This window comes from Microbacterium sp., assembly GCF_003248605.1.
Lineage (GTDB): Bacteria > Actinomycetota > Actinomycetes > Actinomycetales > Microbacteriaceae > Microbacterium.
On the sequence record NZ_QFPF01000006.1, the window covers coordinates 1 to 46,639 of the forward strand.

47 protein-coding genes, 1 tRNA gene and 1 pseudogene are annotated in these 46,639 nt (G+C 71.1%); 29 read left to right on the plus strand and 20 right to left on the minus strand.

Translation table 11 applies throughout. The features are described from left to right. The first annotated feature begins 217 nt into the window (after positions 1-217). Positions 218-1,423, plus strand: a complete 1,206-nt coding sequence (locus tag DI573_RS01735) for an MFS transporter (protein ID WP_292809990.1) — start codon at positions 218-220, stop codon at positions 1,421-1,423. A 60-nt stretch (positions 1,424-1,483) separates the two neighbouring features. On the opposite strand, the gene DI573_RS01740 is transcribed toward DI573_RS01735, so the two are convergent. Next, positions 1,484-1,888, minus strand: a complete 405-nt coding sequence (locus DI573_RS01740) for a pilus assembly protein CpaE (RefSeq protein WP_292809992.1) — start codon at positions 1,886-1,888, stop codon at positions 1,484-1,486. A gap of 63 nt (positions 1,889-1,951) precedes the next feature. Between DI573_RS01740 and DI573_RS01745 the strand changes: the two genes are divergently transcribed. The 5 genes from DI573_RS01745 to DI573_RS01765 all read left to right on the plus strand — a co-directional run bounded on the left by DI573_RS01745 (position 1,952) and on the right by DI573_RS01765 (position 6,625). Further along, positions 1,952-2,710 (plus strand): alpha/beta hydrolase, encoded by a 759-nt coding sequence (locus DI573_RS01745; protein WP_292809994.1) that lies wholly within the window; start codon positions 1,952-1,954, stop codon positions 2,708-2,710. Continuing rightward, on the plus strand, positions 2,707-3,888 hold the full coding sequence (locus tag DI573_RS01750; RefSeq protein WP_292809996.1) for an acyl-CoA dehydrogenase family protein: 1,182 nt from the start codon (positions 2,707-2,709) through the stop codon (positions 3,886-3,888). The genes DI573_RS01745 and DI573_RS01750 overlap by 4 nt, the downstream gene beginning before the upstream one ends. A 72-nt stretch (positions 3,889-3,960) precedes the next feature. Continuing rightward, positions 3,961-5,250, plus strand: a complete 1,290-nt coding sequence (locus DI573_RS01755; RefSeq protein ID WP_292809998.1) for a DUF445 domain-containing protein — start codon at positions 3,961-3,963, stop codon at positions 5,248-5,250. Positions 5,251-5,306: 56 nt separating this feature from the next. After that, complete coding sequence (locus tag DI573_RS01760; RefSeq protein WP_292810000.1) at positions 5,307-5,660, plus strand: gamma-glutamylcyclotransferase family protein; 354 nt, start codon at positions 5,307-5,309, stop codon at positions 5,658-5,660. 476 nt (positions 5,661-6,136) lie between these two features. Further along, positions 6,137-6,625, plus strand: coding sequence for a histidine phosphatase family protein (locus tag DI573_RS01765; RefSeq protein WP_292810002.1), 489 nt, complete (start codon positions 6,137-6,139; stop codon positions 6,623-6,625). Between the two features lie 27 nt (positions 6,626-6,652). Here DI573_RS01765 and DI573_RS01770 read toward each other — a convergent pair whose 3' ends face one another. After that, positions 6,653-7,129, minus strand: a complete 477-nt coding sequence (locus tag DI573_RS01770; protein WP_292810004.1) for a YbaK/EbsC family protein — start codon at positions 7,127-7,129, stop codon at positions 6,653-6,655. Between the two features lie 126 nt (positions 7,130-7,255). On the opposite strand from DI573_RS01770, the gene DI573_RS01775 reads away from it, so the two are divergent. Continuing rightward, positions 7,256-8,329: a Glu/Leu/Phe/Val dehydrogenase family protein gene (locus DI573_RS01775; RefSeq protein ID WP_292810006.1), complete on the plus strand. Its 1,074-nt coding sequence runs from the start codon at positions 7,256-7,258 to the stop codon at positions 8,327-8,329. A 79-nt stretch (positions 8,330-8,408) separates the two neighbouring features. On the opposite strand, the gene DI573_RS01780 is transcribed toward DI573_RS01775, so the two are convergent. Then, a tRNA-Ala gene (locus DI573_RS01780) sits at positions 8,409-8,484 on the minus strand. A 212-nt stretch (positions 8,485-8,696) separates the two neighbouring features. On the opposite strand from DI573_RS01780, the gene DI573_RS01785 reads away from it, so the two are divergent. After that, positions 8,697-8,867 (plus strand): CsbD family protein, encoded by a 171-nt coding sequence (locus DI573_RS01785; protein WP_292810007.1) that lies wholly within the window; start codon positions 8,697-8,699, stop codon positions 8,865-8,867. Positions 8,868-9,019: 152 nt separating this feature from the next. On the opposite strand, the gene DI573_RS01790 is transcribed toward DI573_RS01785, so the two are convergent. The 3 genes from DI573_RS01790 to galU form a co-directional block, all read right to left on the minus strand. Next, a complete protein-coding gene (locus tag DI573_RS01790) occupies positions 9,020-9,883 on the minus strand; it encodes a hypothetical protein (RefSeq protein ID WP_292810009.1) in 864 nt (287 codons plus the stop codon). 98 nt (positions 9,884-9,981) lie between these two features. Continuing rightward, entirely contained in the window at positions 9,982-10,641 is a 660-nt protein-coding gene (locus DI573_RS01795) for a GNAT family protein (protein WP_292810011.1), read from the minus strand. 21 nt (positions 10,642-10,662) lie between these two features. Continuing rightward, positions 10,663-11,550, minus strand: a complete 888-nt coding sequence (gene galU / locus DI573_RS01800; RefSeq protein WP_292810012.1) for a UTP--glucose-1-phosphate uridylyltransferase GalU — start codon at positions 11,548-11,550, stop codon at positions 10,663-10,665. A gap of 128 nt (positions 11,551-11,678) precedes the next feature. On the opposite strand from galU, the gene DI573_RS01805 reads away from it, so the two are divergent. From DI573_RS01805 to mscL, 3 genes are read left to right on the plus strand one after another with little or no spacing between them, the layout of a single operon-like run. Next, positions 11,679-12,275, plus strand: coding sequence for a 5-formyltetrahydrofolate cyclo-ligase (locus tag DI573_RS01805; protein WP_292810014.1), 597 nt, complete (start codon positions 11,679-11,681; stop codon positions 12,273-12,275). A 16-nt stretch (positions 12,276-12,291) separates the two neighbouring features. Further along, the gene (locus DI573_RS01810; RefSeq protein WP_292810016.1) at positions 12,292-12,663 is read left to right on the plus strand and encodes an FmdB family zinc ribbon protein; all 372 of its coding nucleotides are present in this window, start codon (positions 12,292-12,294) and stop codon (positions 12,661-12,663) included. A gap of 49 nt (positions 12,664-12,712) precedes the next feature. Continuing rightward, positions 12,713-13,138, plus strand: coding sequence for a large conductance mechanosensitive channel protein MscL (mscL, locus tag DI573_RS01815; RefSeq protein WP_292810018.1), 426 nt, complete (start codon positions 12,713-12,715; stop codon positions 13,136-13,138). Positions 13,139-13,153: 15 nt separating this feature from the next. Here the strand turns inward: mscL and DI573_RS01820 are convergent, their stop codons facing one another. Beyond that, complete coding sequence (locus DI573_RS01820) at positions 13,154-13,375, minus strand: hypothetical protein (RefSeq protein ID WP_292810020.1); 222 nt, start codon at positions 13,373-13,375, stop codon at positions 13,154-13,156. After that, positions 13,362-17,090, minus strand: a complete 3,729-nt coding sequence (locus DI573_RS01825) for an AAA family ATPase (protein ID WP_292810022.1) — start codon at positions 17,088-17,090, stop codon at positions 13,362-13,364. The genes DI573_RS01820 and DI573_RS01825 overlap by 14 nt, the downstream gene beginning before the upstream one ends. Before the next feature lie 360 nt (positions 17,091-17,450). Between DI573_RS01825 and DI573_RS01830 the strand changes: the two genes are divergently transcribed. The 6 genes from DI573_RS01830 (at position 17,451) to DI573_RS01855 (ending at position 21,426) form a co-directional block, all read left to right on the plus strand. Then, positions 17,451-17,978: a methylated-DNA--[protein]-cysteine S-methyltransferase gene (locus DI573_RS01830; protein WP_292810024.1), complete on the plus strand. Its 528-nt coding sequence runs from the start codon at positions 17,451-17,453 to the stop codon at positions 17,976-17,978. 86 nt (positions 17,979-18,064) lie between these two features. Next, the gene (locus tag DI573_RS01835; protein ID WP_292810076.1) at positions 18,065-18,700 is read left to right on the plus strand and encodes a DNA-3-methyladenine glycosylase I; all 636 of its coding nucleotides are present in this window, start codon (positions 18,065-18,067) and stop codon (positions 18,698-18,700) included. Between the two features lie 147 nt (positions 18,701-18,847). Continuing rightward, positions 18,848-19,723: a LuxR C-terminal-related transcriptional regulator gene (locus tag DI573_RS01840; RefSeq protein WP_292810026.1), complete on the plus strand. Its 876-nt coding sequence runs from the start codon at positions 18,848-18,850 to the stop codon at positions 19,721-19,723. A gap of 65 nt (positions 19,724-19,788) precedes the next feature. After that, the gene (locus DI573_RS01845) at positions 19,789-20,142 is read left to right on the plus strand and encodes an Lsr2 family protein (RefSeq protein WP_292810028.1); all 354 of its coding nucleotides are present in this window, start codon (positions 19,789-19,791) and stop codon (positions 20,140-20,142) included. Positions 20,143-20,281: 139 nt separating this feature from the next. Beyond that, entirely contained in the window at positions 20,282-20,566 is a 285-nt protein-coding gene (locus DI573_RS01850) for a Fe-S cluster assembly protein HesB (protein WP_292810030.1), read from the plus strand. Between the two features lie 203 nt (positions 20,567-20,769). Continuing rightward, positions 20,770-21,426, plus strand: a complete 657-nt coding sequence (locus DI573_RS01855; RefSeq protein ID WP_292810032.1) for an alpha/beta fold hydrolase — start codon at positions 20,770-20,772, stop codon at positions 21,424-21,426. A gap of 36 nt (positions 21,427-21,462) precedes the next feature. Here the strand turns inward: DI573_RS01855 and DI573_RS01860 are convergent, their stop codons facing one another. Both DI573_RS01860 and DI573_RS01865 read right to left on the minus strand, forming a co-directional pair. After that, entirely contained in the window at positions 21,463-22,845 is a 1,383-nt protein-coding gene (locus tag DI573_RS01860) for a serine/threonine-protein kinase (RefSeq protein ID WP_292810034.1), read from the minus strand. Between the two features lie 102 nt (positions 22,846-22,947). Continuing rightward, positions 22,948-23,355 (minus strand): helix-turn-helix domain-containing protein, encoded by a 408-nt coding sequence (locus tag DI573_RS01865; RefSeq protein WP_292810036.1) that lies wholly within the window; start codon positions 23,353-23,355, stop codon positions 22,948-22,950. A 193-nt stretch (positions 23,356-23,548) separates the two neighbouring features. Here DI573_RS01865 and DI573_RS01870 point away from each other — a divergent pair, with 193 nt between their 5' ends. Together DI573_RS01870 and DI573_RS01875 are read left to right on the plus strand one after the other, a co-directional pair. Then, positions 23,549-23,917: a DoxX family protein gene (locus DI573_RS01870; protein ID WP_292810037.1), complete on the plus strand. Its 369-nt coding sequence runs from the start codon at positions 23,549-23,551 to the stop codon at positions 23,915-23,917. A 144-nt stretch (positions 23,918-24,061) separates the two neighbouring features. Then, the gene (locus DI573_RS01875) at positions 24,062-24,649 is read left to right on the plus strand and encodes a pyridoxamine 5'-phosphate oxidase family protein (protein WP_292810039.1); all 588 of its coding nucleotides are present in this window, start codon (positions 24,062-24,064) and stop codon (positions 24,647-24,649) included. 57 nt (positions 24,650-24,706) lie between these two features. Here the strand turns inward: DI573_RS01875 and DI573_RS01880 are convergent, their stop codons facing one another. After that, positions 24,707-25,990: a glycosyltransferase gene (locus DI573_RS01880; protein WP_292810040.1), complete on the minus strand. Its 1,284-nt coding sequence runs from the start codon at positions 25,988-25,990 to the stop codon at positions 24,707-24,709. Beyond that, positions 25,987-27,042 carry a hypothetical protein gene (locus DI573_RS01885; RefSeq protein ID WP_292810041.1) on the minus strand — a complete coding sequence of 352 codons (1,056 nt, stop codon included), beginning with the start codon at positions 27,040-27,042 and terminating at the stop codon, positions 25,987-25,989. The genes DI573_RS01880 and DI573_RS01885 overlap by 4 nt, the downstream gene beginning before the upstream one ends. A gap of 132 nt (positions 27,043-27,174) precedes the next feature. Here DI573_RS01885 and DI573_RS01890 point away from each other — a divergent pair, with 132 nt between their 5' ends. From DI573_RS01890 to DI573_RS01905, 4 genes are read left to right on the plus strand one after another with little or no spacing between them, the layout of a single operon-like run. Continuing rightward, entirely contained in the window at positions 27,175-28,311 is a 1,137-nt protein-coding gene (locus tag DI573_RS01890; protein ID WP_292810043.1) for a hypothetical protein, read from the plus strand. Further along, positions 28,308-29,435, plus strand: a complete 1,128-nt coding sequence (locus DI573_RS01895) for a glycosyltransferase (RefSeq protein WP_292810044.1) — start codon at positions 28,308-28,310, stop codon at positions 29,433-29,435. The genes DI573_RS01890 and DI573_RS01895 overlap by 4 nt, the downstream gene beginning before the upstream one ends. After that, on the plus strand, positions 29,432-30,460 hold the full coding sequence (locus DI573_RS01900; protein WP_292810046.1) for a glycosyltransferase: 1,029 nt from the start codon (positions 29,432-29,434) through the stop codon (positions 30,458-30,460). The genes DI573_RS01895 and DI573_RS01900 overlap by 4 nt, the downstream gene beginning before the upstream one ends. After that, positions 30,457-31,311: a galactosyltransferase-related protein gene (locus DI573_RS01905; protein ID WP_292810048.1), complete on the plus strand. Its 855-nt coding sequence runs from the start codon at positions 30,457-30,459 to the stop codon at positions 31,309-31,311. The genes DI573_RS01900 and DI573_RS01905 overlap by 4 nt, the downstream gene beginning before the upstream one ends. A gap of 4 nt (positions 31,312-31,315) precedes the next feature. On the opposite strand, the gene DI573_RS01910 is transcribed toward DI573_RS01905, so the two are convergent. Beyond that, positions 31,316-32,563, minus strand: coding sequence for a glycosyltransferase family 4 protein (locus DI573_RS01910; RefSeq protein WP_292810050.1), 1,248 nt, complete (start codon positions 32,561-32,563; stop codon positions 31,316-31,318). Next, entirely contained in the window at positions 32,536-33,510 is a 975-nt protein-coding gene (locus tag DI573_RS01915) for an ATP-grasp fold amidoligase family protein (RefSeq protein WP_292810052.1), read from the minus strand. Before DI573_RS01915 ends, DI573_RS01910 begins: the two co-directional genes overlap by 28 nt. Before the next feature lie 164 nt (positions 33,511-33,674). On the opposite strand from DI573_RS01915, the gene DI573_RS01920 reads away from it, so the two are divergent. Beyond that, positions 33,675-34,187: a DUF2243 domain-containing protein gene (locus DI573_RS01920; protein ID WP_292810054.1), complete on the plus strand. Its 513-nt coding sequence runs from the start codon at positions 33,675-33,677 to the stop codon at positions 34,185-34,187. Beyond that, a complete protein-coding gene (locus tag DI573_RS01925) occupies positions 34,168-35,031 on the plus strand; it encodes a cytochrome c oxidase assembly protein (RefSeq protein WP_292810056.1) in 864 nt (287 codons plus the stop codon). The genes DI573_RS01920 and DI573_RS01925 overlap by 20 nt, the downstream gene beginning before the upstream one ends. A gap of 4 nt (positions 35,032-35,035) precedes the next feature. On the opposite strand, the pseudogene DI573_RS01930 reads toward DI573_RS01925, so the two are convergent. Together DI573_RS01930 and DI573_RS01935 are read right to left on the minus strand one after the other, a co-directional pair. Continuing rightward, a pseudogene (locus tag DI573_RS01930) lies at positions 35,036-37,066 on the minus strand (MMPL family transporter); the annotation flags it as partial. A 3-nt stretch (positions 37,067-37,069) separates the two neighbouring features. Next, the gene (locus tag DI573_RS01935; protein ID WP_292810058.1) at positions 37,070-37,741 is read right to left on the minus strand and encodes a hypothetical protein; all 672 of its coding nucleotides are present in this window, start codon (positions 37,739-37,741) and stop codon (positions 37,070-37,072) included. A gap of 120 nt (positions 37,742-37,861) precedes the next feature. On the opposite strand from DI573_RS01935, the gene DI573_RS01940 reads away from it, so the two are divergent. The 3 genes from DI573_RS01940 (at position 37,862) to DI573_RS01950 (ending at position 41,590) form a co-directional block, all read left to right on the plus strand. Beyond that, positions 37,862-38,572, plus strand: coding sequence for a response regulator transcription factor (locus tag DI573_RS01940; protein ID WP_292810060.1), 711 nt, complete (start codon positions 37,862-37,864; stop codon positions 38,570-38,572). Continuing rightward, on the plus strand, positions 38,569-40,062 hold the full coding sequence (locus DI573_RS01945; protein ID WP_292810062.1) for a HAMP domain-containing sensor histidine kinase: 1,494 nt from the start codon (positions 38,569-38,571) through the stop codon (positions 40,060-40,062). The genes DI573_RS01940 and DI573_RS01945 overlap by 4 nt, the downstream gene beginning before the upstream one ends. A gap of 133 nt (positions 40,063-40,195) precedes the next feature. After that, positions 40,196-41,590, plus strand: coding sequence for an HNH endonuclease signature motif containing protein (locus tag DI573_RS01950; protein WP_292810064.1), 1,395 nt, complete (start codon positions 40,196-40,198; stop codon positions 41,588-41,590). A 458-nt stretch (positions 41,591-42,048) separates the two neighbouring features. Here the strand turns inward: DI573_RS01950 and DI573_RS01955 are convergent, their stop codons facing one another. Next, complete coding sequence (locus DI573_RS01955) at positions 42,049-42,618, minus strand: dihydrofolate reductase family protein (RefSeq protein WP_292810066.1); 570 nt, start codon at positions 42,616-42,618, stop codon at positions 42,049-42,051. 171 nt (positions 42,619-42,789) lie between these two features. Between DI573_RS01955 and DI573_RS01960 the strand changes: the two genes are divergently transcribed. Continuing rightward, a complete protein-coding gene (locus DI573_RS01960) occupies positions 42,790-43,017 on the plus strand; it encodes an RNA-binding S4 domain-containing protein (RefSeq protein ID WP_292810068.1) in 228 nt (75 codons plus the stop codon). Between the two features lie 45 nt (positions 43,018-43,062). Here the strand turns inward: DI573_RS01960 and DI573_RS01965 are convergent, their stop codons facing one another. From DI573_RS01965 to DI573_RS01975, 3 genes are all read right to left on the minus strand, one after another. Beyond that, entirely contained in the window at positions 43,063-43,896 is an 834-nt protein-coding gene (locus DI573_RS01965; RefSeq protein ID WP_292810070.1) for an alpha/beta hydrolase, read from the minus strand. A 39-nt stretch (positions 43,897-43,935) separates the two neighbouring features. Continuing rightward, on the minus strand, positions 43,936-44,760 hold the full coding sequence (locus DI573_RS01970) for an alpha/beta hydrolase (protein ID WP_292810072.1): 825 nt from the start codon (positions 44,758-44,760) through the stop codon (positions 43,936-43,938). Positions 44,761-44,856: 96 nt separating this feature from the next. After that, positions 44,857-46,639, minus strand: a 1,783-nt coding sequence (locus DI573_RS01975) for a helix-turn-helix transcriptional regulator (RefSeq protein WP_292810074.1), incomplete at its 5' end; no start/stop codon positions are given.

Genomic DNA, 46,639 nt, shown 5'->3' on the forward strand with positions numbered 1-46,639 from the left:
AACGCCTCGAACGGATGCTGTCGCCGCAGCTGTCCACAGATCCGCACGCTACGCGGGGTCTCCGACATCCACACGCTGTGGAAACTCGACCGCGGCGTGTCGCGGGCGTGTCGCGCACCTGTCGCGAACCCCGCCCGCGCCCCGCGCATCCCCCGGCGCGCGCCCCGATGTCGCGCTCCTGCACGGACGTCGGCGGCCGGTCGTACGATGGATCCTCGTGGGCGCCTACCGTGATCTGCTGCGCACGCCGGGCGTCGGCCGCATCATCGCCGCACAGCTGACGGCGCGCTTTCCCAACGGCATGATCTCGCTGGCGCTGCTGCTGCACGTCGAGCACATCACGGGCTCCTACGGCGCCGCCGGCCTCGTGCTGGCCGCGACATCCGTGGGGCAGGCGGTCGCGGGGCCCGTGACGAGCCGCTGGATGGGCGTGTGGGGCATGCGCCCAGTGCTGACCCTCACGATGATCGTCTGCGCCCTCGCGATCACGGCGATCGCGCTCATCGTCCTGCCCGTGCCCGCCTACATGGCCCTCGGCCTGCTGGCGGGCCTGGCCACGCCGCCCGTGCAGTCGGCGGTGCGCACGATCTACCCCAAGATGGTCAACTCCCGCCAGCTGACCCCCCTCTTCTCTCTCGACGCCTCGCTGCAGGAGCTCATCTGGGTCTTCGCGCCCGTCGTGATCACTTTCGTCGCGCTCCAGGTCGGCACCGTGCCCGCGCTCCTGCTCATCGTCGTGATCCTGCTCGGCGGCTGCGCCTGGTTCATCGCCTCGCCCGAGCTCGGGCGCGTGCGCATCCCGCGCAGCCGCCGCTCGATCGGCAAGGTGCTCGCGAAGGCGCCCGTGCTCCTGGGCACCGTCATCGGATTCCTCCTCATCGGCGCGTGCGCCGCCGTCGAGGCGGGAGTCGTCGCAAGCTTCGGGCACGGCGGGTTCGAGGCGGGCATCATCCTCGCCCTCTTTGCGGTGGGCAGCCTCGCGGGCGGGCTCTCCTTCGGCCACATCCCGATCGGTCCCTGGGCGATGGCTCGTCGCATGGCGATCGTGACCGTGGGCCTGACCCTCACGACGCTCTCGCTGAACGCGTTCTGGCTGGGCGGCACGCTGATCCTCGCCGGCATCGGCATCGCCCCGGCGCTCGCGGTGATCTTCGCGATCACGAGCGCGAGCGTGAAGTTCAGCGACACCGCCGAGGCCTACGGCTGGATCGGCACCGGGCAGCTGATCGGCGCGGCGGCGGGCTCCGCCATCGCCGGATTCCTCATCGACGGCGCGGGACCCTCGGGCGCCTACTGGGCGGCGGCCGCGTTCGCAGCCGTCGGCGTGGCCGTCTCCGTGGTGTTCGTGCGGTCCTTCCCCGATCTGCGGGGGCGCGACGCCAGCCCGATCCCCGATACCGAGCCGGTGCCCACGATCACCTGAGCCGAGACGGCTCGGTGGATGCCGTCTCGCCAGCGAATGCCGTCAGCCCAGCGGATGCCGTCAGCTCACCCGCCGCAGCAGCTCCGCGACCGCGAGAGCGTACGCATCCGCCGGCTCCGGGTGTTCGAATATCCGCCGGCTGCCGCCGATCTCGATCTCGACCTCGTGCGTGTCGGCGAGCCGCCGAAGCGCGCGGAACGTGCCGCGCAGCAGCTCTCTCAGCTGATCCTCGCGCGGCAGCCACAGCGCATCCTCGAGGGCGACGGAATCCAGCGCCCACTCCGTCGTGCCGTTGAAGGCGAGGATCGTGCCCGTCGGATATGCACGCGGCTCGATCGTCATCTCGCTCACGGTGAAGACGTCGGCCTCGAACTCGGGCTCGTCCAACTGGAACCTGTCACCCGAACGCGGATGCCAGATCAGGCCCGCCTCGCGCAGCGCCAGCGCCATCTCCGTCGAGATCATGGGCTCCATTGTCACAGCCCGGGCGAGGCACCGGGCCGGCATCTCGGTTCGTAGGCTGGGTCCATGCCCGCACCCCTCACCCTCCCCGTGCTGTCGTGGGGCGATCCCCGCGCCGACCGCCGCGCCCTTCTCGTCCACGGACTGGGCTCCACGGGAGCGCTCATGTGGCGCATCGGCACGACGCTGGCCGACGCCGGCTGGCACGCGAGCGCCGTCGATCTGCGCGGCCACGGTGCCGCACCGCGCGCCCTCGACTACTCGATCGCCGCGTACGCCTCCGACATCGCCGCCACGACACCGGATGCTGCAGGCCCCTGGGATCTCGTGATCGGCCACTCACTCGGCGGTGCGGCGGCCGTCGTAGCGAGCGCGGAGGACAAGACATGGACCCGCCGCCTCGTTCTCATAGATCCGGGTCTGGTGGTCGATGGACGCGATGCGGAGATCGTTCGCGCCAGCCAGGAGCGGGCGCTCGCGGATCCCACCGAAGACGCGGTGCGCGCCGAGCATCCCGAGTGGCATCCCCACGACATCGAACTGAAGGCGAGTGCGGCGCGCGGGGCCAGCCGTTTCGCGATTGCGCAGACCAGCATCCAGAACGATCCGTGGGACGTGCGAGCCGAGGCCGCACGCGTGCGCGTGCCCGTCGATGTACTCGGCGCCGACCCTGCGGTGTACAGCCTGTTCACCGGCGAGCTCGCCCAGGGAATCCTCGCGGCCAATCCGCTGTTCACCCTGACGATCGTGCCGGGCGCGGGGCACTCGCCGCACCGCGACAAGCCCGAAATCACGATGCAGATGCTTCTGGAGATCCTCGCGTGAGCACATCCGACCCCGCACCCCACCCCGCCGATCCGGCTGCTCTTCTGCCCGACGACCTGCTCGAGCGCATCCGCTCGCGGGCCGCGACGCACGACGTGGAGAACACCTTCCCGCACGACGACCTCGACGAGCTGCGGGCGGCGGGCTACCTGTCGATCCTCGTGCCGACCGACCGGGGCGGTGCAGGCCTCGGTCTCGCCGATGCCGCGGCGCTTCAACAGCGCCTGGCGACGGCATCCCCCGCGACGGCCCTGGCGGTCAACATGCACCTCGTCTGGACGGGGGTCGCCAAAGTGCTGCGAGAGCGCGACATCGACGACCTGGCATTCGTGCAGCACGGCGCCGCGGCGGGCGAGGTGTTCGCGTTCGGCATCAGCGAGGCCGGCAACGACCTCGTGCTCTTCGGCAGCGACACGGACGCCGAACCCCGCCCGGACGGGTCGTATGCCTTCACGGGAACGAAGATCTTCACCTCGCTCGCCCCCGCGTGGGATCATCTGGGGCTCCACGGACTCGACACGACGTCGCCGGACGGCCCGAAGATGGTCTACGCCTTCGTGCCGCGCCAAGACGCCGTGCACACGCGCGACGACTGGAACACGCTCGGAATGCGTGGCACGCAGAGTCGCACGACCGAGCTGCGCGGCGCGGTGGCACCCGCGGACCGGGTGGTGCGCCGCGTGGATCCCGGCCCGAATCCCGACCCCATCGTCTTCGGCATCTTCAGCGTCTTCGAGATCATGCTCGCCTCGGTATACACCGGCATCGCGCGGCGCGCGCTCGATCTCGCCGTGCAGACCGCGGCCACGCGTCGGTCGAAGAAGACCGGCGCCCCCTACAGCGCCGATCCCGACATCCGCTGGCGCGTCGCCGAGATGGCGATCTCCTACGATGCGCTGCCCCCGCAGATCGCGGCGCTGGCGAACGACGTGGATGCCGCCGCCGATCACGGCCCGCGCTGGTTCTCTCTGCTGTCGGGCCTGAAGCACCGTGCGACGGTGACCGCGAAGCGCGTGGTCGACGAGGCGATGCTCGTCGCGGGCGGATCATCGTACTTCGCCTCCTCCGAGCTCTCGCGCCTCTATCGGGATGTCCTCGCGGGCGCTTTCCACCCCTCGGACCCCGAATCCGCGCACGCGACGGCGGCGACGGCCTGGCTCGGGCCGGTCCCGTCCTGAGCCGAGGATGGGGCGGGCTCCGACCACGGCGCCCTCCGCGGCATCGTCCTCGCTCCGTGCGAGGATGACGGCATGCCGGCCACCTCGACGGATTCCGCCCCGCTTGCACTGCTGAGCCCCGCCGACCTCGAGCGACGGCGCGGACTGCGGCGCATGAAGGCCGTCGCCCTCGGCGCGCTGATCCTGATGGCCGCCGTCTTCGTCGTCGCGTTCGCGCTGCAGGAGCGCGTGCCCGGTTTCGCGTACGTGCGTGCCGCCTCCGAGGGCGGCATGGTGGGTGCCCTCGCCGACTGGTTCGCGGTCACCGCGCTCTTCCGCAGACCGCTGGGCCTGCCGATTCCGCACACGGCGATCATCCCCCGGCGCAAGGACGAGATCGGACGCACCCTCGGTGAGTTCGTCGAGACCAACTTCCTCTCCACCGAGGTGGTGCGCGGCAAGCTCGAGAGCATCGGCGTCTCGGGGCGCGTGGGCGCCTGGCTGCGGCATCCCGAGCACGCGGAACGCGTGGCCGCCGAAGGCTCGACGATCGCCGCGGGGGTGCTGCGCGCCCTCAGCGACGACGATGTGCGCGACGTCATCAGCGAGCTCGCGCGCGAGCACCTCATAGAGCCCGAGTGGGCGCCGGCGGCGGGCGGCTGGCTCGGTCGCATCGTCGACGGCGGGGGCCATCACGCCGCCGTCGACCTCGCGGCGGACACGATCGCCGCGTGGCTGGACGCCAATCGCGACTCCTTCACGGGGCTCGTCTCACGCCGGCTTCCCGGCTGGGTGCCGAGCATCGCGCACCGTCTGGTCGATGACACCGTCTACAGCGAGGCGGTCAAGTTCGTCGCGGCCGTGCGCACCGACCCCCAGCATCCCGCCCGTGCCGCGATCGACGGCTACCTCGCCCGACTCGCCGAGAACCTGCAGCACGACCCCGGAACGATCGCACGGTTCGAGGGCGCGAAGGGCTCGCTCTTCGACAGCCCGCGCGTGCGCTCGCTCGCCGCCGAGGCGTGGAACACCGCCAAGAACGGCCTGCTCGCCGCGCTCGATGACCCCCGCAGCGCCCTGCGCAGCCGCGCACGCGACGCCCTCACCGAGGTCGGCGAGCGGCTGACGACGGATGCTGCGCTGCAGCACCGGGTCGACACCTGGGTGGTCGATGCCGCGACATTCGTCGTCGCGCGCTACCGCCACGACATCGCCTCGATCATCACCGAGACCATCGAGCGCTGGGATCCGGCCGAGACGACCGAGAAGATCGAGCTGATGGTCGGTCGCGACCTGCAGTACATCCGCCTGAACGGCACGATCGTCGGTGCTCTCGCGGGCCTGGCGATCTACACCGTGGCCCACGCGCTGCTCGGTTCGTAACACGCCCTTCTCGCGTCGTACATCGCGCCGCCGCCGCGCGTGGATACCCTGATGCTGTGGATGAGACATCCCCCGACGTCGCCCTGTTCACCTATGGCACGCTGCAGCTGCCGTCGGTGCAGCTCGACACGTTCGGGCGTCTGCTGGATGCCGAGGACGACGTCCTGACGGGGTACACGATCGACTACCTCGAGATCGACGATCCGCACGTAACGGGCGTGAGCGGTCACGACGTGCATCCGATCCTGCGCCGGACCGGCGCCCGGCTCGACAAGGTGGTCGGCAAGCTCGTGCGACTCAGCGAAGCCGAGCTCGAGGCGGCCGACGAGTACGAGGTGTCGGGGTATCGCCGCGAGCACGTCGTGCTCGACTCGGGCACCCCCGCCTGGGTCTACGTCGCCCAGATCTGACCCTCTGTCCGCTCGGCCATGCCGCGCGTGTGCACAGCTGCGGACGCAACCGCCGACACGCCGGGCCCGTGGGCACACTTCCGGCGCGTCGCATCCTCGCGTCCGCAGTTGTGCACGGCACACGGATGCCGGGCGGCACACGGATGCCGGGCGGCACAGGGATGCCGGGCGGCACAGGGCGCCGAGAGGGATCGCCGGGGAGCGCGGTCCCGAGGCGGTGGGGGGCAGAGCCTCGTGACCGCACCCCCGCCCCTTTGCGAAAGCGCCAGGGCCTGCCGTACGTCACGCTGCCGAGGGGGTGGCCTCAACAGGGGACGGCGAGCGGGCCGATCGGAATGCATCCCCAGAACGCATTCCCGCATATCGTGCTCTTCATACGTACCGCACGGCGCACCGCCCCGTCTATCCCGCGCCCGATATATCTTGCTTCATCCCACGCACCTGCCCGGGTACCCCCGCCTGCGTAGAGTGGCCGGATGAAGACCCTCGCTCTGGTGCGACATGCCAAGTCCAGCTGGGACCACGCCGATCTCGACGACCACGATCGCCCGCTCAACGACCGCGGGCGCAGCGACGCCCCGCGCATGGCGGCACGGCTGGCGGCCACGGACTTCGTCCCCGCTCTCATCGTCTCCAGCACCGCGGTGCGCGCCGCGACGACCGCACAGGCTTTCGCCGACGCGCTGGGCGTGCCCGTCGAGCACGATGCGCGACTCTACGGCGTCGCGCCCGCCGAACTGCTGCGCATCGTCGACGAGCGCGACGTCGACAGCATCCTCGTCGTCGCCCACGACCCCGGCCTGTCGAGCCTGGCTCAGCATTTCTCCGGCTTCCCGGACGGCGACGCGATCCCGCACATGCCCACCTGCGCAGTGGCGGTGTTCGACTTCGACGTCGACACATGGGCGGACGTGCGAGACGCGCGGCCCGTGCGCTGGACCTACGACATCCCGCGCCCGTCCTGAACCCGGCAGAGCCCCCGGGTGACGCGGTCAGTCGACCTTCGACACCGTGCCCCCGGTCAGAGCGACGAGCTCGTCGAAGGTGAGCGGAAACACGGTGTGCGGCGTGCCGCCGGCCGCCCAGATCTCGGCGAACGTCGCCAGCGCCTCGTCGACCACAGTGGTCAGCGGCGCGGGGTGCCCGGTCGGGGCGACACCGCCGATGGCCTGCCCGGTCGCCGCACGCACCTGCTCGGCGCTGGCCCGCGCGATGTTGCCGCGGCCCAGGCGCGCGGCGAGCGCCGCGGTGTCGACCCGGTGCGCGCCGCTGGTCATCACCAGCAGCGGTTCGCCATCGCTCCAGAACACCAGGCTGTTCGCGATCGCCCCGACCTCGACCCCGAGCGCCGCGGCGGCGAGGGCGGCGGTGGCAGCGGCATCCGGCAGGACGACGATCTCCCCCGCGATCCCCGCCTCGGCGAGGCGGTCGGCGACGATGCGGCTGCGGGGCGGAAGGTGCGCGGTCACCCCGCCAGCCTACGGCGCGCCGCCGAGCGCCCGCCGCGCCCCGTCAAGGAGCAGAATGGATGCTGGAGCCGCAACGCCGCGCGCTCCCGAGCACAGCGCCCACAAGGCCCGCCGAAAAGGACCGCGATGACCACCGCCCTGCCCCTGCCCGAGTTCACCCACGAGCGCGTGGAGGTGATCACCGGTCACCGCAGCGGCCTCTTCATCGCCGTCGCGCTCCACTCCTCCGCACTCGGCTCCGCCCTCGGCGGCGCTCGCCTCTGGACCTACCCGCAGTGGAGCGACGCGCTCGGTGACGTCCTGCGCCTGTCGGCCGCGATGACGCTGAAGAACGCGGCCGCCGGTCTCGACGCGGGCGGAGGCAAGGCCGTCATCGGCCTCGCACCCGGCACGACGCTCGACGCCGAGCGGCGCCGCGCCGCCTTCCTCGATCTCGGCGACGCCGTCGAGGCGATGGACGGGCTGTATCGGACGGCGGAGGATGTCGGATCCACCACCGACGACATGCTCGTCGTCAGCGAGCGCACGGCCCACGTCGTCGGGCTGCCCGACCGCGTCGGCGGGTCGGGCGAGCCGGCAGGGCCCACGAGCCTCGGCGTCTACGAGGCGATCCGCGCGACGCTCGAACAGCTCACAGGCGTGGCGGACGTCGCCGGCCGGGCCGTCACGATCTCGGGACTCGGTCAGGTCGGCAGCCGGCTCGCGGTGCGACTGTCGGCGGAGGGTGCCCGGTTGACGGTGACGGATGTGGATCCCGTCAAGCAGCACCTCGCGCACGATCTCGAGGCCGCATGGGTGCCGCCCGGCGAGGAGCACCTCGTGCCCGCCGATGTCTTCGTGCCGGCGGGGATCGGCGGCCTCCTCACCGACGACGTGATCGACGCGCTCGATGCTCGCGCGGTCTGCGGACCCGCCAACAATCCCCTCGCCGAACACCGCGGAGCCGATCGGCTGGCAAGCCGCGGCATCCTGTACGCGCCCGACTTCGTGGTCAACGCCGGCGGCGTGATCTATCTCGATCTCGTCGCGAAGGGGCTCGGAACCCGCGACGAGATCCTCGCGCGGGTCGCGGGTATCGGCGCGACCCTGCGCCGGGTCTACGCCGATGCCGCCGAACGCGGCGTCACCCCGCTCGAGGCGGCCGAGGCGCTCGCAGCCGGGCGCCTGCGCGCGGCGACCGGCACCGCCGTCCCTGCGTAGCGAAGGTCACCACACGCACGACAAGAGGAGACGCACGTCCACCAAAAGGAAAAGCGCCCGCGAGGGGCGCTTTTCCTTTTGGTGGACCTGAGGGGATTCGAACCCCTGACCTCTTCATTGCGAACGAAGCGCGCTACCAACTGCGCCACAGGCCCGTAGACCTCCGCTAGGTTATCACGGCGATCAGACCCCGGATGCCGCCCCCAGGCCGCCACCCGAGACGCAGCCGAACCTCACCGCGGCCTGCCCGTCGTCGTGCACCTCACGAACGGGATGCGTAGCACCCTCACCCCCCGAAAGACAACCCACTGACGTCCTGCGCCCGAGAGGCGCAGGCTGGAGAAGAAGGAAACGGAAGGAGCCTCACATGGGCATCGGAGACAAGATCAAGCACACCGCCGAAGACCTCACCGGAAAGGCGAAGGAGGCCGCCGGCAAGGCGACCGACAACGAGCGCCTCGAGGCCGAGGGCAAGGCGGACCAGACCGGCGCCAACGTCAAGAAGGCCGGCGACAACGTCAAGGACGCCTTCAAGTAGGGCATCCCATCAGCCGAAGCGGTCCGTTCCCCACGGGGGCGGGCCGCTTCGGCGTGCGGCGGGCCGCAGCATCCACCCCGGGATGCTCCCCTGTCGCAAACTGCGCATCCACACCCCACGCACCCGCAGAACGCGACAGGCGAACGCAGACCTCAGCCCGCGGCGCGGGAGCGGAGCAGCTGGCGCACGTGCGCTTCGATCTCGGCGTCGTCGACGACGCCCATCGCCGCATATCGAGACGGGCCCATAGGAGGCGCCGCGGGTCTCGCGGCCGTGATCGGCACCGGCGCGAGAGACTCTGCCTGGGCGCGCATCGCCTCGGCCTGCGCGGCCAGGCGCAGCGCGTCGCGCGCCTCGGCGGCGTCGAGTTCTGCCGCAGCACGTGATCCCGCCGACGAGGCGAGAGGCTGGGGCAGGCTGCGGGGTGTCCAGGCGCGAGACTGCTCGGCCAGCTGCACGTCCTGCATCACGGCGGCGGTACGGACGATCGCGGGTGCGCTCTCCCGCATGACGGCGCGCGTGGCGACCCGGGCCATGCGGTGCAGCACCGCCACAGCGAGCAGGACGATGCCCACGCCCGACCAGAGGGCAAGCTGCGAGCCGGACTGCACGGTCTGCCACACGCCGACCCCGATCACGGCGAGACCGGCGGTGAGCAGCCCCGTCGCCACGAGTCGCGCGCGGCGTCGGGCCCGTGCACGGCGGGCGGCGGGTGCGTGTCGGGCGACCTCGACTTCGGCGCGCAGCTCTTCGAGCTCGGCGGCCTGCTTCTCGGCCTGCAGGCGCTTGGCGAGCTTCTGCTGCGCGAGCGCGGTGCGCGCGGTCAGCTCCAGCCGCACCTCGGCGGGCGTCTCGCTGGTCTCGGCGAGCACGCGCAGCGCCTGGTTCAGCCGCACGGCGTTGCGTTCGGCGGCGTGAAACTGATGCCGGCTGTGCCACGTGGGCAGGAGATAGACGAGCCAGAGGAGCACGGCGACGAGCACGATCACTCCGCCGCCGAGAACCTGCCCACCCATGGCGACAACGGTATGCGACGGCACGGCGATCCCCCGGCATCCCGGCGCGTGTCGCCGACCCCTTTCGCGCCGACTTCTGCGCGGGCGGGGGCGCGACGCTATGCGCCCGCGGCTCCCGACGGGCCGACGGCCGGAGTCGGGCGGTCCGCGGGCGGCACGGTCGCGGCGTCGCGCGGTGCCTGGCCCCGCACCCAGCGGTCGAGCACGCCGTGCGGCACCTCCTCGCGGGTCAGCGCGAAGGCGTAATGATCGCGCCAGTCACCGTCGATGTGGATGTACCGACGACGAAGCCCCTCGTAGCGGAAGCCGAGCTTCTCGACCACGCGCAGGCTCGCACGATTCTCGGGGCGGATGCAGATCTCCATGCGGTGCAGGCGCAGATCGGTGAAGCAGAGGTCGGTGGCCATCGCGACGGACGTCGGGGTGATGCCTTTGCCCGCGAAGCGCTCGCTCACCCAGTACCCGATGGTTGCGCTCGCGAGCGACCCGCGGGCGATGCCCCAGACGTTCAGCTGCCCGGTCACCCGCCCGCCGTACTCCATCACGAGGGGGACGCCGGCTCCATCGCGGTACTGCTGCAGCAGCCGGCGCACGCCCAGGCGCATATCGAACGAGACCGGCCCGTCGGGACTGGTCGCCTCCCACTGCTGCAGCCACGTGCGGTTGCTCAGCAGCTCCTGCTGCAGCACCCGCGCGTCGCGCGGCTTGATCAGGCGGATCGAGATCTGTTCGTGTTCGCGTGGGAGTGAGAGCTCCATGCACACTCCCCTCGAACGGGGCTAGAGGCCCGCGGCGAACTCCTTGAACCAGGGACGCAGCTCCGGTCCCAGATCGTCACGATCCGAGGCCAGCTGCACGATGGCCTTGATGTAATCCACCCTATCGCCGGTGTCGTAGCGGCGACCGCGGAACACGACGCCGAACACGCCGGGGCCGGCAGCATCCGCCGCCTGTTCCTCGAGCGCGTCGGTGAGCTGGATCTCGCCGCCCTTGCCGGGCTGGGTGTGCTCGAGGACGTCGAAGATCTCGGGGCTGAGCACGTATCGGCCGATGATCGCGAGGTTGGAGGGGGCGTCCTCCTTGGCGGGCTTCTCGACGAGGCCCGTGACGCGCACGACGTCGGGATCGTCGGTCGCTTCGACCGCGGCGGCGCCGTAGAGGTGGATCTGCTCGGGGTCGACCTCCATCAGGGCGACGATCGACGCCCCGCGCTTGGTCTGCTCCTCGAGCATCTTGGTCAGGAGGGGATCGCGCTCATCGATGAGGTCATCACCGAGCAGCACCGCGAAGGGCATGGTGCCCACGTGCGCCTTGGCCCGCAGCACGGCGTGGCCGAGGCCCTTGGGCTCACCCTGGCGCACGAAGTGGATGTCGGCCATGTCGGAAGAGGCCATGACCTTCTGCAGCTTGGAGGTGTCGCCCTTGGCGCGCAGCTTCTCCTCGAGCTCGGGCACCGAGTCGAAGTGGTTGGAGAGGTTGTTCTTGTTGCGGCCGATGATGATCAGCACATCCTCGATGCCGGCCTGCACGGCCTCCTCGACCACGTACTGGATCGCGGGCTTGTCGACGACGGGCAGCATCTCTTTGGGCATGGCCTTCGTCGCGGGGAGAAAGCGCGTGCCGAGTCCGGCGGCAGGGATGACGGCTTTGAACTTCGCTGTGGGCATGCGCCCATCGTATAGTCCCGCGAGAGCCCGCAAATCCGGCCCATTCGGGGGACAAACCGGCCCATTCGGGGGACAGCCGGATCCTCCGTTCGGGGGACACGAGGCGCCCGCGACATATGATGGGCGGCGTGTCGCACGACATCGACAATGACAAACGCGCCCTTCGCGCCGACCTCCGCGAGCGCCGCCAGGTGCTCTCCGAGGCGCAGCGCGACGCCGCCGCGGAGGGCGTCCGCGCGCAGCTCGACGCCCTCGTCGACGGCCTCGGTGCGCGGTCGATCTCGTGCTTCCTCTCGACCTCGACCGAGCCCGGCACCCGCGAGTTCGTCGCCTCGGCGGTGGGCCGCGGCATCCGCGTGCTGCTGCCCGTGACACGGGCCGACGGCCTGCTCGACTGGGTCGTCGCCACCGAGGAGGGCGACGTGGCCGAGGGCCTCTTCGGTCTGCCCGAGCCCGTCGGCGAACTGCTCGGGCCCATCGCGGTGAACGACGTCGACCTCATGATCATCCCCGCGGCGGCGATCGACCGCTCGGGCATGCGGCTCGGCTGGGGCCGCGGGTACTTCGACAAGACGATCGGGTCGATGCAGCGCTGCCCCCCGGTCTACGCGGTCGTGTTCGATTCCGAGATCCTCGACGAGGTGCCTCGAGACGTGCACGATCAGCCTGTCTCGGGGGCCGTCACCCCCGCCCGCACCGTCACCTTCGCGCCGACCCGGCGCTGACCCTGGAGCTGCCCTCATGCCCACCTACGCCTATGCCTGCAAGAGCTGCGGACACCGCTTCGACGCCGTGCAGTCCTTCTCCGAGCCCACGCTGACCGAGTGCCCCGAGTGCGGCGGCGTGCTGCGCAAGGAGTACGGCTCGATCGGTGTGACCTTCAACGGCAGCGGCTTCTACCGCACCGATTCGCGGGCGGGCGAGGGCAAGGGCTCGAAGGGGGCGGATGCCGGATCCTCGGCCTCCGCGGCCGGCTCCGGCACCTCCGGCTCGGGCACGTCCTCGTCGGGCACGTCCTCGTCCGGCACGTCTTCGTCGGGCTCCGGCTCGTCGGCTGGCGGCTCCGGGTCATCTTCGACAGGATCGAAGTCCGGGGCGAGCGCCTCGTCATAGGCAGACCGGCACGGGCGCGAGCGCGGGTCGGCGAGAGGGGGAGCATCGCATGATCAAGGGCTTCAAAGAATTCATCCTGCGCGGCAACGTCATCGACCTCGCGGTCGCGGTCGTCATCGGCGGTGCGTTCACCGCCGTCGTCAACTCGATCGTCGCGAGCGTCATCAATCCGATCGTCGCGCTGTTCTACCAGCCGAACGAGGACGGCCAGTTCGGCCCCACCCTCACCGGCCTCTACGGGCAGACGGTCGTTTTTCCGCTCGGCGATCTGATCAGCGCCGTCATCAGCTTCCTCGCCGTAGCGGTCGTGGTCTACTTCGTCTTCGTCTACCCGATGAACCGCCTCAAGGAGCGCGCCGCCGCCCGCGCGGGACTCAGCGAGGCCGCCGAGGAGCCGAAGCTGCCCACCGAGCAGGAGATCCTCGTGCAGATCCGCGATCTGCTCGAGAAGCAGGGCACCGCTGCCAGGCCCTGACACGGGCTCCGGCGCTCAGTAGTGCGGCGGGACGTCGCGGCGCAGCCGCTCGTCGTTGGGACCGCGCTCGACCGTGGGGGTGTCGCGGGATGCTGTCGCGACAGCATCCCCGTCGTCTTCTCGCGCGTCCGGCTCGCCGATCGCGCCCGGCGCCGGCGTCAGCCGCGCGCGCCGCGACCCGGGCACCCGCACCACCCGCTGCCGCGGCTCGGGTTCGGCCCCGCTATTCGATGACATCGACGGGCTGGGTCGCCCCGTCGGCCACCGCCGCGTCGGGCTCGATGCCGAGGATCGCCGCGATCCGCGACGCGACGGCCGCGGGGTCGGTGTAGAGGTCGAACGAGTGCACGCGCACGTAGTGCCAGCCCAGTCGCCGCAGCAACTGGGGGCGCAGGCGCAGCGCCTCGCGCAGGGACTCGTCGTGCGTCTCGGGGTCGCTCTCGACGACGACGGCCTTGCCCGCGTGCTGGGCGACCAGGGGCAGCAGGCCGCGGTACTGCACGTCGACCGCGACGCCCAGGCGCCGCAGTTCGTCGGCGAGCCGTCGCGTGAGGGGATCGGCGAGGTCTTCGAGGCGGGCCTCGCGCTGCCGGGAGGCCATGCCGCCGAGGATCGACATGAGCGTCGCCGCTCCGTGCTCGAGTCGTCCGTCGTCGAACGCCGAGGGGCGGATCGACGACACGATCACCATCGAGCGACGGGCGCGCGTCATGCCGACCGTGAGCAGGCGCTCGCCGTCGGGGGTGGAGAGGTCGCCGAAGTCGCTCAGCACGCGTCCGTGCTTGGTCAGCCCGAACCCGAGCGAGAAGATCACGCGGTCGCGACTCTCGGCCACCGACTGCTCGAGGGTCAGCACCGCGAAGGGCTCGGCGGTGTCGCGCAGGGCGAACGCCGAGACGTCCGAGCGGCCTGCGAAGGCCGTGTTCACCGCGGCGCGGACGCGCTCGGCGTGGCGCGCGCTCGCGGTGACGACCATGAGCGACTCGTTGGGCCGGTTCACGGCGTGCTCGATCACGAGCGTCACGACCCGCGCAACCTCGGTCTCGGGGCTCTCGACGGCGCCGGAGACGGGGTCGGGCATGCCGAAGCCGCCCTCCACGTAGTCCACGGTCAGGCTGCCGCGCCCGAGGTACGAGCCCGCCCACGGCCACGAGACGATCTCGCCGCCGTAGAAGGCGTCGTTGACGAGCTCGGCGAGGTCTTCGCCGCCCGCGCGATAGCTGCGGGTGAGGGTGTAGACGGGCAGGATGTCGGCGAGCCGCTCGAACAGCGACGTCTCGTCGAAGGGCACCTCGGGCTCCTCCTGCGGCACCGATCCCGCAGCGAGCGCGAACGGCGAGGGCCTCTGCGTCACGGGGTCGCCGAGCACGACGATCTGGCGGGCGCGCCGCAGGGCGGGCACCGCCTCGGCGAGGCTCAGCCCGCCCGCGTCGGCGACGATGACCGTGTCGAACGAAAGCGTCTCGGGCAGCTCGGGCACGTCGTACGGCGAGGCCAGCCAGACCGGCGCAAGCGCGCGGCCGAGGGTGGGCGCGACGATGCTGAGGCCCAGGGCCGTGGGCTCACGGCCGGTCAGCAGCTTCTTCAGTTCGTCGGCCTCGCCGGGCTGATCAACGAGCCCGATCTTCCACTGGCGGGCCAGCTGCCACGCCAGAAGGGGGCCGGATGCTGCCGCATGGGCCTCGTCGACGAGCCTGAAGTCGCGCTCCAGACGGTCGACGACGCTCGTGTTGGCGCCGAGGAGAGCCTTGTCGCTGCGCAGCATGTGCTCGAGTGCGGACTGCCACCAGGCGAATTCGAGCTCGCCGGCGACGCGGTCGGCGGGCACGTGCCGCACCGAGAGCTCGGCCAGCAGAGGGCCGAGGCCGAGTCGCGCGAGATCGGCGCGCAGCGCGGTGCGCTCGATGAGGTTCTCGAGCACCTCGGACTCGGCGGCGAGGCCGGCGAGCGTGCGCACGAGACGGTCGACCGGGAGAGCGGCGAGGCGCTGATCGTGGGCGCGGCCGAGTGGCGCATCGAGCTCGGCGAGCTCTGCCGCCACGCGCTGCCAGGCGACGTGGACATCGGCGAGCCCGAGCGGCACCTCGGGCGCCACCCCGGCGTCGACGAAGCGCTGCCAGTGGGTGCGCTGGCGCTGGATGCGCACGAGCGCCTCGTGCATGTCGGCGACGTGCACCCCGGGTCGCACGTATTCGCGGGCGAGGCGGCGCAGGCGCCGGCGCTCGCCGCCGCGCATCGTCGCCGAGTCGCGGCGCGAGCCGAGGGCGGTGATGAGGTCGGCGAGCGGGCGCTCGAATACGCTGGGGCTGAATCGATCGAGGGAATCGCGGATGTCGATCAGCAGCCGCAGGTACTCCCCGAGCTCGTCGATCGAGGCGAAGGGTCGCATGCGGGTCTGGGCGATGAGCTCGTAGCCGCGCTCGAGCAGACGCGGCACCTCGCCGAGCTGGAGCCGCTTGGCCAGCGCGTGCGCGGCCTGGGCCTCGTCGGTCGTGGCGAAGCTGGCGCCGTACCAGGGCGAGTCGCCCGGACCGAAGCGGAACTCGCCGAGCGACGCGGCGAGCTCGAGCTTGGCCGCGGCGCTCGAGCGGTCGCCCGCCAGGCGGGTGAGGGTCTCGAGGTCGAAGCGCGCCGTGGTGGTGCCGGGTCGCTCGGTCTGCTGCAGCTGCACGAGTGCGCGCAGGGTGTCGAGCGGGCTCACACCCAGGCCCGCAGCGGGGGTGGTCAGCGAGCGTCGGTAGGCGATCAGCAGCGCGCGCAGGCGCACGAGCGCATCGTCGACGTCGGCGAGCTGGGGCGCCGTGGCCTTCTCGTTGCGCCCGATCGCGCGCACCAGGTCGCGCGCGACGTGCACGGGCGAGCACGCGAGTCCGGCGAGACCGACCTGCTGCAGGCGATGGCGCACGCCCTCGATCGTCGAGCGCCGGGCGCTGACGACGAGAACGCGCTTGTGATCCTGCACGAGGGCGCCGAGGGCGTTGATGACGGTCTGGGTGCCGCCCGTTCCGGGCAGGGTCTGCACCGCGATCGAGCGTCCGGCGGTGATCTGCGCGAGCACCCGCTCCTGCTCCGCGTCGGCGTCCAGCAGCAGGGTGTCCGAGGCGGGCGAGCGCTCATCGGGGCCGACGCTGCGCACCTCCTCCCGCTGCTGCAGCAGAGCGGCGCGGTCGCCGGCGTGACCCGCGAGCGCGTTGAGGACGGGCGCGTCGAGGTTGGCAGCATCCCGCACCATCGCCCGGGCGACGTCGGCGAACGTCGACACGAGCAGACGGGGCTGCACGGTGAAGGTGTCGACGGGCGCGGTGATCGCGCGCAGGCGGTCGATCACCCGCTGCGGCTTGAAGACGCCGTTCTCGTGGGCGAGGGCGGCGAGCCCCGGACCGTCGAGGGTGATGCCGAAGTGCTCGCGCGACACCGAGGCGAGCTCCGGGTTGATGTGGAAGCCGCCGTGCAGCTTGAGCTCGAAGTCCGCTCCGTGGCGGCGGATCGCCAGCGGGCGCAGCAGAACGGGCGCCGTATAGGCGACTCCGCCGATGCGCCACGAGGCGAGTCCCACGGCCAGGTGCACGGCATCGATCGAGCGCACGGTGCGCAGCTCGACGTTCTTGGCGGTGATGGCCTCGGCCGCGAGCCGCGCCGTGCGCAGCGCGACCTCGTCGCGGAACAGACCCGACAGCAGCGTCGACTGCCCGGTGATGAAGGCGGGCAGGCTGCCGGGGTGGGCGTTGGTCATGTCGATGCCCGTGTCGGGCGCGTCGACGTACTGCAGCAGGGGCGAGCGACCGCCCAGCTCGGAGGCCTGGGCCCGCAGCCGCGTGCGCTCGTCCGACGCGATGTGCGCGACGCGCACACCCGGCTCGCTCATGCGCAGGTCGTGGGGCTCGATACGCTCGCCGCGCTCGGCATCCGGGGACGCCGCGCCGGGGTCGGGGATCATCTCATCCGCGCCCATAGTGCTGCCCTCTGCTCGCCACACAGGGTCACCCTACGTTCCCGCTGCCCAGACGGGCGCATAGCGGCCCGGGTTTCGCGGGATTGGCCGGTCTGCGCACTGTTCTTCTCGCCGGCGGGGGCGTTCTCATCCCCGTTGGGGCGTTGAAACGCCGTTGGGGCGTTGAAACGCCGTTGGGGCGCGCTGCAGCACGCCCCAACGCGATTCTGACGCCCCAACGCCGGGGCGATGGGCGGCGGGGCGATGGGCACTGAGCCCGGCGGCGCGCTCGGCTCCTCCACAGGCGCCCCGGGGCGGGCATGCACCCCCATCGACGCCGGCGCCTCGAACCGGCACGACCCCGCGGGGCAGGATGGGCGCATGCCCCTTCGTCACGCGAGCGCCCCCACTCCTCTCGGCATCGCCACCGCCGTCCTCACCGATACCGGCCTCGGGATGCTGCACTTCGGTGATGGCGATCCCGAATACGTCCTCGAACGCGCGGCACTCGCCTGGCGCACCCCGCTCACGCACGACGAGGCATCCCTCACACCTGTCTTCATGCAGCTGGACGAGTACTTCGCCGGCGAGCGACGCGACTTCGACATCCCCCTCGACCTTTCGCAGACCCACGGCTTCGTCCGCGCCGCCCTCGAGACGATCTGCACGATCGCCTATGGCGAGACGGCGAGCTACGGCGAGGTGGCGGTCCGGGCGGGGGCCCCGGGCGCCGCCCGAGCCGTGGGGTCGGCCTGCGCCCGCACGCCGATCTCGGTGGTCGTGCCGGCCCACCGCGTCGTCCGGGCGGACGGCTCGATCGGAGAGTACGGCGGCGACCCCGAGACCAAACGGTTTCTGCTCGATCTCGAAGTGCACGCGCTCACTTTGGCCGCCCAGGCCGAGCGATGAATGCCTTTCGACAGGCCCTGGGCACGGGAGGCGAGGCCCGGAACACGGGAGGCGCCGATCAGGGCACGGGAAGCGAGGCCGAGAACATGGCCGGCACGGGCGTCGTCGTCGGCGACGACGGGCTCGCCCGACCGGCGTGGGCATCGGCCGATCCTCTCCTCAGGCAGTACTACGACACGGAGTGGGGCATGCCGGTGCGCGACGAGCGGGGGCTGTTCGAGCGGATCAGCCTCGAGGCGTTCCAGTCCGGCCTGTCGTGGGCAACGGTGCTGCGCAAGCGCCCCGCGTTCCGCGCGGCGTTCGCCGGCTTCTCCCCCGACCTCGTCGCCGCGTACGGCGAGCGCGACATCGAGCGACTGCTCGGCGACGCCGCCATCATCCGCAATCGCGCGAAGATCCTCGCGACCATCGGCAACGCGCGAGCCACGATCGACCTGCGCGCCGCCGGCGGCCTGCCCGACCTGATCTGGTCGTTCCAGCCTGACCGCACGCCCGCGCCCCGGACGCCGCAGGAGGTGCCGACGACCTCACCCGAGTCGATCGCTCTGGCCGCCGCACTCAAGGCCCGCGGCTTCCGCTTCGTCGGGCCGACCACCGCGTTCGCGCTGATGGAGGCGGTCGGCATCGTCGACACGCACCTCGTCGACAGCCATCGGCGCGGCACCAGCGGGGTGTGGACGGAGGGCGTGCAGGCCGCCCGCCGTCCACACCCGTCCCTATAGTCCCGCCGCGCCTTCGGGCAGGCCGGAACCGCCGTCAACGCACGACGAATGAGCCTGGTTCCGACCGAATTCCTTGCCCCCGGCGGGTGATATGGTCGACGCTACGAACGGCGGCGACGGTGCCGTCGCCCCCGAAGGTAGGTAGCGATGCTTACGCAGGAGAGGTATCCCACGCAGGCCCAGCTCGTCGCGGGCGCGGTGCGCGAACTCGCCCGTCGGACGCGGTTTCCGATCGCCTTCGGCGGACTGGTGCACGAGGACACGGTGCGCGTGACGAGCATCGTCGGAAACCGCACCCGCAGCCTCGACGGGCTGAGCGTGCGCCCCGAACGCGGACTCGGCGGCCGAGCCATGATCGAGCTGCGCCCGCGGATGACGCCCGACTACCGCACCGCCCGCGGCATCACGCATGACTACGACGGTCACGTGCTCGGCGAGGGCATCGCGTCGCTGCTCGCCGTCCCCGTGGTCGTGCGCGGTCGTGCACGCGGGGTCCTCTACGGCGGCGCGTGGGTGTCCTCCGACGTCGGAGATGTGATCGCCGCCCCCGCGTTCCAGGTCGCCGACGCCCTCGCAGCCGAGCTGCGGGTGCGCGAAGACGTCGAGCGTCGGCTCGCGGAACTCGAACCGGTCGCCCCCGCTCCCTCCCCCGCGATCGTCCACGGCCTGTCGGCGTCGCACCGTGAAGAGCTGCGCGCGAGCTATGCCGAGCTGCGCCTGATCGCAGCGCGCGTGCCGGACCCCGAGGTGCGCGCTCGCATCGAAGACATCGAGCGCCGGCTCGCCACACTCTCGGGCGACGACGACGGCGCTGCGGCAGAGAGCGATGTGGCGCTCTCCCCGCGCGAGACCGACGTGCTCGCGTGTGCGGCGCTCGGTTCGACGAACGCCGAGATCGCCGCGACCCTGGGCCTTCGCGAGGGCACGGTGAAGGCATACCTGTCGACGGCGATGGCCAAGCTGGATGCCTCCACGCGGCACGCCGCGGTGGCCAAGGCACGCCGCGCGGGTCTGCTGCCCTGACCCGGCCGACGCGCCCGCGCCGTGGCGACCGCCGCCTCGCCCGCCGCACTCGCTAAGGTGTCGGCATGGCCCGCAGAATCGTGCATCAGCTCGTCGACGACCTCGACGGCTCCCTCCTCGAAGTCGGTGAAGGCGAGACGGTGCTGTTCTCGCTCGACGGCATCGCCTACGAGATCGACCTCACCGATGAGAACGCCGCTGCGCTGCGCGGCGCGCTCGACCGGTTCATCTCCGCCGCTCGCCCCGTCTCCACGCGCGGCGCCGCGGCAACGGGGCCCGCACGCAAGCGGCGGCGTACGGGGCAGCAGGACTACGGCGCGATCCGCGAGTGGGCCCGGGCCAACGGCCACCAGGTGTCGGAGCGCGGCCGGGTTCCGGCATCCGTCATCGAGGCCTACGAAGCCGCCCAGGGCGCCTGACCCGCCCTCGGACGAGCCTTGCCGCGCGGCATCGCGCCGAACATGTGAGAACCCTCCGAATGCGCGCGTGAGGTTGATCCGCGCCCGGATTCTCGGAATCGTGGCTGACTCGTCGTCCCCTATGGGAAAGGAGAGCCCTATGCTCACCCTCACCGAGAACGCCGCCACCGCCGTCCGCTCGATCGTCTCGCAGGTGCCCGACACCGCCGATGGCGGCCTGCGCATCCGAGGCAACGGCACCCCCGACGCCGGCTACGAGCTGGCCGTCGTCCCCGCCGCCGAGGCCGGCGACGCCGTAGTCGAGCAGAGCTCGGCCCGCGTCTTCGTCGACCAGCAGGCAGCGCTTCAGCTTGACGACAAGATCCTGGATGCCGAGGTCGGCCAAGACGGATCCGTGCGATTCGCCCTCGCCAGCCAGGCCTGAGACAGGTTCTCGAAGCCCCCGTCGCGTTGCGCGGCGGGGGCTTCGTCGTGCGCGCCGCGATACCGGGTACCGTGTGCAGGATGCCCGACATCCGCGCGCTCGACCCCCCACCGCCCCGCGTCTATCGCCGGCGATTCGAACCCGGATCGCTTTCCTTCCGCGTCCTCCGATCCGGGCCCACGGTCTCAGAACAGCCTGCCGTTGTGCTCATCCACGGAATCGGGATGTCGCACCGCTCCTTCGCGGGTCTGCATCGTCTGCTGGCGGCGGAAGGACCTGTGTACTCGGTCGACCTGCCGGGCTTCGGCGGGCTTCCCAAGCCCTCGGCAGACATGGACGTCGCTACCGCGGCCCGCGTCCTCGGCGAGCTTCTGGCGGACGCACGGTTCGGTCCGGCGGTACTGGTCGGGCACTCTATGGGCGCGCAATGGGCGATAGAAGTGGCCACACGGCGGCCGGAGCTCGTGTCTCGGGTCGTCGTGATCGGTGCGGTCACCGACGCCGCTCGCCGCTCATTCTTCGCTCAGCTGGGGTCACTCGCGCTCGACACCTTCTGCGAGCCGCCATGCGTCAACGCCGTCGCGTTCGCGGACTACGCCCGATGCGGGCCGCGCTGGTACGCGAGACAGCTGCGCCACATGCTCCGATACCCGATCGAGGATCGCGTGCGCGCGCTCCCGATGCCCGTCCTGGTCATGCGCGGATCTCGCGACCCCATCGCCGGTCTGCGATGGTGCCGACGGCTGCGTGACCTCGCGCCGGCCGCCGAGCTGATCCTCGTCCCCGGGCATCATCATGCCGTGCAGCACTCGGCCCCGCGCACCGTGGCATCGGCGCTCCGGGCATTCGTGCGCACGTGACACCCACGGACCGATGACCCCGCTCGTGGCTCGGCGTCACCCGCTCCCTCTGCCGTTGCCATTGTTGCCCCCGTCGCCGTTGTTGTTACCCGGCCCGCGGTTGTCCTGGCCGGGCGGGTCAACCGGCGCATCGATGGGGGCCGCGGGCTCGGCCGGCGCCTCCGGCACGATGTCGGGTTGCGGGTCGACCACGATGGTCTCTTCGGGCACGGTGTCGACCGTCTCCGGCACGCTCTCGTCCTCCGACGGCTGGTCGGTGGGCGCGACGCCCTCGTCCTCCGCGACCGGGCTGATCGACGGGGCCGGATCGACCGTGTCCCCCGCGCCCGGTGCGAGGGCCAGCGCGAGGGCCAGTATGCCCGCGGCCGACGCTCCGACCGCACCCCAGACGAGGGCGGGCCGGCGTCGGCGCCGCGCGCTCCGCGCTCCCGCGCGCGTGTGCGGCGGCGCGCCCTCGGGCGTCAGGAGCGAAGCCGAGGCCGGGGCGTCCGAGGGCAGCGCGTCGAACCGCCGGGTCGCCTCCGGGGCATCCGGTGCAGGCGCCGGCGGCATGTCGGCGGCGAAGAACGCGAGGGCCGCGGCATCCAGAGCGGTCACCGCATCCACCACGGCCGCGGCGCTCGGCCGGGCGAAAGGATCCATCGCCGTCATCGCCGCGAGCAGCTCACGCCAAGGCCGGGGCAGCGAATCCGGGATGCCGGGGCTCTGTGAGAGCCGTACGACAACGGATGCGACGCCCGAAGAGTGCGGAAAGGCGCGGTCGCCGGTGAGGCTCTCGAGAAGCACGAGACCGAGCGCGTAGATGTCGGCGGCGGGACCGGCGGGTGCGCCGCGCACCTGCTCGGGAGCCAGGTACGCCGCCGTGCCCAGCACGGTGCCGGGCGCCGTCAGCCGGGTCGCGTCGGTGAGGTAGGCGATCCCGAAGTCCGCGAGCTTGGCCCGGAACGGTGCGCCGGACGCGCCGGGAGGGGCGAGCAGGATGTTCGAGGGCTTGACGTCGCGGTGCACGATGCCGGCGGCGTGCACTGTGGCGAGCGCGTCGGCGAGGTCGCGGCCGAGCGCCGCCACCGCTGTGGCCGGCAGCGGTCCCGAATCGGTGCGCTCTCGTAGGGAGGGGCCCTCGACGAGTTCCATCACGAGGTATCCGCGTTCGCCGGGCACGATGCGCGCGTCGTACAGCGTGACGAGCGAGGGGTGCGCGAGCGAGGCGAGCAGCGTCGACTCGGTGCGCAGGCGCCCCGAGTCCAGAGCCGGGTCGGAGCTCTCGCGCATCATCTTGACCGCGACGACCCGCCCGAGTACGACGTCCTCGGCACGGTGCACGCGCGCCATGCCGCCCTCACCGAGACACTCGCCGAGCACGTAGCGACCATCGAGCAGCTCCTGCGTGCCCGTGTCGGCGCGCGTCGGATCGCTCATCGGGTTCCCTCCCGCGACCGCCCTGCGCGGATCGCGCCCTCCGGTCACCGTAACGAGGTCGGGCCTCGGCTCCTCGGGGGTTGACAATCGCTCCGACCGCGGTCAACGCTCGGAGCGGCCTCCGCGCGCGTCGAACGTGGCACGGTGAGCGGCGACCTCCGAGTGGTGCTCATGTGCCCACACGACGAAGGCGGCAACGGGCGCGCTCAGACTCATGCCGAGATCAGTCAGCGCGTACTCGACACGCGGTGGCACCTCGGCGTGGGCCGTGCGCGTCACCATGCCGTCGCGCTCGAGAGTGCGCAGGGTGTGGGTGAGCATGCGATGCGAGATGCCGGGCACGGCGGCCATGAGCCCGGTGAAGCGCTCGGGACCGTGCGAGAGGTGTTCGATCAGGAGAAGGCTCCACTTGTCGGCCATCCGCACGATCATCTCGCGCACGAGGTCGCGCGTATCCGCGTCACAGCCGTCGACCATGACATCCGGAAGCGCCTGCAGGGAGTTCGCCATGGCATCGACCTCTTTCTCTCTCGGCTCACGCACTTCAAAGTGCGTGAGCGCCGTCGGGATTATTCCGCATCGTCGGCCGTTAGGCACTCTAGGTCACCGTCGGACGCCGTGCACTCGGTGGCGTGCGGCCGTCGCCGAATCCCCCCATCTGCCGGCCGCTTCTCGGTCGCGCATCGTCATGAAAGGAACCCGGATGCTGATCGCACTCTGGATCGTCAACGCACTGCTCGCCTTCGCCTTTCTCGGCGCGGGCCTGATGAAACTCGCCCGGCCGAAGCCCGCCCTCGCCGCGTCGGGTATGGCCTGGACCGAGGACTTCGGCAGCCCGAGCGTCAAGCTCATCGGAGCGCTCGAGGTCATCGGCGCGGTCGGTCTTATCGTGCCGCTGCTGACGGGTATCGCACCGATCCTCACCCCGATCGCGGCCGTGGGCCTTGCGATCGTGATGATCGCCGCCGCGGTCGTGCACGTGCGCCGCAGGGAAGCCGCGACCCCGGCCATCGTGCTCGCGGTCGTCTCGATCGTCAGCGCCGTCCTCGGTTTCGTGGTCGTCCTCGGGTGATCCGCGCCCGTGTCACCGCTTCGCTCGATGACGCGGTGACACGGGCAACTCGCGGGCGCAGAATCCAGCCGCCGCCCGTGGCCTGACCTCTTGCGCGGCGCCGCGTGCGGGTGTGTGCTTTCAGGTGAGAAGAGAGGACACGCCATGGACGCCGCACGCCACGAAGCCGCCCCGCGAACCGCCCACCAGAGCATCGAGGAGTTGTCGACCGGCGAGTCCTGGCGCCTCATCGAGTCCCATCAGCTCGGTCGGCTCGCGATCGGCGGACCGGACGGTGCACCCGATGTCTTTCCCCTCAACTACCTCGTGCACGAGGGATGCATCTTCGTACGTTCCGCGCCGGGGTCGAAGCTGCGCGCGATGTCGGAGCGCCCTTCCGTCGCCTTCGAGATCGACGGACAGGAACACGGTCGCCACTGGAGCGTCGTGATCCGAGGCACAGCCGATCGGCTCGACGCCGATGACGAGATCGAGGCGTCGGGGGTGCTCGACCTCGTGACATGGACACCGACCGAGAAGCACAACTTCGTGCGCATCACCCCCGCCTCGGTGTCCGGTCGCCGATTCCGCTCGCCCGAGGGAATGCGGCCGCGCATGGGTGGGGATGCCCCGGTCCGCACCGCCACGGTCGACGCCCCACGCCCGTCCGGTCACGATTCCGCTTCTCGCAGCAAGGCACAGAAGCCGCAGCCGATCCCGCACTTCGCACCGCCTGCGCACGACGCCCCCTGACTCCGGCACCTCGGCGGACGCACGATGCCTGATCGCACGGCGCACTCGCGCGGCCGATCAACCCCGGGTCCAACCACCGAGATAGGCCTCGACGTCCACCTCGCCCTCCAGCGCGCGAACGCCGTCGCACGTCGCGCGTCCCCGAGAGAAGAGATCGTCGCGAGCCCACCTCAGGTGTCGCGCCCGTGAGCGCATCGAGGAGATCCGGATCAGCTCGGTACCGGCGTCGTCCACGATCAGGAGCTCGCCGAGCTGTCCGCGCCCGACGTGCGAGACCTGTGCGGCGAGCGCACCACCGACGACAAGGACCGGGCGGAGGATGTCGAGGTGCACCCGCACCCGATCGAAGCGTCCTCGTCCGAGGGGGGCTCGGGTGCCCGTCTCGCTTTCGGTCGCCTCCGCGCCGGGTATCGCCGCCAGCACGCTGTCGACGCTCACGAACACATCAGCGGGGGTCGCGGGTGCTGGCGGCCCGCTGACGGCCACATCGACCTTCGCGCTGCGCAGTCCGCGACCGCGCGACCCGGGAACGGGTATCAGGTCCGAGAGCCGGATCGCCTCGGCGTTCTTCGCGCTCCGGCCCGCCGCCGGGCGCTCAGAGGCGTCGGGACCGTCGTGCCAGGCGACGGCCGTGGGTGCATGGGCCAGCAGCGCCCCGCCGATCCACGCGCGATAGGCCCACTCCCAGTCCTCACCTCCGTAGGACGTGAAGGTCTCGTCGAAGCCGCCGACCTCGGCGAACAGCCGCCGCGAGCAGGCCAGAGCGGCACCGATCACGTAGCGGTAGCTGCGGTCATCGGCATCGAGCAGGTTGCGCGAGGTGCGATACGCCTCTCTCAGCCAGGGCGGTTCGACCAGTTCGCGCCCCGCGACTGCGAGCTCGATGTCCTCGGTCACCGGCACACCGTCCAGACGCGCGTGACGACGGCGACCCACCGTCACGCAATCCGGTGCGAGGGCGGGAAGCCGCACCAGCTCTCGGACGAACGCCGGTTCGGGAGTCGTATCGGCGTCGAGGAAGACGAGGATCTCTCCGGTAGCGGCCGCCGCCCCCAGGTTACGCGCCGCAGCCAGGCGGAAGCCGGCGTCCTCCTGCCGCACCAGCACGACGTCGTCCGGCACGCGCGGACGCTCCGGCGAGCCGTCATCGGCGACGATCACCTCCAGGCGATGGGACGGGTGATCCTGCCGCCGCAGCGCGGCGAGGGTGCGCGCCAGCTGCTGCGGCTGGCGGTAGTGCGCGACGACGACCGACACCATCGGCGGCACATCAGGGCGTACGCCCGCGAGCAGATCCCACCGGTTGCCGGGGAGCGCGGTGCCGGCCGGAGGCGTTGTCACCGTGCCGGTCCGTTCCACCAGGAGAGGTAATCCGCCGCCACATCGGCGAGTGTCGGTCGTAGGCTCGCCCCGGCAGGCAGCGCGGTCCGCTCCGGATCGCGCCACGCCTCCACAAGCCGGAGCGCCAGCTCGGCCGGCTCGTACCGGGCGATCGTGCGGGGACGCAGCCGATCCATCTCCCGCGCATAACGCGAGTCGACCACGAGGGGGCGCCGCCCCGCCTCCACCCAGTCGAGCATCGATCGGGAGGCCGACACGTGCTCGTGCGCGGCGAGCGGGATGCCCTCGTCCATCATGCGCTCGTCGAACGAGGCGTCGGCGAGAAAGCCGGTGACGTCGAAGCGCACGCCGAGGCGTTCGGCCTCGTTGCGCAGGACCGCGACATCACCCTCGTGTCCGGTCGAGGGCGCGCCGATGGCGCGGACGACGACCGCCCCCACCGGCTCGCCCGCGCGGCGGAGCGCACGCGCCGCGTCCGCGGCCGCCTCGATGGCCTGCGCGTGCCCTTTGCCGGGGTAGATGTAGCCGGCGAGGAGCACGACGAGGTCGCGGCGACCGCTTCGTGCCGCATCGTGCTCTCGGGCGCGCAAGCCCGACGGTGAGGAGCGGCGAGCGCCGAGCGGAATCGCGTGAGGAGTGGCGACGCCGGGGAGGAAGTCGGCGACCAGCCTCTGCTCGTGCTGACTGTTCACCGCGGCGGCGTCCACGGCGGCGAACATGCGTGTGTAGGCAGCGACCCGCCGCTCGAGACCCGTGCCGTCGGAGGTCTGCGGCACGTCGTGCACCGTCACCGTCAGCGCCGTGACGGAGGCGAGGCCTTCGAGCCTGTCGGCAGCCTCCTCGGGAGAGCGCCCGAGGAGGCGATCGGTGACGTGCAGGTGGACTCGCCCTGCACGTCGCGCGACAGCCTGCGCGTCGGGCAGGCTGTCGACCCACGCCACCTCGGTCCGGTCGTCGGTCTCACGCAGCGCGGCCGCAACATCCGCGGCGTAGGCCACGACACCGTGCCCTTCGGGGCCCACGATCAGCTGGAGCGGCGGGACGCGGGTCATTCGGCTCATGGTTATACGCCGGGGCCCTCCGCGTCAAGCCGCCTCCGGTGCCGTCTCCGCCCCCCTATCGTTCGATGTGCTCGACACGCGACAGCGCGTCGGGTTCCCGGCCCGTCACCCAGAAGGGACACGATGGCGACCTCCGCGATTCCCGTGGCACCCCCCGACAAATCGGTGCGCCCCGTCGGTGCCGTCACCGTCGCCTCGGCCCCGGCCGGACACCCCTTCGTCGCCCGGATCACCGCTGCCCCGGGAATCTCGCTCCTGCCCGACCCGCCGGTCCCGGGAGCACCCGCGGGGGTCTGGTGGCCCCCCGCGGTCCTCGATCCGGTCTGGATCGCGCGCAACGCGTCGTCGGCGCAGCTGCTGCACATCCACTTCGGCACCGAGTCGTACTCAGCCGGTGAGCTGGCGGCGGCCATCGATGCCGCTCATGATGCGGGCTGGCCGGTCGTCTTCACCGTGCATGACCTCGATCACCCCCAGCTCGGCGATCAGACGAGATATGCGGAACAACTCGACGTGCTCGTGGGCGGCGCGGACGCCGTGATCACCCTGACTCCCGGCGCCGCATCGGCCATCGCGGGACGATGGAACCGGGAGTGCCTTGTCATCCCGCATCCCTCGATGGTCGCACCGGATGCCCTCCCGCCGCGCGTGCGCACGTCTGACGAGACGCTGATGGGGGTGCATCTGAAGGACATCCGCCCCAACGTGGACGGGCCGGGCACCGTCCGCACGCTTCTGCAGGCGGCGGCCGAACTGCGCTCACACGGCGTGCACGCTCGCGTGGAGGTGCGCCTGCACCATGGGGTTCGCGACGAGGACTCCCGTCGCGAGGTCCGCAGACTCTGCGCGAAGGACGATCATGCGACCCTCGTCGAGCATGAGCGCCTGTCGGACGCCGAGCTGGACGTCGCGCTCAGCAGGCTCGATGTCGCTGTGCTGCCGTACCGGCACGGCACGCATTCGGGCTGGCTGGAGCTGTGTTGGGATCTCGGCGTCCCGGTCGTCGCGCCCGCCGTGGGCTTCTACGCCGAGCAGCACCCGGACGATTCCGTGGCGTCCTACGCGCCCGGTGACGTCGCCGGCCTGGCTGCGGCCCTCACGGCGCTGCTCGGCGATGCGGATGCGAACCGGGCGGGCTCCCCCGCGCGAACCGATCTCCGCATCGCTCGGCGTGCGCGGCGCCGCGCTTCGGACGCCGCGGCAGCCGAAACCCACGCCGCGCTGTACCGCCGTCTGCTGGCGAACGGATCGGTCGCGTGAGCGGCGCCGGCGGCCTGCGGATCGCCGTGATCGCCCCCCTGCGGTTTCCGATCCGCCCGCCGCACTCGGGCGGGCTGGAATCCGCAGTGTGGTCCGAGGTCACGGCTCTGCGCGCTCGCGGACACGAGGTCACGATGGTCGCCGTCCGGGGCTCGGACTTCGTCATCCCCGGCAGTCCGTTCGAGCTGCCGATCCTCGACTGGCCACGGGGCGCAGCGCTGTCCGACATGACCTATCCCCTCAGTTACGAAGCGACGACGGTGCCGGCGCTCGAGCGGGCGCTCGAGGCGCTCGCCTTGGGCGCGCAGAGCTTCGACGTCGTATCGAATCATTGCCTGCATCCCCTCCCCCTCAGATGGGCTGCGAAACTCGGGACCCCCATGGTCACCACGCTTCACACGCCGCCCGATGCCGCGTTCATCGCGGCGCATGCGACCGCCGGATCGGGGGGCAGCGCCTTCTTGGCCGTCAGTGACTTCACCCGCCGGGAGTGGGCGCGCGCGGGGCTGCACTCCGACGTGCTGCCGAACGGAGTCGACCCCCACGCGTGGCCGGAGGGCCGAGGCGGCGAGGGAATCGTCTGGTTCGGGCGGATCGTGCCCGAAAAGGCTCCCCACCTGGCCGTCGACGTCGCCCGCCGGTTGGGTCGACGGCTCACGATCGCGGGACGCATCGGCGATCACGCCTACGCCGAACGCGTGCTCTTCCCGTTGATCGGCGACGACGTGACCGTCACCGGCGCCCTCGCACCCGCCCAGCTCGCCGCGATCGTCGGCGGCGGTGCCGCCGCGCTGTCGACACCCGCGTGGGCAGAGCCCTTCGGACTCGTCGCGCCCGAAGCGCTCATGTGCGGAACGCCCGTGGTGAGCTTCGCCGTGGGCGGCGTGCCTGAGATCGCAGCGGGAAGCACGGGCATGGAGATCGTCGGGCCCGGCGATGTGGACGCCATGGCCGAACGTGCCGAGAGACTCATCGAACGTACGGCCGAGGATGCCTCCTTCCGGCGTCGCATTCGCGCGAGCGCGCTCCGCCGTTTCTCGCTCGAACGGCGCATCGGCGTGCTCGAGGATGTCCTCACCGAACTCGCCGCCGGCACCCCGCTCGCAGAAGGGCTCACCGCATGACGCTCCGCATCGGCTGGTATGTGCACCACCACGGCGGCGGACACCTCGCCCGGATGCTGTCGATCGCACGTCATCTGGACGCCGAGATCACGTGCTTCAGTTCGCTGCCCGAGCCGGAGACGCTCCCGGCAGGATGCTCATGGATCGTGCTGGAGCGCGACGACGACGTACGGGCGGGCATCACCGCGCCCGCCGATGCCGACCCGACCGCCGGGGGGCTGCTCCACTGGGCGCCTCTGGGACATCCCGGGCATCTCGGAAGGCTGGCCGCCATCGCCGCGACTCTCTCCCGATCCCCCTGGGATGCCTTCGTCGTGGACGTCTCGGTGGAAGTAGCGGTGCTCGTGCGCCTGTTGGGGATCCGCACCGTGGTGATCGCCCAGCCCGGACGCCGCGACGACGTCCCGCATCGGCTCGGCTACCGGGCAGCGACGACGATCCTGGCACCGTGGCCTCGGGCGCTTCTGCAGCCGGCGCACCTCGACGCGATGGCCGACAAGGTCGTGTACACGGGCGGTATCAGCCGATTCGAGCATCGACCTCGCCCACAGAGGACGGGAGACGGGGCCGACCGCCGGGACGTGGTGGTGCTGGGCGGACGCGGTGGCAGCGACGTGACCGACGCGGCGGTGGCAGAAGCCGCGGCCGCGACGGGGCTCACCTGGCGCAACCTCGGCGCCACACCGGATGCACCGTGGACGACCGATCCCTGGGAGGATCTCACCTCGGCGGGGATCGTCGTCGCATGGGCGGGTCAGAACTCCATTGCCGACCTCGCCGTCGCCGGGGCGGTTGCGGTGGTCATCCCCCAGGACCGCCCGTTCTCGGAGCAGCTCGAGACGGCGCACGCGGTCGAACGCGCCGGGCTCGCGGTCGTCGTCACCCGCTGGCCCCCGGCGAGCGCCTGGCCGGAACTCATCGAGGACGCCGCCTCGCTGCACCCGGACTGGTCGCAGTGGCAGGTGGAGGGGGCCGCTGCCCGCGCCGCCGAAGCCATCCGCGCAACCGCGAGCCCGCGTCCATGACCGCGGCGCTCGCAGGCGCGACGGCGGTGGTCACCCTCTGCTCCTCCGCTCGGGTCGGTCATGTGCGCAACCAGCTCGCCGCGCTGCGTCATCAGCGCGACCTCGCACGGATCGTGGTGTGGATCACCGAGGAGGACCCCCCGGCGCTGGAAGCGGAGTCCGTCCTCCGCGTGCCGCCCGGCGCGGACGGGTGGCGCCTGGGGGCCGCGCGCAACGCCGGCGCCTCTGCCGCCCGAGCCGCGGGCGCCGATCTGCTGGTCTTCCTGGATGCCGATTGTGTACCGGGCCCCGACCTGATCGCGGGCTATCGGGCGGCTTCCTCATCGCACCCGGATGCTGTCCTCAGCGGTCCGGTCACCTACCTGCCCGCGGGTGTCGATGTGACTGATCCGGGCACGCTCGCCGCAGCGACGGCACCGCACCCGTCCCGGCCGGACCCGCCCCCGGGGCGCACGCGGGTGGCGACATCCGCCGAGTACGCCCTGTTCTGGTCGCTTTCCTTCGCCGCCACCGCCCGCACATGGGCGCGTACCCGGGGATTCGACGAGGGGTACGAGGGATATGGCGGCGAGGACACCGACTTCGGCTTCAGCTTGCGCCGCGCCGGCATCCCCCTCGTGTGGGTCGGAGGGGCACACGTGTACCACCAGCATCACGCGACATCCACACCGCCGTGGCAGCACCTCGATGACATCCTGCGAAACGGCGCACGGTTCGCGGCGCGCTGGGGAGAGTGGCCGATGACGGGCTGGCTCGAGGCCTTTGCCGAGGCCGGCGCGGTGGCGTGGGACGGATCGGCCTGGCGACGTACCGGGTCAGCGCCGGATCCCCGGTCCTCCCGCGGCGGTTAGCCCGTCACTCCCCGCCTCGGCGTCGCCCCGATCCGCCGAGCAGACGATCCGCGGCCGCGATCAGGTCGGCCGCGACGGGATCGGGGGCGAATCGATCGATGCCCCGTCGCGCACGCGCGGCCAGCTCCCGGGCCAGAACCGGTGAGTCGAGAAGAGCACGCAGCGCGAGCGCGAGCCGGTCGGGATCGGCGGGCGGAACCATGAGGCAGTCCTCGCCGTCGACGCAGAAATCGTCGAACCCGCTGCCGGACGTAACAACCAGCGGTGTTCCGATCGCCTTGACCTCGAGGGCGACGTTGCCGAAGCCCTCCCAGCGCGACGGGCACATGGCAACGGTGGCTTCCCGGATGGCGACGTACAGGTCATCTCCCGGCACATGGCCGAGCCAGGTGATGCGCTCCCGTACCGGAGCGGGCACGAGGGCGAGCAGGTCGGCCCGGGTCGGCTCGAACCGGGCGTCGCCGCCGGCACCGGCGAGCACGAGACGGGCGCGAGGATCGTTCAGCCGCCCGAACGCGGCGACGGCATCGACCACGCCCTTCCGGCGTTCCGAACGGCCCAGGAAGAGGATGACGGGGTCGCCACCCTCCGGCCAGCCCGGCGGAAGTGCCGCCGCCGTCGACGCAGCCCGGACGTGTTCGACGTCGATGCAATTGCGCACGACGGCAGCCCGCGACGACGCGCCCACGCCCGCTCGGATGAGCATCGCGGTGGAAATCGGTATCAGTCCCGCGGAACGGCGGATCTGACGGGACTCCCGGTGCATCTGCAGGGCGACGGGGAGGCGGCGCGCTCGGGGCAGGTCCCTCAGCCGAAGTCCGGATACGCGGTTCGCCAGCCTCGCGCTGGTGGCGAGGTTGGTCAGCAGCGGCGCGCGCCGCGGCAGGGCGGCCCCGAGCGCGCACCACTCCGGCACGAACACGCGATCGTACGCGCCGGCCTCGTAGAGATGGCGAACACGGCGTGCATTCGCGAACAGCGTCCGGATGGGCGCGGTCCCGCCCGCGCGCTCGAATGCGACGAGACGAACCCCATGCAGTTCCGCGTCGGCCCGGGGCTGCGCATCCGAGAAGACCACCAGGTCGATCTCCACACCCTGCCGCACGAGGGCCGGCAGCAGGGCGGCGTAGTGGCGCCCGATCCCGCCCGTATACGAGGTCAGCCCCGCGTATTCCGTGGTCGCGACCAGCCAGCGCTCGCTCGGTGCCACCCCGCCCGCGAGCGTCATCGGTACCGCCGGGGAACGGTCCATGGCCGACCGAACTCCTCGTCGAAGCTCGCGGGGAAGAACGGGCTGTCACCGCCGGCCGGATAGCTGGTCAGCTCGCCGAAGACGATGCGACCGGCGATGTCGTAGAGGTCCACACGAACGAAGTCGGTGTCTGCACCGAGCCGCTGCGCGATGTCGATCATCTCGACGAGCCGGTCGGGCGCGGCGGGCGTCGGGTCCGCCCACGGTGGTCCGCCGCTCAGCGGCAGGCGGGTCCACGCCGGGTCGAAGAAATCCTGGGTGCGGCGACCGAAGCGGCCGGAGTCCACCTGAATGAACGCGCACGCACCGTGGAAGACGAAGAACTTGTAGTCATCGGGGATGCCCCCGTCCGCACCGACGAGGAGTTCTTCGACGATCACGCGCCGCGGTACCCGCCCGTACGCCCATTCCCGGTTGGGGCCCTGGCCGTAGAGCTGCGCGACCCAGCCCCGACCGAGTCGGACCACTTCGTCCGCATCGATCCGCGAGGGCCGCACATGGCTGTAGACCCAGCTGCCGGGCTCGCTCGGGACACGCGCATCGGCCGGCGCGGCGTCGGAGACCACCAGGGCGGCGCCGCTTCCGTGCGTGGGTTTGACGACGTAGGCGGACGGCAGGTCGAGTCGGCGCAGATCGTCCGGGTCGTCCACCACGGCATACGCCGTGGGCAGGAACTCTCGGCCGACGATCTCGGCGACGTACTCGCGGACCGCGGCCTTGTCAGCGAACGTGACGACGAGCGCGCGGCGATCGCGCAGCATCTTGTACCGCACCTTCTCGCGGAAGGTGCGGGGATCTCGGGTGCGCCACATCCTCACGGCGCGTACCAGGCGGCTTCTCTCGCGCCACTGCACGCCGTCTGCCCGATACGCCCGCCCCGCTCCGTCGCTCACCGCCGCCGTCGACGGCGTATCGGAATCGGCACGCTCGGCCGGCCTGGACGTCATCTGCTCAGGTTAGGTCAGACCGCTCAGCCCGATCTCGCCCTTGACATGCCTCGCACGTGGGCGCAACCCCCTGCGATGGCATCCGCGGCCGGGGCATCCTGGGCACGCGGGAGCGCGGCGGAGACTGCGCGGCGAACGGGCTGGACGGTGGAGAGGAACGGCTGATGGCCACGGGGACGGCAGCGCCGAGCGACATCGATCTGGCGGAGCGAGCGCGGCTGTCCTCGCGGAACGCGTGGTCCGGCATCCTGTTCGGGATCGGACTGGTCGCCTTTCTCGACGAGACGCTCTTCCACCAGGTCCTGCACTGGCACCACTTCTACGATCTCTCCACCACCGACATCGGTCTCGTGTCGGACGGCTTCTTCCACGCGCTGAGCTGGGCGGCGACGATCGGCGGACTGTTCCTGCTCGCCGATCTGCGCCGTCGTCGCGCCTTCTGGCTGACCCGATGGTGCGGCGGCGTGCTCGCGGGAGCCGGTGGTTTCCAGCTCTACGACGGCCTCATCCAGCACAAGGTTCTCGGCATCCACCAGATCAGATACGTCCCGGAACTGCTCGTATACGACGTGGTCTGGAACCTCGTCGCCGTGGGCCTGCTGGTTGCCGGCATCGTCCTCATCGTCCGCACGCGGCGATCGAGGATCCCCGCGCGGGGTGAGCGTGCACGACCATAGCGCCGGCGGCACGTCGGGCATCGTTCTGCTCTTCGGCCTGCCCTTCGCGCTGGCGGCGCTGCTCTACTGCGGCGGCGTCGGCGTCCAGCTGCGGTCCGGGCGCCGATGGCCCTGGTACCGGACGCTGTCGTGGCTGACGGGAGCGGGAGCGGCCGCATTCGCGTTCGTCGGTCCTCTCGTGTCCGCTCCCCAGGGGTTCGTCCCCCACATGTGGTCGCATCTTCTGGCGGGAATGCTCGCGCCCGTGCTCCTGGTGATCGCACGTCCCGTCACCCTGGCTCTGCGGTCACTGCATGTCCGCAGAGCGCGACAGATCTCCAGGGTGCTGCGCAGCCGCCCCGTCGGATTCCTCGTGTCTCCCGCCGTGGCGACCCTCCTGAACCTCGGCGGCATGTGGGCTTTGTACCGGACCGACCTGTACGAGTGGATGCAGGTGAGCCTGCTGCTGCATCTGGCGGTGATGACGCACGTGCTCTTCGCGGGCGTGCTTTTCACCGTCGCCGTCATCCCGTTCGATCCGTCCCCGCATCGCGCCTCGTTCCCGACGCGCCTCCTCGTCCTGGTCGCGGCCCTCGCGGCGCACAACGTGCTCGCGAAGCTGATCTACGCATCGCCGCCGGACGGAGTCCCCGTGGTGGACGGCCGGGCGGGGGCATTGATCATGTACTACGGCGGCGACGTGGTGGATGCCGTTCTCCTCACCGTTCTGTGCGCCCAGTGGTATCGGCAGGCCGGGCATCCTTCGCGCGAGCGGATACGGCCCGCGCGCCGGCGTCGGCGTCCGCCGGTCCGGTCCGCCCGCGGCCGGGCCACCACCACGCAGCGCGCCCCATCAGGGTCATGATCGAGGGCACCAGGAGCAGCCGGATGACGGTCGCGTCGACGAACACCGCGACGGCCAGACCCACGCCGAACACCTTGATCACGGGGTTGGGGCTGAAGGTGAAGCTCAGGAACACGGCGATCATGATGATCGCCGCCGCCGAGATGACACTGCCGGTCTCGGCGAGTCCGCGCGTGACGGCGTCCCTGGCCGTCGCGCCGCGCAGCCACGCCTGACGCACGGCGGTGAGCAGGAAGACCTCGTAGTCCATCGACAGACCGAAGAGCACGGCGAACAGCATCATCGGCACGTACGGATCGAGCGGCACCGGCCCGTCCAGGCCGAACAGCTCGACACCGTGGCCCTCTTGGAACACCCAGACGACCACCCCGAACGCCGCGGTGATCGAGAGCACGTTGCACAGGGCCGCCTTGATGGGGAGCAGGATCGACCGGAACGTGAACGCGACGAGCACCATCGCCGCGGCGATGACGATTCCGATCAGCCAGGGCAGGCGGTCGGCGATACGATCGCTGAGGTCGATGCGGTTCGCCACGGCGCCTCCGACATGCGCGTCGACACCGCTGCCGGCGATCGTATCCGTGCGCAGGGTGTGTACGAGATCGGCCGTAGCGGGATCGCTCGGCCCGGTCTCCGGCAGCACCTGCATCGTGATCACGCCGTCCGCTGCCGCGGGCGGCGCTGCGGATGCCACCCCCTCCACACGCGCGATCTGTTCACGAAGGTCCGCCCAGGCCGCAGCGTCCTCCCCCTCGCCCACCACGAGCAGGGGCGCGTTCTGGCCTGCGCCCCAGTGCTGAGCGGTGAGATCGAACGACGTGCGCTGGTTGGAGCCGGGCACGGCGTTGCCGGGGCTGGACTGCCCGAGCTGCAGCGCGAGTGTCGGCAGCGAGATCGCGGCCAGCACGACGAGTGCGGCGACCGCCGCGGCGAGCGGATGGCGTGTGAGGCGCGGAGCGAGGCGTCCCCACACGCTGCGGCGAGGCGCCGCCTGCGCAGCCGGCACGGACGCGCGCTCACGTCGCGGCAGGGCTCGGCGACCGATCAGCGCGAGCACGGGCGGAGTCAGTGTGAGGGTGGATGCCACGGCCACGAGCACGACGATCGCGGTGGCATAGCCGAGCCAGGCGACGAACTCGACCCCCGAGATCGCCAGGCCCGCCGTGCACACGGCGACGGTGATCCCGGCGACCATCGCGGCTTCGCCCGCGCCGTGCCCGGTCTTGGCGACGGCCTCGACCACTTCGGCACCCTCGCGCAGCGCCTGCCGGAAGCGCGAGAGCAGGAACAGGGCGTAGTCGATGCCCACGCCGAGGCCGACCATGATCGCGAGGGTGATGGCGCTGTCGGGAATCGTGAACCCGTGGCTGAGCATCCACACGATGCCGACACCGCCGGCGACGGCGATGACCCCCGTACCCACCGGGACGAGCGCCGCGAGCGCGGACCCGAGGGCGATGAAGAGCACGATGAGCGCGGCGACGACACCTACGAGCTCGCTGTTGACGGTTCCTGCCTGATCGACCTGGGTGCCCAGCGGGGCGCCGATCGCCACGTCCAGGCCCGCGCCCCGGGCGGGATCCAGCGCCGAGTCGACCGCCGCCTGCCATGCCCGGCCCTCCTCCTTCGGGTCGCCGCGCACGGTCAGCAGCAGGGCGTCGCCATCGGGTGCGATCGAGCCCGAGCGCGCGGCGGTCTCTGGATCGTCGAGCGGATTGTCGACGGCGGCGCCGGACGCCTCGGCCAGCTCGTCGACCACCTCGGTGATGACGTCCGTGTGAGCGACGATGTCGTCGCCGGCGATCACGATCCGGCTCGACGGCGCCTCGGGCTCCTCGTCGGGCTCGGCACGCTCGTCCAGCAGCTGCGCCGCGGCCCAGCTGTCGCTGCCGATCACCTCGACCTCGTCCTGCAGGTCCGGCCCGATGAGGCTGGCCGTGCCGAACAGAGCCGCCACCACGACCACCCAGGAGGCGAGAGTGAGCCAGCGGTGCCGCGCGCACGCTCGGGCGATGGTCGAGACGAGGTTCTTCACAGATCAGCCCTCCGGGCTCTCGGGGCTCCCCATGCAGCTTCGGGTGTGCTCGAGCGCGTCGCCCGGGGAGGGGTCGGTTCTGGTGGTCGGGATGCTCAGGTCGAGCTGCGCGGACCCGTCGGCGAACGCTATGCCTGTGACGGTCAGCCCTCCGCCGCTCGGGAGCGGGATGCCATCGAGCAGACGGGAGGCGAACCCCGCATCGTCGCCGGCCCGCCCGGAGAGCATCCGCAGGGCTCGGTCGGCCGGAATACTGATGCCACCCGCGCTCACCGAGTCCGCGACGAGCAGCCAGCCCCCGTCGGGCCTGCGCTGCGGGACGAGGAGGAGTTCGACGGGCAGGGAGGCGCCACCCAGGGCGCGCTCACGCGTCATCACCAGACCGTCCGGGACGGAGCGGACATCGATCTCCTGCTCCGACGAGCACCGCACGACGGCATCCAGCGCGGCATCGGGCACCGTCACCCGCAGCGCGATGCGGCCCGTGGCCAGCTGCCAGAGAGCGGGGGTGTCTGCGAGCGCAGCATCGACCCCCGGCATCCCCTGCTCGAATGTGGAGAGACGCGCCTCGACGCGCTCGCGGGCGGCGAGCTCGACGCTCACGCCGAGGGAGACGAGCACGATCGCCGCGGCGCCGGCCGCCACTGTCCATCTGCGGGCACGTCGGGTGAGCATGTGGCCAGCAAAACGGCCCGACCTCTCGACACCCGGACGTGATGCTGACGAAATCCTGACGATCTCGGCACGGCGGCCGACGGCGCTCGCGGGGCGGGGGCTGATCCCTACCATGGGCGCATGGAGCAATCCGCGAGCGCCCACGCTGCCGTGCGCGTGCTCGTCGTCGACGATGACGAGGGCATCCGCGTCCTGCTGCAGTCGATCCTCGCCGCTCCTCGCTTTGACACGTCGGGCGTGGCGGGCGCGGCCGAGGCGCTGGTCGCCACGCGGGCGCAGGCGTACGACGTGATCCTGCTCGACCGGTTCCTGCCCGAGGTCGATGCGGTGCAGCTGCTGACACCACTGCGGGTGGCGGCGCCCGCCGCGGCCCTGATCATGCTGAGCGCCGTCGACGACGTCGACGGGCGGGTGCAGGCCCTCCGGGCCGGTGCGGACGATTTTCTGACCAAACCGTTCCACGTCTCGGAGGTGATCGCCAGGATCGACGCCGTGCGCCGGCGGGGACAGGTCGCGGCCGATGACCCCGAGACTGTCCGCTACGCCGACCTCGAGATCGATGTGGCGGGTCGCCGCGCCCGCCGGTCCGGCGAGGTGCTGCCGGTCACGCCGACGGAACTGAAGCTGCTGGCCTTCCTGGCCGCGAACGCCGAGCGCGTGCTCTCGCGCGGTCAGCTTCTCGAGCATGTGTGGGGGTACGACCTGGCGACCGGGGCCGACGTCGTCGAGAAGGCCATCTCGACCCTGCGCAAGAAGGTGGATGCCGGCCGTCAGCCGCTCATCCAGACCGTGCGCGGTTTCGGCTACTGCCTCCGCACGGAGATCGCATGAGGGTGGCTCGAGCACCGCGGACGATGGTGCGCACGCTGCGGCGTCGCCTGCTCCTCGTCGTCGCGATCGCGGTGCTGCTGGTGGGAGTCGCCAGCGTCTGGGGCATCCGCATCGTGACCGATATCAACGCCGAACGACAGGTCCACATCGCCGCGCAGGCGGTCGCGACCTGGGGCACCGACGACGACGGCGACAGGGTCATCAATACCGATCGTCTCGCGGATGCGGCTGCAGCATCCACGATCGTCGCTCTGCTCGGCCCCGACGATCGGGTCGTCGCAGCGAGCTCGGCCCCCTCGGCGACAGTCTCGTCTCTCGAGCGCATCGCCGCCGACACCGGTGCGGGGCGCACGTCTCGCGTGGATGTGGACGGACGCACGACGCTGTTCGCCGCGGTGGATCTGCCCCCGGGCACCGTGGTCGACGACGGCGAGCGCACCCCGGTCGATCGGGCGCTGGTCGGAATCAGCGTCGAGGGTTCGGACCGGCTGGTCGCAGCCCTCGCGCTGGCTGCGGTGGGCATCATCGCAGGCGTACTGATCGCGGTCTGGGTGGTTGTGACCCTCGTCGTCACCCGCACCACCCGATCGCTGACCGAGCTGACCGCCCGGGTCGAGGACGGCCGCCTCGACGGGATGCTCGACACGGCGGCGACCGAAGCGTCGGGGCGACCGAGCGTCTCGGGGGGTTCGGGGGGTTCGGGATTCTCGGAGTTCTCCGAGACGCACGCGATCTCGACCGCGATCGCTCGCCTCGATGCCCGGCGCGATGCGACGGAGCGACAGTTGCGGGACTTCGTCGCGGATGCATCGCACGAGTTGCGCACCCCGCTCACCAAGATCCAGGGCTGGTCGGAGCTCCACTTCCAGAGCCCCGACGATGCAGACACCACCGATCGCGCCTTCGCGAGCATCGTCGAAGAGTCGGAGCGCATGCGCTCGCTTGTCGATCGCCTCGCACAACTCGCGCGCGCCGAGGGCGCGCCCGGTCTGTCGGAGACGGTCGATCTCGCGGCGATCTGCCGCGAGGCCGCAGACGACGCGGCCCTGCTCGATCCCGATCGCCGCATCACCGTGAACGCCCCCGACCGCGCCCTCGTCGAGGGTGATCGGCTGACCCTCACGCAGCTGGTGCGCAACCTCGTCGGCAACGCGCTTGTGCACGCCGGTCGGCATGCCTCGGTGACCATCGCGCTCGAGAGCGCGCAGGGAAGCGGGGCGGATCGCGCGTCGGGCGCTCCACCTGAGGGCGGGCGGGGCCGTGTGACGCTCACGGTGGCCGACGATGGCGTCGGCATCCCGCCGTCGGTGCGCGAGCGCGCGTTCGACCGTTTCGTCACCGGCGACCGACGCACGGGTACGGGTCTCGGGCTGGCGATAGCACAGGCCGTCGCGTTGTCCCACGGCGGCACGATCGGCCTCGCCTCCGACGCGGACCAGGGCACGATCGTGACGGTGCAGCTGCCACGTGGAGCGCCCGCGCGGCCGTAACGGTGCGGGGTCGTTCCTGCGACCGTCGCGGCACCCGAAGATGACGGCATTCTCACCTGCTTCTCATCTTCAAAGCCCTGATCCAGGCACTATTCGATGCTGGAATGTCGGTGGCCCCGGGCAAGATGAAAGCATGACCGAAGCCGCACGAGAGGCCCTGCTCCGAGCCGATGCGCGGCTCGATGCACTGCTGCCGCGGCTGATCGATGTGCGAGTGCGCAAGGCGCAGCTCGAGGCCGAAGAGGCTCGTCTGCTGGCCGAGGCCCGCAGCATCGCCGATGACTGGACGACCGATTCCGGCAGCGGGCACTCGGGGTCCGGTGCCGATCTCGCGCATCGCACGGTCGCCGCCGAGATCGGTGCGGCGTGGCGGGTCAGCGATCGCACCGTGCAGCGCCAGATCCACGAGGCGGCCACCCTCGTGGCCACCTACGCCGCGACGACCAGAGCCCTCGAAGCCGGGCAGATCTCGATCGCGCATGCCCGGGCGATCATGTCGGCGGGGGCCGTGATCGACAAGCCCGAGCTGCGCGCCGAGTACGAGCAAGAGATCCTCTCCTTCGCCTGCGCCGAGTCGGCGTCGCGGCTGACTCCGGTCGCCAAGCGCCGGGCCGAGTGGTTCGCCGAGACGACCTTCGAACAGCGCCACCGCCGCTCCCTCGCCGACCGCACCGTCTGGGTCACCGACCTCGATGACGGCATGGCAGAGCTGCGCGCGGTGCTTCCCGCGGTCGTGGCCCACGGCATCCACGATCGTCTTTCACAGATGGCGCGCACCGTCACCGACGCACGCACACCGGTCACCGGCAGCGAGACGGTGGATGCTGGCGCCCAGGCGCAACCCGACGCCGAGCCCGTCGACACCGATGCCGGCGCGGGCGCGGGCGCGGACGCGGACTCAGACGACCGCTCGACCGATCAGGTGCGCGCCGACATCTTCGCGGATCTGCTGCTGGCGGCCGACCCCGCGGCACACGACGGCGGGCCCACGGGACTCGGGGCCATCCGCGCCAGCGTGCAGATCACGGTGCCGGTCATGAGCCTCATCGATCAGGCGGTCACCGATCCGTACGAGTCGCCGTTCCTCGCGGGTCGCTCGCCCGTCGACAACACCACCGCGTGCATGCTCGCGGCGGGGGCGCCCGGGTGGGATCGCATCCTGACACATCCGATCTCGGGCCAGGTGCTCGCCGTCGACAGATATCGGCCGAGCGAACAGCTGCGCCGACATCTGGTGGTCCGCGATCAACACTGCCGGTTCCCGGGGTGTCGTATGCCCCCGCATCGATGCGACGCCGACCACACGATCGATGCCGCGCACGGCGGCTGCACCGGCGATGACAACCTCGCCCTGCTGTGTCGGCGGCACCACATCCTCAAGCACCATTCCGCGTGGGCGGTGAGACAGCTGCCGGGCGGGGTGCTCCAGTGGACCAGCCCCACCGGTCGCCGCTACACCGACACTCCGATCAGTCGCATCGCGTTCGCGCCCGATCCCGAGTGCGAACTCGAGCCCGCACCCTTCTGATCCCGACGGGCGCCGCCTCCAGCCCTGCGGCGCAGCGGCGTTTGGCGGCGGCGTTCGGGACGCAGGGCGGACATGCCCTGCAGTATCGGACGCTCCACGCAGGCCGGTCGGCCGGCAGGATCGGGTGCGCTCGGGGACGCAGGACCTCCATCGAGCAGTGCAGAAGATCGGTTTGCGTGCCAAAGATCCGGAGGGATCGGGCGGCTCAGCATGGATCGCCCCCGATCGGGATCCAGCGGCGGCACGGGTCCGGAATGTTGACCGGTTTGAGCCGAGAGGCGCACTGGAAGAGCGCCGCCGCTCGTCACGGAGGGCTTCGATGCCGCCTACGCCCGGGCGCGAGGTCGCCGGCGGCGCGGGCTTCCACATCGCGGGCGGCGCGTCGACGGTCCGTCAGGCACTCGCGGCCGCGCTGACGCACGAGCGAAGTCGGTGCCCGTCACGCGGGGACGAACACCTCAGCCCGCCACGAGCACCGGCCGGTACCGCACGGCCATCGCCCCCGACCGGAACTCGTGACGATCCACCAGCTCGAGCGCGATCCGATCGCGCAGACCGGCAAGCAGCGTCGGGCCGTGCCCCGCAAGCACGGGCTGAACGATGAAGACGTACTCGTCGATCAGTCCCAGATCCGCCAGGGCGAGGGGCAGGGTCACACCACCCACGAAGAGGCCCTCACCCGACCCCTCCTTGAGGCGCCGAACCGCGTCCGCCAGATCGCCCCGCAGCAGCTCCGCATTCCAGTCGACGCCGTCGAGGGCGCTCGATACGACGTACTTCTTGGCCGTGTCGATGGTCTCGGCGAACGGAATCTCCCACTCCTTCATCCAGTCCGGCCACACACCCGTGCCCGGTCGTCTCCACGCCGACTGCATCATCTCGTACGTGACCCGCCCGAACAGCAGCGCATCCGCCCGCCCCACCTCGGTGACCCAGAAGCGCATCGACTCCGCATCGGGCGCGACCCCGGCCTCGTGATGACAGCATCCATCGATCGTGACGTTGATCGCATAGCGAAGTGGTCTCATCTCGTCGCTCTCCCTCGAGTTCCGCGGCACGGCGTGGCCGGATGGTCCTCAACCTACTGCGGGCGTCGCGCGGCATACAGGGCTGGATGCTGTCGCCACACCGAGTGCGCCATTCCGGTGCCGGCGGGGGTCTCGCGGGCGACGCGACCGATGACGGTCTACCATTTCGGGATGACGACCCCGCCACCGATCGACGACATCCCGATCGGCGGCGACAGCATCCGCCTCGGTCAGTTCGTGAAGTTCGCGGGTCTACTCGACTCCGGCGGAGACGTCAAAGAGGCGATCATCGACGGCTTCGTGCTCGTCAACGGCGAGGTCGACCGGCGCCGTGGTCGACCGCTGCAGCTCGGCGACGTCGTCACCTTCGAAGGGCGCAGCGTCCGCGTCTGCCCGTGAAGCGCTGGCCCGCGATCGACGACCTGCCCGGAACGCCGAGCCGGATCAGGTAGCGGGCATGCGAAACGGCGCGGCGTGCGCGAGTGCCCACTCCAGCGCGTAGTCGGCGACCTCTTCCCATCCGGGTTCCGCGCAGATCCAGTGCGAGCGGCCGGGAAACTCGTGGTACTCCGTCAGCGATGGAGACTTCGCCCAGTGCCTGGCGTTGGACTTGTTCACCGCCGGCGGCATGATGTGGTCTTCGCTGCCGCCGATGAAGAGCAGCGGGGCACGCTCCTGCGAGTAGTCGACCCACGTCTCCTGCCGCCCGGGCTTGAAGTTCGCAATCAGCCCGTATGCCCACACCCAGTTGCCGGGGGCAGCGATCGCGTACCGCTCCCACACCGCATCCGAATCCTCGCGAGACAGCGTGTTCGTGAACGCGTAGTGAAACTCATCCTTCGTGAACGCGACGGCCCGGTGGATGTTCGCGGGATTCTTCAGCGCCGGGAACAGCGAGCGCACCTGCGAGAGGGGGGTCACGCGCACGCCCTCGGTCGGCGCGGAATCGACGACGACCGCCGCTGCACCGAGGCCGCGTGCGACCAGCAACTGGGTGAGCGTCCCGCCGAACGAGTGCCCCATGATGATGGGGGGCTTGGGCAGCGCGTCGATCTGTGCGGCGAGGTACTCAACGGTTTCGGGGACGGTCAGATTCGCGATGGTGTCGGGATTCTCGCGGAGGGCCTCGACCTCGATCTCGAAACCCGGGTACGCGGGCGTGAGAACCGTGAGGCCCTTCGCTTCGTAGTGCGCTTTCCAGCCCTCCCAGCTGCGCGGGGTCATCCACAGTCCGTGCACGAGGACGATGGTGTCGGGGGCGTCTGCGTTGTCGGTCATGATGCGGGTTCCTTTCAGCGGTGTGGAACGGTCGGTCGATCAGGAATCGATGAAGGCGAGCAGATCCGCGTGCAGGCGTTCGCGCTCTGTGTCCGGGAGCCCGTGCGCCCCGTTCTCGTAGACGAGGAGCTGGGCGTCCGGGATTGCCGCGGCGGAGCGTTGGCCGCCCACCGCGAAGGGCACGATCTGATCGTCGTCACCATGGATCACGAGGGTGGGGACGTCGACTCGTGCGAGGTCGGGACGGAAGTCGGTTGCCGAGAAGGCGGCGATGCACTCGTATGCGGCACGATGTCCGCAGGCCATGCTCTGCAGCCAGAAGGCGTCCCGCACGCCCTGCGAGATGTCGGAGTTGCGGTTGTGACCGAAGAACGGACCGTTGGCGAGGTCTCGGTACAGCTGGGAGCGGTCGGACGCTTCGCCGGCGCGCAGTCCGTCGAAGACCGCGAACGGCACGCTGTCGGGATTGTCATCCCGCTCGAGCATCAACGGCGGCACCGCCGAGACCAGCACGAGTTTGGCGACGCGGTCCGTCCCGTGCCGACCGATGTAGTGGACGATCTCTCCGCCCCCGGTGGAGTGGCCGACGAGCGTGATGGAGGTGAGGTCGAGGTGGTTGATGAGGCACGCGAGGTCGTCGGCATACGTATCCATCTCGTTCCCGTCCCACGTTTGGCTCGAGCGTCCGTGACCGCGACGGTCGTGGGCGATCGCGCGGTGTCCATGCTGGGCGAGGAAGAGCGCTGCCGCTTCCCACGCATCCGCGTTGAGCGGCCACCCGTGGCTCAGGATGACGGGAGATCCATCACCTCCCCAGTCCTTGTAGAAGATCTGCGCACCGTCATCGGTCACGACGTAAGGCATGGGATGTCCCTCCTCGGCATGGGGTTGATGGGGATGCCCCATGCTCCCTTGGGCCGCAGGTTCGGCGAACCACGTGGTTCACGTAGTCGTGACGACTCAGTCCGTGGGGAACCGTTCGGAGAGTTGCCTCCGGGAGGTGACACCCAGCTTCCGGAAGACCTTGCGCAGGTGATAGTCGACGGTGTTCACACTGATGAAGAGTGCCGCGCCGATCTCGGGATTCGTGCGACCGCTGGCGGCGAGACGCGCGACGGCGGACTCCTGCGGGGTGAGGTCGTCGGCCGATCGGGATGCATCAACACCGGCCCTGACGCCGGTCCCCTCCAGCTCACGGCGGGCGCGCCCGGCGAAAGCCGGTGCATGGCAGCGTTCGAAAATGAGGAGCGCCTTCTGCAGGTGCTCGCGGGCATCGTGGCGGCGCTTGCCGCGCCGCAACCACTCGCCGTACAGCAGGTGTGCCCGCCCCACATCGGCGACCAGCGTAGAGGCGGAGAGCTGCGCGATGGCTTCGAGATACAGCGCTTCCGCCCGGTCGTCCTCCGCCAGCAGAGCCGCGCTGCGCGCCGCCACCCCGCGGATCCACGGGGTGCCCGCGTGCCGAGCGAACTCCGCCAATCTGTCGACCGATCCTCGCACCTGCTCGGCATGGCCGCTTCGCACCGCGGCTTCGACGTACTCCGGCAACTGCTGATAAGTCACCTGCAGGAATTCGCGGGTGACCATCGGACGGAGTCTCTCGTAGGCGTCGCGGTAATGCCCGTCGGCGATGTCGCGGATGCTGACGCCCATCATCGCGATCGTCCACGCGCCTGCGAACCCGGTCACCAAGGCCCCGTCCGCGATCGACTCGACTTCTGCCAGCTGCGCGCCCGCCCATGCGAGGAACGCTGCGTTGACGACTTGCTCGGCGCTGTACCCGATGGCGCGCCGCAGCTCGCGGACCTGCTCGATGTAGCGGTCGGACGTCGCGGGGTCGCCGCGGACCAGTTCGACCAAGCCCAGCAACCACAGTGTGGTGTCGACCTCGCGCAGGCGCCCGCGGTCGCGTGCAGTCCGGAGGGACCTGTCGAGAAGCTCCACGCAGGCTCGGTCGTCCCAGAGCGCCATGGTCAGGGCGACACCGACCGTGCCGCTGTCGAACCCCTCGTCATCCATAGCGGAAAGGGCGGCCAGCGCGTCCCGCATGAGAGGCACGGCCTGCTCATACGGCAGCAGGATGTGTGCACTCAGTCCACGCAGGATGCGTGACATCGGGCCGTCGCGAACACCGACGCCGTCGGCAAGCCTCTTGCCGAGCTCGGGCAGCGTCACGTCTTGCGCCGCCCACTCCGCGACCAGCAGAATCTCGAACGCTCGGATGAGAGCGCGCTGCTCGAGCTCCGGCGCCGCCCCGTGGAACAGCTCCGCGGCGCGAAGCATGTGCGCCGCGCCGGTGACCACGCCCTCGCGGTCGGCGACGAAGAGGGCGACGAGCGCCTGCAGCTGCAAAACCCGGCCGCTGCTGACCGGGTCGAGACCGTCGATATCGATCTGATCGATCAGGTCGAGGGCCAGCGTCACGGCGCCCGCCTGTGCCGCCGCCTCGGCCGCGTTGAGCAGTCTCCCGCTGCGAAGAGACCCCCCGGTGGTCAGCTCGGCGGCGCGCGTGAGCAGTCGCGCCTGTGAGGCACTGCCCCCGCGTTCGCCCGCCGACTCGGCTGCCGACTCCAGCCGCAGGGCGATCGCTTCATCGGCCCCCGCGCTGGCGGCGGCGGCATGCCAGACCGCCAGATCGGCGCGCCCGACAGCATCCGATTCCGCGCGCAGCGCGTCGTGCACGCGACGCCGATCGGCGTCCGTCGCGGTGTTGTAGACGACGGACTTGACGAGCGAGTGGCGG

Bases quoted from the DNA above. Each gene is read 5' to 3' on its own strand.
- DI573_RS01740 (WP_292809992.1), bottom strand. From the start codon at position 1,888: ATGATCTCGACGGAGATGGCGCTGGCGCTGCGCGAGGCGGGCCTGATC.
- DI573_RS01745 (WP_292809994.1), top strand. From the start codon at position 1,952: ATGCCCGCACCCCTCACCCTCCCCGTGCTGTCGTGGGGCGATCCCCGC.
- DI573_RS01755 (WP_292809998.1), top strand. From the start codon at position 3,961: ATGCCGGCCACCTCGACGGATTCCGCCCCGCTTGCACTGCTGAGCCCC.
- DI573_RS01765 (WP_292810002.1), top strand. From the start codon at position 6,137: ATGAAGACCCTCGCTCTGGTGCGACATGCCAAGTCCAGCTGGGACCAC.
- DI573_RS01775 (WP_292810006.1), top strand. From the start codon at position 7,256: ATGACCACCGCCCTGCCCCTGCCCGAGTTCACCCACGAGCGCGTGGAG.
- DI573_RS01785 (WP_292810007.1), top strand. From the start codon at position 8,697: ATGGGCATCGGAGACAAGATCAAGCACACCGCCGAAGACCTCACCGGA.
- DI573_RS01790 (WP_292810009.1), bottom strand. From the start codon at position 9,883: ATGGGTGGGCAGGTTCTCGGCGGCGGAGTGATCGTGCTCGTCGCCGTG.
- DI573_RS01795 (WP_292810011.1), bottom strand. From the start codon at position 10,641: ATGGAGCTCTCACTCCCACGCGAACACGAACAGATCTCGATCCGCCTG.
- galU (WP_292810012.1), bottom strand. From the start codon at position 11,550: ATGCCCACAGCGAAGTTCAAAGCCGTCATCCCTGCCGCCGGACTCGGC.
- DI573_RS01810 (WP_292810016.1), top strand. From the start codon at position 12,292: ATGCCCACCTACGCCTATGCCTGCAAGAGCTGCGGACACCGCTTCGAC.
- mscL (WP_292810018.1), top strand. From the start codon at position 12,713: ATGATCAAGGGCTTCAAAGAATTCATCCTGCGCGGCAACGTCATCGAC.
- DI573_RS01820 (WP_292810020.1), bottom strand. From the start codon at position 13,375: ATGTCATCGAATAGCGGGGCCGAACCCGAGCCGCGGCAGCGGGTGGTG.
- DI573_RS01825 (WP_292810022.1), bottom strand. From the start codon at position 17,090: ATGGGCGCGGATGAGATGATCCCCGACCCCGGCGCGGCGTCCCCGGAT.
- DI573_RS01830 (WP_292810024.1), top strand. From the start codon at position 17,451: ATGCCCCTTCGTCACGCGAGCGCCCCCACTCCTCTCGGCATCGCCACC.
- DI573_RS01835 (WP_292810076.1), top strand. From the start codon at position 18,065: ATGGCCGGCACGGGCGTCGTCGTCGGCGACGACGGGCTCGCCCGACCG.
- DI573_RS01840 (WP_292810026.1), top strand. From the start codon at position 18,848: ATGCTTACGCAGGAGAGGTATCCCACGCAGGCCCAGCTCGTCGCGGGC.
- DI573_RS01845 (WP_292810028.1), top strand. From the start codon at position 19,789: ATGGCCCGCAGAATCGTGCATCAGCTCGTCGACGACCTCGACGGCTCC.
- DI573_RS01850 (WP_292810030.1), top strand. From the start codon at position 20,282: ATGCTCACCCTCACCGAGAACGCCGCCACCGCCGTCCGCTCGATCGTC.
- DI573_RS01860 (WP_292810034.1), bottom strand. From the start codon at position 22,845: ATGAGCGATCCGACGCGCGCCGACACGGGCACGCAGGAGCTGCTCGAT.
- DI573_RS01865 (WP_292810036.1), bottom strand. From the start codon at position 23,355: ATGGCGAACTCCCTGCAGGCGCTTCCGGATGTCATGGTCGACGGCTGT.
- DI573_RS01870 (WP_292810037.1), top strand. From the start codon at position 23,549: ATGCTGATCGCACTCTGGATCGTCAACGCACTGCTCGCCTTCGCCTTT.
- DI573_RS01875 (WP_292810039.1), top strand. From the start codon at position 24,062: ATGGACGCCGCACGCCACGAAGCCGCCCCGCGAACCGCCCACCAGAGC.
- DI573_RS01885 (WP_292810041.1), bottom strand. From the start codon at position 27,042: ATGACCCGCGTCCCGCCGCTCCAGCTGATCGTGGGCCCCGAAGGGCAC.
- DI573_RS01890 (WP_292810043.1), top strand. From the start codon at position 27,175: ATGGCGACCTCCGCGATTCCCGTGGCACCCCCCGACAAATCGGTGCGC.
- DI573_RS01900 (WP_292810046.1), top strand. From the start codon at position 29,432: ATGACGCTCCGCATCGGCTGGTATGTGCACCACCACGGCGGCGGACAC.
- DI573_RS01905 (WP_292810048.1), top strand. From the start codon at position 30,457: ATGACCGCGGCGCTCGCAGGCGCGACGGCGGTGGTCACCCTCTGCTCC.
- DI573_RS01910 (WP_292810050.1), bottom strand. From the start codon at position 32,563: ATGGACCGTTCCCCGGCGGTACCGATGACGCTCGCGGGCGGGGTGGCA.
- DI573_RS01915 (WP_292810052.1), bottom strand. From the start codon at position 33,510: ATGACGTCCAGGCCGGCCGAGCGTGCCGATTCCGATACGCCGTCGACG.
- DI573_RS01920 (WP_292810054.1), top strand. From the start codon at position 33,675: ATGGCCACGGGGACGGCAGCGCCGAGCGACATCGATCTGGCGGAGCGA.
- DI573_RS01935 (WP_292810058.1), bottom strand. From the start codon at position 37,741: ATGCTCACCCGACGTGCCCGCAGATGGACAGTGGCGGCCGGCGCCGCG.
- DI573_RS01940 (WP_292810060.1), top strand. From the start codon at position 37,862: ATGGAGCAATCCGCGAGCGCCCACGCTGCCGTGCGCGTGCTCGTCGTC.
- DI573_RS01945 (WP_292810062.1), top strand. From the start codon at position 38,569: ATGAGGGTGGCTCGAGCACCGCGGACGATGGTGCGCACGCTGCGGCGT.
- DI573_RS01950 (WP_292810064.1), top strand. From the start codon at position 40,196: ATGACCGAAGCCGCACGAGAGGCCCTGCTCCGAGCCGATGCGCGGCTC.
- DI573_RS01955 (WP_292810066.1), bottom strand. From the start codon at position 42,618: ATGAGACCACTTCGCTATGCGATCAACGTCACGATCGATGGATGCTGT.
- DI573_RS01960 (WP_292810068.1), top strand. From the start codon at position 42,790: ATGACGACCCCGCCACCGATCGACGACATCCCGATCGGCGGCGACAGC.
- DI573_RS01965 (WP_292810070.1), bottom strand. From the start codon at position 43,896: ATGACCGACAACGCAGACGCCCCCGACACCATCGTCCTCGTGCACGGA.
- DI573_RS01970 (WP_292810072.1), bottom strand. From the start codon at position 44,760: ATGCCTTACGTCGTGACCGATGACGGTGCGCAGATCTTCTACAAGGAC.